This window comes from Acidaminococcus fermentans (assembly GCF_009696675.1).
GTDB lineage: Bacteria > Bacillota > Negativicutes > Acidaminococcales > Acidaminococcaceae > Acidaminococcus.
On the sequence record NZ_VULN01000001.1, the window covers coordinates 1 to 57,136 of the forward strand.

The 57,136-nt window shown below is 57.0% G+C and carries 54 protein-coding genes and 1 other annotated feature (1 of these 55 cut by a window edge); of the genes, 8 read left to right on the forward strand and 46 right to left on the reverse strand.

What is annotated here, in order from left to right; all coding sequences use genetic code 11:
- Window positions 1-389: 389 nt before the first annotated feature.
- Entirely contained in the window at window positions 390-839 is a 450-nt protein-coding gene (locus tag FX155_RS11390; protein WP_195839577.1) for a hypothetical protein, read from the forward strand.
- 485 nt (window positions 840-1,324) lie between these two features.
- Here the strand turns inward: FX155_RS11390 and FX155_RS00010 are convergent, their stop codons facing one another.
- From FX155_RS00010 to FX155_RS00045, 8 genes are all read right to left on the reverse strand, one after another.
- A complete protein-coding gene (locus FX155_RS00010; RefSeq protein ID WP_154487216.1) occupies window positions 1,325-2,038 on the reverse strand; it encodes a hypothetical protein in 714 nt (237 codons plus the stop codon).
- Between the two features lie 185 nt (window positions 2,039-2,223).
- Window positions 2,224-5,295: a type I restriction endonuclease subunit R gene (locus FX155_RS00015; RefSeq protein WP_154487218.1), complete on the reverse strand. Its 3,072-nt coding sequence runs from the start codon at window positions 5,293-5,295 to the stop codon at window positions 2,224-2,226.
- Between the two features lie 12 nt (window positions 5,296-5,307).
- Window positions 5,308-6,558 carry a restriction endonuclease subunit S gene (locus FX155_RS00020; protein WP_229778380.1) on the reverse strand — a complete coding sequence of 417 codons (1,251 nt, stop codon included), beginning with the start codon at window positions 6,556-6,558 and terminating at the stop codon, window positions 5,308-5,310.
- Window positions 6,559-6,570: 12 nt separating this feature from the next.
- The gene (locus tag FX155_RS00025; RefSeq protein WP_154487220.1) at window positions 6,571-8,178 is read right to left on the reverse strand and encodes a type I restriction-modification system subunit M; all 1,608 of its coding nucleotides are present in this window, start codon (window positions 8,176-8,178) and stop codon (window positions 6,571-6,573) included.
- A gap of 179 nt (window positions 8,179-8,357) precedes the next feature.
- Complete coding sequence (locus tag FX155_RS11395; RefSeq protein ID WP_195839578.1) at window positions 8,358-8,891, reverse strand: sigma-70 family RNA polymerase sigma factor; 534 nt, start codon at window positions 8,889-8,891, stop codon at window positions 8,358-8,360.
- A 14-nt stretch (window positions 8,892-8,905) separates the two neighbouring features.
- The gene (locus FX155_RS00035) at window positions 8,906-9,859 is read right to left on the reverse strand and encodes an ATP-binding protein (protein WP_195839579.1); all 954 of its coding nucleotides are present in this window, start codon (window positions 9,857-9,859) and stop codon (window positions 8,906-8,908) included.
- Between the two features lie 166 nt (window positions 9,860-10,025).
- Window positions 10,026-10,538 (reverse strand): hypothetical protein, encoded by a 513-nt coding sequence (locus FX155_RS00040; RefSeq protein ID WP_154487226.1) that lies wholly within the window; start codon window positions 10,536-10,538, stop codon window positions 10,026-10,028.
- A 105-nt stretch (window positions 10,539-10,643) separates the two neighbouring features.
- Complete coding sequence (locus FX155_RS00045; RefSeq protein WP_195839580.1) at window positions 10,644-10,880, reverse strand: helix-turn-helix domain-containing protein; 237 nt, start codon at window positions 10,878-10,880, stop codon at window positions 10,644-10,646.
- 655 nt (window positions 10,881-11,535) lie between these two features.
- Here FX155_RS00045 and FX155_RS00050 point away from each other — a divergent pair.
- The 4 genes from FX155_RS00050 (at window position 11,536) to FX155_RS00065 (ending at window position 13,242) form a co-directional block, all read left to right on the forward strand.
- Window positions 11,536-12,087 (forward strand): N-acetylmuramoyl-L-alanine amidase, encoded by a 552-nt coding sequence (locus tag FX155_RS00050; RefSeq protein WP_154487230.1) that lies wholly within the window; start codon window positions 11,536-11,538, stop codon window positions 12,085-12,087.
- Window positions 12,088-12,600: 513 nt separating this feature from the next.
- Window positions 12,601-12,828: a DUF1659 domain-containing protein gene (locus FX155_RS00055; RefSeq protein ID WP_195839581.1), complete on the forward strand. Its 228-nt coding sequence runs from the start codon at window positions 12,601-12,603 to the stop codon at window positions 12,826-12,828.
- Window positions 12,829-12,843: 15 nt separating this feature from the next.
- Window positions 12,844-13,089: a DUF2922 domain-containing protein gene (locus FX155_RS00060; RefSeq protein WP_154487234.1), complete on the forward strand. Its 246-nt coding sequence runs from the start codon at window positions 12,844-12,846 to the stop codon at window positions 13,087-13,089.
- 3 nt (window positions 13,090-13,092) lie between these two features.
- Entirely contained in the window at window positions 13,093-13,242 is a 150-nt protein-coding gene (locus FX155_RS00065; RefSeq protein ID WP_022486652.1) for a YvrJ family protein, read from the forward strand.
- A 387-nt stretch (window positions 13,243-13,629) separates the two neighbouring features.
- On the opposite strand, the gene FX155_RS00070 is transcribed toward FX155_RS00065, so the two are convergent.
- The gene (locus FX155_RS00070; protein WP_154487236.1) at window positions 13,630-14,223 is read right to left on the reverse strand and encodes a DUF2271 domain-containing protein; all 594 of its coding nucleotides are present in this window, start codon (window positions 14,221-14,223) and stop codon (window positions 13,630-13,632) included.
- Between the two features lie 122 nt (window positions 14,224-14,345).
- Complete coding sequence (gene trpS / locus FX155_RS00075) at window positions 14,346-15,407, reverse strand: tryptophan--tRNA ligase (protein WP_154487238.1); 1,062 nt, start codon at window positions 15,405-15,407, stop codon at window positions 14,346-14,348.
- Between the two features lie 201 nt (window positions 15,408-15,608).
- Between trpS and sstT the strand changes: the two genes are divergently transcribed.
- The gene (gene sstT / locus FX155_RS00080) at window positions 15,609-16,871 is read left to right on the forward strand and encodes a serine/threonine transporter SstT (RefSeq protein ID WP_022487764.1); all 1,263 of its coding nucleotides are present in this window, start codon (window positions 15,609-15,611) and stop codon (window positions 16,869-16,871) included.
- Window positions 16,872-16,907: 36 nt separating this feature from the next.
- Here the strand turns inward: sstT and FX155_RS00085 are convergent, their stop codons facing one another.
- The 12 genes from FX155_RS00085 to purE all read right to left on the reverse strand — a co-directional run bounded on the left by FX155_RS00085 (window position 16,908) and on the right by purE (window position 29,717).
- On the reverse strand, window positions 16,908-17,918 hold the full coding sequence (locus FX155_RS00085; RefSeq protein WP_022487765.1) for a bile acid:sodium symporter family protein: 1,011 nt from the start codon (window positions 17,916-17,918) through the stop codon (window positions 16,908-16,910).
- Window positions 17,919-17,965: 47 nt separating this feature from the next.
- Window positions 17,966-18,209: a binding site (T-box leader), on the reverse strand.
- A 111-nt stretch (window positions 18,210-18,320) separates the two neighbouring features.
- Window positions 18,321-19,715 carry a magnesium transporter gene (gene mgtE, locus FX155_RS00090; protein WP_022487766.1) on the reverse strand — a complete coding sequence of 465 codons (1,395 nt, stop codon included), beginning with the start codon at window positions 19,713-19,715 and terminating at the stop codon, window positions 18,321-18,323.
- 90 nt (window positions 19,716-19,805) lie between these two features.
- The gene (locus FX155_RS00095) at window positions 19,806-20,138 is read right to left on the reverse strand and encodes a hypothetical protein (protein WP_154487240.1); all 333 of its coding nucleotides are present in this window, start codon (window positions 20,136-20,138) and stop codon (window positions 19,806-19,808) included.
- Between the two features lie 36 nt (window positions 20,139-20,174).
- A complete protein-coding gene (locus tag FX155_RS00100) occupies window positions 20,175-21,404 on the reverse strand; it encodes a class I SAM-dependent rRNA methyltransferase (protein WP_154487242.1) in 1,230 nt (409 codons plus the stop codon).
- A gap of 420 nt (window positions 21,405-21,824) precedes the next feature.
- Window positions 21,825-22,154, reverse strand: a complete 330-nt coding sequence (locus FX155_RS00105) for a hypothetical protein (protein WP_154487244.1) — start codon at window positions 22,152-22,154, stop codon at window positions 21,825-21,827.
- A gap of 356 nt (window positions 22,155-22,510) precedes the next feature.
- Window positions 22,511-24,022: an IMP dehydrogenase gene (locus tag FX155_RS00110; protein WP_154487246.1), complete on the reverse strand. Its 1,512-nt coding sequence runs from the start codon at window positions 24,020-24,022 to the stop codon at window positions 22,511-22,513.
- Between the two features lie 148 nt (window positions 24,023-24,170).
- Complete coding sequence (purD, locus tag FX155_RS00115; protein ID WP_022486991.1) at window positions 24,171-25,454, reverse strand: phosphoribosylamine--glycine ligase; 1,284 nt, start codon at window positions 25,452-25,454, stop codon at window positions 24,171-24,173.
- Window positions 25,455-25,467: 13 nt separating this feature from the next.
- Window positions 25,468-26,067, reverse strand: a complete 600-nt coding sequence (locus tag FX155_RS00120; RefSeq protein WP_195839592.1) for an IMP cyclohydrolase — start codon at window positions 26,065-26,067, stop codon at window positions 25,468-25,470.
- A 15-nt stretch (window positions 26,068-26,082) separates the two neighbouring features.
- Entirely contained in the window at window positions 26,083-26,694 is a 612-nt protein-coding gene (purN, locus tag FX155_RS00125; protein WP_022486989.1) for a phosphoribosylglycinamide formyltransferase, read from the reverse strand.
- On the reverse strand, window positions 26,687-27,742 hold the full coding sequence (purM, locus tag FX155_RS00130; RefSeq protein WP_022486988.1) for a phosphoribosylformylglycinamidine cyclo-ligase: 1,056 nt from the start codon (window positions 27,740-27,742) through the stop codon (window positions 26,687-26,689). Before purM ends, purN begins: the two co-directional genes overlap by 8 nt.
- A gap of 12 nt (window positions 27,743-27,754) precedes the next feature.
- The gene (gene purF / locus FX155_RS00135; protein ID WP_154487250.1) at window positions 27,755-29,197 is read right to left on the reverse strand and encodes an amidophosphoribosyltransferase; all 1,443 of its coding nucleotides are present in this window, start codon (window positions 29,195-29,197) and stop codon (window positions 27,755-27,757) included.
- Between the two features lie 16 nt (window positions 29,198-29,213).
- A complete protein-coding gene (gene purE, locus FX155_RS00140) occupies window positions 29,214-29,717 on the reverse strand; it encodes a 5-(carboxyamino)imidazole ribonucleotide mutase (protein ID WP_154487252.1) in 504 nt (167 codons plus the stop codon).
- A 446-nt stretch (window positions 29,718-30,163) separates the two neighbouring features.
- Between purE and FX155_RS00145 the strand changes: the two genes are divergently transcribed.
- On the forward strand, window positions 30,164-30,637 hold the full coding sequence (locus FX155_RS00145) for a hypothetical protein (protein ID WP_154487254.1): 474 nt from the start codon (window positions 30,164-30,166) through the stop codon (window positions 30,635-30,637).
- Between the two features lie 219 nt (window positions 30,638-30,856).
- On the opposite strand, the gene FX155_RS00150 is transcribed toward FX155_RS00145, so the two are convergent.
- Both FX155_RS00150 and FX155_RS00155 read right to left on the reverse strand, forming a co-directional pair.
- Complete coding sequence (locus FX155_RS00150; protein ID WP_022486726.1) at window positions 30,857-33,229, reverse strand: endonuclease MutS2; 2,373 nt, start codon at window positions 33,227-33,229, stop codon at window positions 30,857-30,859.
- Between the two features lie 2 nt (window positions 33,230-33,231).
- Window positions 33,232-35,697 carry a DUF3656 domain-containing U32 family peptidase gene (locus FX155_RS00155; protein ID WP_022486727.1) on the reverse strand — a complete coding sequence of 822 codons (2,466 nt, stop codon included), beginning with the start codon at window positions 35,695-35,697 and terminating at the stop codon, window positions 33,232-33,234.
- A gap of 289 nt (window positions 35,698-35,986) precedes the next feature.
- Here FX155_RS00155 and FX155_RS00160 point away from each other — a divergent pair, with 289 nt between their 5' ends.
- Window positions 35,987-37,651 carry an EAL domain-containing protein gene (locus tag FX155_RS00160; protein ID WP_154487256.1) on the forward strand — a complete coding sequence of 555 codons (1,665 nt, stop codon included), beginning with the start codon at window positions 35,987-35,989 and terminating at the stop codon, window positions 37,649-37,651.
- Between the two features lie 46 nt (window positions 37,652-37,697).
- Here FX155_RS00160 and FX155_RS00165 read toward each other — a convergent pair whose 3' ends face one another.
- The 22 genes from FX155_RS00165 to FX155_RS00270 all read right to left on the reverse strand — a co-directional run.
- Window positions 37,698-38,558 (reverse strand): protease inhibitor I42 family protein, encoded by an 861-nt coding sequence (locus FX155_RS00165; protein WP_154487258.1) that lies wholly within the window; start codon window positions 38,556-38,558, stop codon window positions 37,698-37,700.
- A 713-nt stretch (window positions 38,559-39,271) separates the two neighbouring features.
- Entirely contained in the window at window positions 39,272-39,688 is a 417-nt protein-coding gene (locus FX155_RS00170) for a type II toxin-antitoxin system HicB family antitoxin (protein WP_154487260.1), read from the reverse strand.
- A 13-nt stretch (window positions 39,689-39,701) separates the two neighbouring features.
- Window positions 39,702-39,890, reverse strand: a complete 189-nt coding sequence (locus tag FX155_RS00175) for a type II toxin-antitoxin system HicA family toxin (protein ID WP_154487262.1) — start codon at window positions 39,888-39,890, stop codon at window positions 39,702-39,704.
- Window positions 39,891-40,123: 233 nt separating this feature from the next.
- Window positions 40,124-40,987 carry a hypothetical protein gene (locus tag FX155_RS00180; RefSeq protein WP_154487264.1) on the reverse strand — a complete coding sequence of 288 codons (864 nt, stop codon included), beginning with the start codon at window positions 40,985-40,987 and terminating at the stop codon, window positions 40,124-40,126.
- On the reverse strand, window positions 40,977-41,489 hold the full coding sequence (locus tag FX155_RS00185; RefSeq protein WP_154487266.1) for a hypothetical protein: 513 nt from the start codon (window positions 41,487-41,489) through the stop codon (window positions 40,977-40,979). Before FX155_RS00185 ends, FX155_RS00180 begins: the two co-directional genes overlap by 11 nt.
- Complete coding sequence (locus tag FX155_RS00190; protein WP_022488216.1) at window positions 41,467-41,793, reverse strand: hypothetical protein; 327 nt, start codon at window positions 41,791-41,793, stop codon at window positions 41,467-41,469. Before FX155_RS00190 ends, FX155_RS00185 begins: the two co-directional genes overlap by 23 nt.
- The gene (locus tag FX155_RS00195; protein WP_154487268.1) at window positions 41,780-42,247 is read right to left on the reverse strand and encodes a hypothetical protein; all 468 of its coding nucleotides are present in this window, start codon (window positions 42,245-42,247) and stop codon (window positions 41,780-41,782) included. The genes FX155_RS00190 and FX155_RS00195 overlap by 14 nt, the downstream gene beginning before the upstream one ends.
- Window positions 42,244-42,663, reverse strand: coding sequence for a type II secretion system protein (locus FX155_RS00200; RefSeq protein ID WP_022488218.1), 420 nt, complete (start codon window positions 42,661-42,663; stop codon window positions 42,244-42,246). The genes FX155_RS00195 and FX155_RS00200 overlap by 4 nt, the downstream gene beginning before the upstream one ends.
- Before the next feature lie 48 nt (window positions 42,664-42,711).
- The gene (locus FX155_RS00205) at window positions 42,712-43,905 is read right to left on the reverse strand and encodes a type II secretion system F family protein (protein ID WP_154487270.1); all 1,194 of its coding nucleotides are present in this window, start codon (window positions 43,903-43,905) and stop codon (window positions 42,712-42,714) included.
- Window positions 43,906-44,056: 151 nt separating this feature from the next.
- Window positions 44,057-44,521 (reverse strand): transcriptional regulator NrdR, encoded by a 465-nt coding sequence (gene nrdR, locus FX155_RS00210; protein ID WP_154487272.1) that lies wholly within the window; start codon window positions 44,519-44,521, stop codon window positions 44,057-44,059.
- Between the two features lie 19 nt (window positions 44,522-44,540).
- The gene (ftsZ, locus tag FX155_RS00215) at window positions 44,541-45,662 is read right to left on the reverse strand and encodes a cell division protein FtsZ (RefSeq protein WP_022488222.1); all 1,122 of its coding nucleotides are present in this window, start codon (window positions 45,660-45,662) and stop codon (window positions 44,541-44,543) included.
- Window positions 45,663-45,806: 144 nt separating this feature from the next.
- Window positions 45,807-46,133 carry a small basic family protein gene (locus FX155_RS00220; protein ID WP_022488223.1) on the reverse strand — a complete coding sequence of 109 codons (327 nt, stop codon included), beginning with the start codon at window positions 46,131-46,133 and terminating at the stop codon, window positions 45,807-45,809.
- Window positions 46,130-46,822: a DUF881 domain-containing protein gene (locus tag FX155_RS00225; RefSeq protein ID WP_154487274.1), complete on the reverse strand. Its 693-nt coding sequence runs from the start codon at window positions 46,820-46,822 to the stop codon at window positions 46,130-46,132. Before FX155_RS00225 ends, FX155_RS00220 begins: the two co-directional genes overlap by 4 nt.
- Window positions 46,823-46,835: 13 nt before the next feature.
- Complete coding sequence (locus FX155_RS00230; RefSeq protein ID WP_154487276.1) at window positions 46,836-48,029, reverse strand: cell division protein FtsQ/DivIB; 1,194 nt, start codon at window positions 48,027-48,029, stop codon at window positions 46,836-46,838.
- Between the two features lies 1 nt (window position 48,030).
- Window positions 48,031-48,963 carry a D-alanine--D-alanine ligase family protein gene (locus FX155_RS00235; RefSeq protein ID WP_154487278.1) on the reverse strand — a complete coding sequence of 311 codons (933 nt, stop codon included), beginning with the start codon at window positions 48,961-48,963 and terminating at the stop codon, window positions 48,031-48,033.
- A gap of 2 nt (window positions 48,964-48,965) precedes the next feature.
- Complete coding sequence (gene murC, locus FX155_RS00240) at window positions 48,966-50,351, reverse strand: UDP-N-acetylmuramate--L-alanine ligase (RefSeq protein ID WP_022486901.1); 1,386 nt, start codon at window positions 50,349-50,351, stop codon at window positions 48,966-48,968.
- 13 nt (window positions 50,352-50,364) lie between these two features.
- The gene (gene murG, locus FX155_RS00245; RefSeq protein ID WP_022486902.1) at window positions 50,365-51,474 is read right to left on the reverse strand and encodes an undecaprenyldiphospho-muramoylpentapeptide beta-N-acetylglucosaminyltransferase; all 1,110 of its coding nucleotides are present in this window, start codon (window positions 51,472-51,474) and stop codon (window positions 50,365-50,367) included.
- Window positions 51,471-52,844, reverse strand: coding sequence for a UDP-N-acetylmuramoyl-L-alanine--D-glutamate ligase (gene murD, locus FX155_RS00250; protein WP_154487280.1), 1,374 nt, complete (start codon window positions 52,842-52,844; stop codon window positions 51,471-51,473). The genes murG and murD overlap by 4 nt, the downstream gene beginning before the upstream one ends.
- A 76-nt stretch (window positions 52,845-52,920) precedes the next feature.
- Window positions 52,921-53,883, reverse strand: a complete 963-nt coding sequence (gene mraY, locus FX155_RS00255) for a phospho-N-acetylmuramoyl-pentapeptide-transferase (RefSeq protein ID WP_022486904.1) — start codon at window positions 53,881-53,883, stop codon at window positions 52,921-52,923.
- Complete coding sequence (locus tag FX155_RS00260) at window positions 53,877-55,259, reverse strand: UDP-N-acetylmuramoyl-tripeptide--D-alanyl-D-alanine ligase (protein ID WP_022486905.1); 1,383 nt, start codon at window positions 55,257-55,259, stop codon at window positions 53,877-53,879. Before FX155_RS00260 ends, mraY begins: the two co-directional genes overlap by 7 nt.
- Entirely contained in the window at window positions 55,252-56,745 is a 1,494-nt protein-coding gene (locus FX155_RS00265; protein WP_154487282.1) for a UDP-N-acetylmuramoyl-L-alanyl-D-glutamate--2,6-diaminopimelate ligase, read from the reverse strand. Before FX155_RS00265 ends, FX155_RS00260 begins: the two co-directional genes overlap by 8 nt.
- Window positions 56,746-56,863: 118 nt before the next feature.
- On the reverse strand, window positions 56,864-57,136 hold the 3' portion of the coding sequence (locus tag FX155_RS00270; RefSeq protein ID WP_022486907.1) for a septum formation initiator. Its footprint extends 144 nt past the window's final position; the window shows 273 of its 417 coding nt (coding positions 145-417); the start codon falls outside the window, past its right edge — the gene reads right to left on this strand; it ends in the stop codon at window positions 56,864-56,866.

Genomic DNA, 57,136 nt, shown 5'->3' on the forward strand with positions numbered 1-57,136 from the left:
CGCCGGGCAGCCCGCCAAATCATCGATTATCTGTGCATTTTGCGGGGCGCCGGGCCTGCGCCCCCTACGGTTATACACAATAAGAAGAACCTGGTCGAAGGACAGGTTCTATCCAGTAGCCCGCGACTCACGGCTCGCGACCCGCGACCAAAAAAAGGGGCTGCTGCGCATGCGACAGCCCCCTTCATATTGTGTAAAACCGGCGGCCGGGATGGGCTTGCCTCCGGCGATCCCCTACGCCGTCGCTGATGAGCGGAAGTGAACAACGGGGTTCTCCGGTTGTGAGGCCGCTACGGCATCGCAATGAGTCGTCCGGCCCAGCCGTCCTTCACTCTGCACTCTGCACTCTTCCCTCTGCACTGGTTCCCTGTCGCCCAAAATATGATAAAATGAATTATGATATGGTGTCCATGATGATGATCTGCCTGGGACAGCCGGACAGCAGGCAGGAGGATATTATCCACCTGCTCAGCGTCCTTCTGTCCACAGAAATGGACCCTGACGTGAAGAAACAAATCCTGGAACGGGAATACAATATCCCCATGACCGTTGAAATGAAAAAGGAGGCGGAGACCATGTGCGGTATCGGACACGCCATTGCTAGAAAAAACCTGGAAAAGGGAATGGAACAAGGCCTGGTGAAAGGTCTTGAGAAAGGGCGCCTGGAAGGAAAACAGGAAGGCCGTTTGGAAGGCCGTTTAGAAGGCCGTCAGGAAGAACGGGAATCCAACATTGTTGCCATGCTGAAAGAAAAGATCCCCATGGAGACCATTTCCCGGATCACCCATTACTCTCTGGATCAGATCCAGAAGTTGGGAAAGTTGCATGGAATTCTTTAGGTTGGAAAACGCCCAGGGCGTTTTTCTCCCGAATGGAAAGGCCGCCGGATTTTCCGGCGGCCTTTTGGTTCATCGTTGGTCATTCGTCGTGAGTTGTTTCGGATGCCAGATGCTTACGCATCTGCCTTTGAACGTAAAACCCGGCGGCCGGGATGAGCTCCCCTGGGGGAAGCCCCTACCACGTTGGGGTCAGAGATGCAACAGAAAATCAGAGAAACGGGATCGTCGTAGAATCCGCTTCTGGGGCCGTGTTATCCACTCTCCGACCCCAACGCTGTAGGGGCGGGCCGCAGGCCCGCCCTTCCCGGCCTGCGGTTTTTATACGTTCCCAGGAACCCGCCCGGCGGGTTCCCACCTTCCGCTAGAGACTAGAGACTAGTGACTGTCAGCTCATGACCATCTGCCCCCGGCAGATGGTCTCCATCGGCGTGAGACGGAAAAGCGGCGGGCCGCTTTTCCCCTGTGAAGTCAGTTGAGCCCTCTTCTTACACATCTGTTCTTAAATGTGTATTTCCTCTGGTGGGTAAAACCTTCTCTACCCTGATCTGTTCCAACAGCATCCGGGGAATATTCAGCCGATATACAATGATAAAATGGCCTCCCGGTTTCCGGTTGGTCCAGGTAGGCACTGCAAAGGTGCCATCATTCTGATAATGAAGTTTCTTAAAACCTATGAACACTTTTTTTCCTATTCGACCATTGGGCCGCAGATACCAGAGCTGCTGGAGCTGCCCGTTCCGTATGAAATATGTCTCTGCTCCAAAGCCTCCCCCTCCTGATTCTCTTTGAGTCAGGACCAGAATATCCGGCTGTCTCCTGATCCCTTTTGCTACATAAAATCCGTTCCGACTGGGATCAACTGGATTCACGATGATCGGCCGGTTATGATGCAATTCCACAGGCTGCCGCAGTGCCATCTCCTTGCTTCCCAGGCGTGCCATATACAAAGAATAATTCCCTTTGTAATTTTGTTCCTGCTCATTTTTAGCCCAAAAATATTTTCCCCCTAAAAATGCCTCATTTTCTCCTACTACATAGATTCGATAAGAACCCCCATCCGTCCCCTTCATCAAAAAAGTTTCCCTGGCTCTTTCCGCGGCCTGACGCTGAGACAGGTAAGAAGGTGCTGCCGCAAGAGCCGCTGGCAGGAGAAAAGAACAGGAAAGCAGAACAGCAGCAAAAGTTTTGAAAAATGCCATATCAATTCCTCCCAAAGTAAACTACTAACATAAATATCGACTCTCCTTCTAAAAAAACGGACCCTCTCTCCAGAAGGTCCGTTTTCTTTACGCCAAACGTCTCCCGCCCCACGCAATAGGGCGCTGACCATACGGCCGACCCGTTTCACCGGGGCTTCGATGAAAGCCGGACTTTTATCCCGCCTTTACTGCTCAATCAGCTTCTGCAGCTTCTCCACGTACATCGTCCTGATTGCGTTTAACAAATGTCCCCAGTACTTCAACCCGATATCCGGATGGGTCTTCCGGTATTCTTTTACATGGCTGTTTTTCTTCAAGGCGTCCTGGTTCACCTGTTTGTCGTGGGGGTCTTTTCCTGCATCGTAGGTTTCCATGAAGAATTCCAGGGCTTCCGGGTCCACGCACCATTCCTGGGCGAAGCTGTCGATGATGGCCTTTGCTTTGGCCCGCACCCTATCATTCATTACATCCACGAAGCTTTGGTTCACAAAGGCTGCCGGATTGTCCCGGTATTCCTGCCAGATTTCTTCCAGGATCTGGGCTCTGGCCGGATTGGTTTTCCGGAACCGTTCGATTTCTTCGGCGATTTCCTGGAAAATCTTCTGGTTTTTGGCACTGTCCGCAATCATCAGGGCCGATTCATCAGGCCGGGTGGCCTCCATCAGTTTCAGGATGTAGTCTTCATCGATCTGGTCCCGATGCCAGCAGCGCAGTTGGTAGTTGACAACGATGTTGGTCTCTTCGTCCCCATCATCATCCTGATCCTTCTTCAGTTCTTCTTTTACATTGTTGAACTTGCCGCTGTACCCTTCGATGATTTCTTCACAGATCTGATAATCCCGTTCCAGGTCCCGGTCCTGGAATTCAGAATACACCTGGATATCCCCATAGGCATCGTCAAAATCCCGGAAGGCCTTCAAAAAGGCGATTTTCTGCTTTTTCGTCAGCCCATCCACCGCTTCCGGGCTGGCAGCTGCCTGGCGGAGTTTCCCCAGAGCTTCCCGGAATTTCATTTCCGCTTCTTCCCAGGTGGGTGCCTGGACAAAGCTGCCGCCCCCGGCGGAATACAGGGTCATGGCCTCATCCACCGCCCGTTTGAAATGGGCCGGCACCTGGAAGGTGACGATCTGCCCGAACCGTTTCTGGCTGTCAAACAGCCGGTTGGTCCGGGAAAAGGCCTGGATGATCCCGTAGGACCGCATGGGCTTCCGGTCGATGAACAGGGTGGACAGACAAGGAGCATCGAACCCGGTAAGCAGCCGGTCCACCACGATCACCAGGTCCAGCTGGGCGTCCCGCACCTGGTACTGGGCCTTCTTCCGGGCCAGACGGTCGTTTACATTGGCGTTGTAGGCGTTCAGCTGGTCCAGGCCGAACTGGGTACCGAACATCTCGTTGTAATCCTGCAGGGATTCCTTCATCCGGTCCTGATTCACCGTGCTGTTGTCCTCATTTTCCGTGACGGAATAGGTGATGGCCACTTTGGGGAAATCCGCCAGTTTCCGTTTGATGGAGCTGCTTACCTCCAGCCCCGGCACTTCTCCGGCCTTCACCTTCTGGAACAGCTGGTAATACCTCTGGGCCTGCTGGATGGAACTGGTGGTGAGAATGGCGGTGAAGCTGTTCCCCTTCCCCCGGTCCAGTCCCAACTTGCCGCTGGAACGGTTGATGATGAAATCCACCACCTGGCGCATGTGCCCTTCGTCCTCGTAGGCGGCATCCAGGATTTTCTCCCGGAGCAGGGCCTTTTCCAAGCTGAACCCGTCCTGGTCTTCTTCCCAGCCGGTTACATGGTTCTCCCGGGCCAGTTCTTCCATGTCGAAGGTGTTGTGGTATTCCACCTGGAACCCCAGCACCGCCCCGTCGTGGAGGGCTTCTTTGATGGTGTACCGGTGGAGGCACTTGCCGTACTGTTCCTGGGTGGTCTTGGGCAGGTTCCCGGCGCTGTTCTTGGCATCCTGTTCAAAAATCGGGGTGCCGGTGAACCCGTACCACAGGGGCCGGGTGAAATACTGGTCCAGCTGAGCCTGGGCTGCCGGGGATACCGCCCGGTGACATTCATCTACCACGAACACCAGCCGGAGCTTGTGGAGCTTTTCGTATTTGTCACACCCTTCCGGGTACCGCTTCATAACAATCTGGAGCTTCTGGATGGTGGTAACGATCACGTCCCCTCCTTTGGCCTGGAGCTTCCTGACCAGGTCCCCGGTGTTGTCCGTTTCGTTCACATCGATGGTGTCATACTGGGCATAGGCCTGGAAAGCCCCGGTGGTCTGGTTGTCCAGGTCCTTCCGGTCCACCACGAAGATCACCTTGTCCACACTGGGGATCTGGGTCAGGTAATGGGCCGTTTTGTAGGAAGTGAGGGTCTTGCCGCTCCCGGTGGTGTGCCAGATGAAGCCGGACTGAGTGCCCCCGTCCGTATAGGGATTCACGGCGTTTTTCACCGCTTCGATGGCGTGGATCTGGTAGGGCCGGAGCAGGATGATGGCCTTCCGTTCGCTGTCCAACACCGTATACTGGGACACCATCCGATGGGCCGCGGGAATGGACAATACCTCCCGGGCAAAGGACAGGTAATCGGTCTGGGGCTGGTTCTTGTCATCCAGCCACAGGGACAGGAACTGGGGATTCAGGCTGCTTTCCGCTGCTGCTGCAATGTACCGGGTATCTGCCCCGTTGGACACCACGAACATCTGGAGGGTGGAAAAAATATCCCGGAACACCCCTTCTTTCAAGTATTTCTTGATTTGGTTGAAGGCCTCCCTATAGGGATGGGCCCGGTTCTTCAGCTCGATGTGGATCATGGGCAGCCCGTTGATGAGGAGGGTCACGTCTCCCCGGCGGTTCCGGTCCAGAGCCTCCCTCCGGGGGAACTGGATCTGGTGCACCGCTTCGTACACCGAAGAACCCCCGGCCACATCCACCCGTTTGAACACCACCGGATGGATGGTGCCCAGGCTGGCGTCTTCCCGCTGGATGTCCACCCGGGCCACCCCGTTTTCGCCCAGCATCCATTTGGCCCCGTCGTAAAAGGTGGGGAAACGGAGCTGGTTCTGCACCTGGAGGAATTCCCCATCGGTGAGGGGATGGGCGTCAAACAGCTCCTTGTTGTTGTTCACCAGGATCCGCCGGAAATTGTCCCACAGGTCCTGGATGGTGTGGAGGTCCTCCCGGAGGGTCCACTGGGACTGCTGTTCCGTCAGTTGCCGGAGCAGGTGCTGCTCCATGCTTTCTTCCGATTCATAGGAAGTCATACGGTTTCCCCCTTATACAAACAGATTTTGCAGCAGGAATTTTTTCAGCGTTTGCAAGGCATCCAGCTTACGCTGATTATGGGCAATAAGGTTATCTAAATTTTTAAAATACGTTGCTATCGCTTGTTGCTCTGGCAAAGAAGGTACCATCACCATGAAATTTTTCATGTCAGAGGCTAGTATATGTTTTATTGTATTGCCTTTAGTAATACTCTCTATTTGCTTTTTTGATGCATCTGTTTGGTATTCTGTGTTTAAAAAATAAGGATTGGTTTCAATTTTTTGATTTTGGAACATAATGAGTGCATGCGCAGCTATATTATCAAGGCTTTCAGGTATTACAGCTGCGTGTCCAACATGGCCAGATTGAACCATAACAATATCTCCGGTATGCAACCACTTATCTTTTTGACTAAAATAAAATTCATCGTTGATGTATACCTGTGTATTTTTATTGATATGTCCATCCTTCACATTATTTGACTCAAGATAAAAATGCCCTTTATCAACATAATATGGTGAAGCTGTTCCTACAAAAGCATTTCTGATTGTTCCATAAATATTTGACAGTTTATACTGTTCCCAATCGCCCGTAAATCCCTTGAACCGGATTTTCGGGACCTTTTCTCCTTTGGCCGGGAACAGATTCTGGAGAAAATAGGCTTTCAGCTTTTTCAGCTGGTCGGACTTGCGCTGATGAAGGGTGATGAGGTGATCGAGGTTAAAAAAATATTGACCAATCTCTTTTTGTTCGGATAAGTCTGGTGTTGGCACTTCAATATCCATAACTCGATTTTTGGAAATGTTGTACCTTGAAATCCCCTGTGCAAGAATTATTAATTTGTTTCGTACATTTGGGGAACGAAGCATATATGCCATATAATATGGATTCACTTTAACTTCTGGTCTATATCCAAAACAAAAACTATTTAAGTATGTGTTTTCAGTATTTCCAAGCCATACAGAAGACATTCCGACTTCATTTGGGGTTTCTGAAGATGTTGTAAAAAATATGTCTCCATACTTAACGGAATTCTGAGTTTGATCAACTTCAACACGTTCTGTCATCGCCAAATCCGCTATAGAGTTGGAATAAACATTCATATACGTCACAAACCGTGCATCTCCATGACCAAAATCTTCTTTTGTTTTTCCCGAGAGTCCAGTAAACGTTGATCCTAGCTCTCCCAGCTTACGCTGTTCCCAATCGTCCGTAAACCCCTTGAATCGTATGGCCGGTACCTTCTTCATTTCTTTTTTCATGCGCCCATCTCCTTATTGAAACAGGTGAAGCAGGTCCTGAAGGTCTTTGGCCTTCTTGGGATCATCGGTGGTCAGTTCGTCCATCATGGCCAGCAGTTCTTTTTCTGTGGCCTGGAGTTGTTGGTCCGTTTCCGTCATTTCTTGGTTCAGTTCGCCCAGATCGATTTCCGGTTCCGGTTCGGAGGTATCCACATACCGGGGGATGTTCAGGTTGAAGTCGTTTTCCTGGATTTCTTCAAAGGAGGCCACATGGGCGAATTTGTCCACGTCCTTCCGGTCGGTGTAGGCCTGGAACAGCTTCTGGATGTTGGCCTGGGTCAGGGTGTTCTTGGCCTTGCCTTTTTCAAATTCCTGGCTGCCGTCGATGAACAGTACATCCCGGCCGGGACGGTCTTTTTTCAGCACCATGATGATGGTGGGGATGCCGGTGGAATAGAAGATCCCGGCCGGGAGCCCGATCACGGCATAGATATTCCCTTTTTCCAGCAGTTTCTGCCGGATTTTCCCTTCGGCTGCTCCCCGGAACAGCACCCCGTGAGGCAGCACAATGCCCATGGTGCCGGTGGCTTTCAGGTGGTACAGCCCATGGAGCAGGAAGGCATAGTCGGCTTTGGATTTCGGGGCCAGCACCCCGTAATCGGCAAACCGGGGGTCCTGGAGAAATCCCTTGTCCGCACTCCAGTTCTGGGAATAGGGCGGATTCATCATGACTCCGTCAAAATCCGTCACTTCATCCGTGGGCCAGTCCCGATCCAGGGTATCCGCATTGCGCAGGTGCTGGTTGGTGGCTGCGATCCCGTGGATAATCATGTTCATTCGGGCCAGGTTGTAGGTGGCCGTCTTGATCTCCTGGCCGTAGTATTCAATGGAATCTGCATCCTGGATGTAGTGCCGTACATTCAGGAGCAGAGAACCGGAACCCATGGCCGGATCATATGCGCTGAATCCTTTCTTGTCTTCCTGTCCCCGGGTCACAATATGGGTCAGCAGCTGGGAAACCGGCTGGGGCGTATAGAATTCACCGGCCTTCTGGCCCATATCCGAAGCGAAGGTACCGATCAGATATTCATAGGCATCTCCCAGCACATCCCCGCTGTGGCTGTCCAGGTTCAAGGGGGACAGGGCCTCCATCACCTGGGCAATCATGTCATTCCGTTTCTGGGGCGTGGAGCCCAGTTTGGTGGAATACAGGTCCACATCATCAAACAGATGGCCCAGCAGGTCCGAATTGGACTGTTCAATATCCCGGAAAGCCTGGTTCAGGTTTTCCAGTTGGAAGGTCTGCTTCCGGATGGCGTCCATCTGGGCGGCAAAGGTGAAATCCGGCTTGATTTTATAGTCCATATCCATGGAACTCAAGAGATCCTCATGGGCGTCTTCATCATCGTAATATTGCTTATAAACAGCCTGGCGCTGTTCTTCCGTGGCCACCTGTTCCGGGTCCACTTCACCGGCATCCACCAGCACATTCGCTGCTGCTTCCAGAGTCTTATCGGACAAATGTTTATAAAAAATAAGGCCCAGAGCATAGTTCATGTAAGAGGCTGCCCCCATGGTCTGGCGCATCACGTTGGCAGAATCCCACAGAACCTGTTCCAGGCTTTTTTCGTCAGTGCTCATCGTTGTGAATCTCCTTTAGGATAATTTGGCGTGCTTGCTTGTGATATTTTTATTGTATCACAGAATCAGAGCCTCTTTTTCGTTAAATTTATTATACCCCACCCCCTGTCCAAAAAGGTGGACAAAAAAACGTCAGACTGGCCCTTGGGGCCGCATCTGACGTCTTACAAGAGCCCTCTTCACTCTCCCCTCTTCATCTTCTCCAGTGCCTTCCGGTACCAGCCGTAAAGGGTGGACAGGGGGCACTGATGGATTTCCTGGAGCTTTTTCCAGGGTATTTGCTGGATGGCCGCTTGGCGGACCAGGAGCCGTTCCTTGGGGGTGAGCTGTCGGAAGGCTCGGAGGATTTCTTCCTTCCGGATTCCCCGAAGAAAATCTTCCTGGTAGCTGGATTCGCCTCCTTCCATCACCTGGACTTTTTCCTGGATTTTGTTCCAGCGCGCCTCTTTCCGGATGTAATGGGACAGCAGAAAGGTAAGATGAGTTTTCACAAATCCAAGGAATCTTCTGGCGTCTTCTCCCGGATATTTCACGATGGCTTCCAGGATTCCCAGCACCAGGGTACTTGCCAGATCCGGCCGCAGAGACAGGTTCTTTTCCTGGCCGGCCAGTTTCTTTACCAAAGGGCGAAAGGCTGTAACGATGGCCATTTGGGCTTTAGGATCCCCCTGTTTGGCTTGGGGCAGCAGAGCTGCCAGTTCTTCGTTTTCCATGAGGGCTCCTTTCTTCAGGCAAAAAGGCTGGTGTCCAGATCCCACTGTTCCGTTTTTTTCCGTTTTTCCGTTTCCTGGGGAATCCACCGTTCCAGGTTCCACCGCCGGTCCCTGCCTTTGGCTTCCAGGTCCAGGGTCATGCCGGCGATCCGGCTGATGAGACGGTTGATGGTCCGGCTTTCTTCTTTTCCAATCCGGCCTTTTGCGTCCAGGAGTTTGGCCTGGAGTTCCGGCAGGGAGAAATTGCTGGTAAAAATTGTCTGCCGCCTGGCGGTATACCGGGCATCGATCAAGAGGAACAGCTGCTCCAGCCCCCATTCGGTGACTTTGGCGGTGCCCAGATCGTCCAGGATCAGGCAGGGGACTTCCTGGTACCGGTCCATCCGCTGGTTCCAGTCCCCGGTAATGTTCCGCCGCAGCTGGTTCAAAAGGCCGGCGGTGGTCATGAACCGGACAGCTTTTCCCTGGAGGATCTTTTCTTTGGCGTACAGGGCCGCCAGCATGGTCTTCCCCACCCCGGAAGGCCCATGGAGATAAAAGCCCCGGTTTTCCTGGGGATCTGCGGCCATTTTCCGGATGGTTTCAACTGCTTTCCGGTTCCCCTCGTCCACCTGATATTCTGCAAAGGTGCTGGAACGGAACATTTCCGGCAGACCGGCCTGATCCAGCAGATGCTGTTTCCGCCATTCCCGCTTCTGGATGTTTTCATAGGGACAGGGATGCATGGCTTCCCGGACGGTACCGGCGTAATAGACCACCAAAGGCATGTAGCCGGGAGTGGGCTGAATACATTTTTTTCCTCTGCACTGCCGGCACAGTTCCTGGGCCTTCAGGGCACGCTGGATGTGGATTTCTGAATAGAGGTACTTGGATTCGGGCAGCCGGATTTCCGGTCCTACCAGATTCTGCACGGAGATGATTTTTCCTTCGGCGGGTTTGGCTTTGACGTGGTCTGTGTGTTTTTCCATGATAAGGCTCCTTTCTTCCATGTCCACGGACAGAGGATTGAAAGGTCAAAGTCCGGCTTTGACTTTTCTTTTTCATACTTTTTCTTGTTATTTTACTCTATTCTTCTTAGTCTTATTCGGTGGACAGCTGGTATACCAAATGGCCGCCAGCTGTTTTTTCACCCTCTCACACCTCTTCCACCCAGCTGCAATGGGGCCGGGCGAAGGATTCCTCCTCTCTTTCCCGGTCTGCCAGGGGCCAGCCTTCTGACAGGCTGCTGACAGCCGGACGTCGGGGCAACGGTCCGTCCTCCGTCCTGCCAACCGCAGGGCAAGGGGCAGCTGGAAGATTACACTCGCTGTTGAGAATATAGATTTTCTCCTTTGTCAGTGTAACCAACCTCTTTTCAGGAAGGACGCTTTCGTGGTGCCGATCAGGGCGGATGTAGTTGTGCTGGAACCAGTGTTTCACCAGTACCACCCCGGAAGCGAACCGGATCAGGTAGCCTTTTTCTTCCAGCACCTCCAGATATTCTTTCCGGGAATCCACCATCCGCACCAGGGTCAGTGGGTTGGAAATGAATCCATCGTCGTCGGCTTCCAGCATCAGCTGATAATACAGCAGCTGGATAGCGTTGTTCATGGCCAGGAATATGTCACTCATGACAATCTGGCGTTTGATCATACGGCGTTCAGCCATATTTTCCCATCTCCTTTTCTTTCGAAAAATTCTGTCTATATGAAATGCCAGGCATCCCATAGGGCCCCTGGCGGAGGACAGCCATCAGGACTGGTTCCTGCCTGTTCAATCGGTCTCCTGGTCTTCTGGCTGGAAGGTAAGGATCTCTTCGATCCGCAGATCGGTCACCTGGCTGATTACCTCCAGGGTCCTGAGGGAGGGCACATAGTTGGGGTTCCGCTCCTTCCCGATTTTTTTCATCCGGCTCAGGGTACGGATGGAAATCCCGCTGATATGGGAAAATTCTTTCATGGTCAGATCATTGTTTTCCATCCAGGTGAACAGTAAGCGGCATTGCGCCATGGGCATCATCTCCTTCTTTGATAAGTTTTTACTTATGTATACTATTATACAATGTAAATATTTTCTGTAAACACAAAGGACACAAGTGTCCTGTAAAGGAGAACCGGGCGGCACGGCTCCGCCGGCCGGGGGCCGATGGAGGCCAGATGGGACGCGTTTGCAGGTTCATCGTTTGTCGTTCATCGTGAGTCGTTATGGAAGGAACCCGTACCCGGGTTCCTTTGAATAAGGACGCAGCTGACGCTGCTAACCCACCACCAGCCTGTCGGCCGGTCCCCCGCCCTTGAAAAGGGCGGATATACGCTCGGAGCTCCGCCCCATGGCTTTACGGTGGGTGCCATGACGTAAACCCGCGTGCCCACTATCCTCCTCGTCGGGGTGGAATCATCGCCCGGGGCTCCGCCCCATTGCTTTTGTGACACGCGAGCTGTGCCCTAGTGTCACTATCCGCCCTTTTCAAGGGCGGGGGACCGTTGCGCTTGCGCAATGGTGGTGGGTTAGCAGCCCCCAAGGGCTGCGTTTCCCTTCAAAAGCATCTGCCCGCGGCAGATGGTCTCCTTCTACGTGAGACGGAAAAGCGTCCCTGCCCCTTTTCCCAATTTCCTCCGAAAAAATCCTCCCTACCGTCTCTTATACAGTGTAAGGAGGCGGTGACATGGAAGCAATCAAACGGCAGGAGGTTCTGGAACTGGCCCGCAGGGCCCGTGGGCACATCCGGAAAATTTACCTGCACTGGACGGCTGGAACCTATGACCAGCTGTTCCCGGACTATCACCTTCTGGTCCGGGGGGACGGGAGCCTGGTAACCAGTACCCGGGACTGGACCCGGATCCTCCCCCATACCTGGAACCGGAATACCGGTGCCCTGGGCATTGCCCTGTGCTGTGCCAAAGATGCCATGCTCTACGCAGACGGCACCTTCGACCTGGGGGATTATCCCCCCACTCCCCTGCAGGTGGAAAGCACTTCCATCCTGCTGGCCACCCTGTCAGATGTCTGGAAACTCCCTCTGGAGCCTGCCCAGATCATGACCCATGCAGAGGCTGCCGACCTGGACGGTTACGGGCCAAGCATGGCCGGGACGCCCGCTTTTGAACGGTGGGATCTGTGGAAGCTGAAAGACTATGATGGAGTATGGCGCAGCGGCGGGGCGGTGCTCAGGGGCAAAGGACTGTATTATCAGTGGGTGAAGCGGAAAAAGCCGTGAGTCTTTTTCCGGTCCGCGGGCAGCGGCTGTTGTCACGTCTCAGTAGGAGGCCAGATGCTGGCGCATCTGCAGGTTCATCATTTGTCGTTCATCGTGAATTGTTATGGAAGGAACCCGTGCCCAGGTTCCTTTGAAAGAAGACGCAGCTAACGCTGCTAACCCACCACCAGCCTGTCGGCTGGTCCCCCGCCCTTGCAAAGGGCGGATAGTGGGTACGCGGACTTACGCCCTGGCACCCACGTAAAGCAATGGACCATCAGACCGCACACCTATATCAAGCAATGGGGCAAAGCCCCGAGCGTATATCCGCCCTTTACAAGGGCGGGGGACCGTTGCGCTTGCGCAATGGTGGTGGGTTAGCAGCCCCCTGGGCTGCGTTTCCCTTCAAAAGCATCTGCCCCCGGCAGATGGTCTCCTTCTGCGTGGGACAGAAGCGGCCCTGCCCCTTTTCGCCCCCGCCCCCTTACACCCTGTGATGCAACCCGATTCTGACAATCCAAAGGAGGAATGAAAATGGCAATCCAAAAGAACCTCACCGCAGTGACCCTGCAGCTGGAAATCAGCAACGGGGTGGACAAAAATGACCAGCCCAAATTCAAGAACATCAGCTACGAAAAGCTGTCCACCGATGCCACCCCGGAAAAACTGGCGGAAGTGGGCAAGGAATTCGGCGGGCTGATGGCAGAAGCTCCCAAGGGGATGTACATCGTGGAACGGCATACCCTGGAAGAAGTGGCGTAAAGGAGGTAGTGCACAATGGCAGATTCCAGAAAACTGGACCTGATTTTCAAGGACAGCGAAAAAGCGACCAAAAACATCCGCATCGTGAACCCCCGCTCTGACGTAGACCGGGAAATGGTGCTGCCGGTGATGAACAAAGTGGTGGAAAGCAAAGTCTTCCTCACCAAGAACGGCATTCCTGTGGAAACCATCCAGGGGGCCAAAGTGACCGACGTCAAGGATCTGCTCTCTGACGGAACTGACGAAGTCACCGAGGGCTAACCCATGGAGGATCTGTCCCTGCTGGCCGGCCAGGCTGCCCAGTACGGATTCCCCATGGTCATTTCCTGGTACCTGCTGGTACGCATGGAAGAGAAACTGGAGAACCTGACCCAGAGCATCGAACGGCTGCGCATGGCAGTGAAAATGGAATAGAGAAGGGGCTGTTGCATATGCAACAGCCCCTTCTCTATTGTCAGTGGTCAATGGTCAATTGCCAATGGAAAGGACCCGCCTCCGAAAAAGGCGGGTCCTTTTTTAATGGAAGAAAACCGGCGGCCGGGATGGGCTCCCCTGCGGGGAGCCCCTACCACGTTAGGATCAGAGAGACACAAAAAATCCCAGAAACGAAATTGTCGAAGATTCCGTTTCTGGGACCGTTGTATCCAACTTCCGACCACAACGCCGTAGGGGCGAGCCGCAGGCCCGCCCTTCCGTGGCCGCCGGTTTTCGTATATTCCCAGGAACCCGCCCGGCGGGTTCCTTCCATCGGCGTAAGACGTGAGACGGGGATGTTGCCCATGCAACATCCCCGTCTGCTCCCTACGGCCGATACACCGCCTTCACCCCGGTGATCAGGTCTTTGTTCTCTTTCTTTTCCGGTTCTTTGGTGAGGCTTTCTTTCATGTCCAGGGTCTGTTCTTTGCCGCCTTTCTGGAAAGTGCCGGTCCACAGGGCATCGCTGTCCTGGTACAGGGTGGCTTCCACCACCAGTTTGTAGGTGCCGTCAGGGACGGATTTGCCGTTGTCATCTTTTCCGTCCCAACCGGCGGTCACTTTGCCGGATTGGGGGGTGGCTTTGGTAAAGGCATCCACTTTGGCCTTGTCCAACTGGGCCAGGCCGGATTTTTTCACCCACTGGGGCAGGGCCTGCTTCTTGTACCCTTTTTGGGTGGTATACCGGGTGGCGAACAGAGTCCGGACCAGTTTCCCGTCCTTGTCCTCAATCCAGGCGGCCATCTGGCTGGTGCCCTTGCCTTCTTTTTTATTGAAGGTATATTCCAAGGTCAGAGGCCCTTTGGCTTCGGTCTGGGCCGGGGCTGCCGGGGCCGGGGCCTTTTTCTCGCTGCCGCAGCCGGTCAAAAGGCCCACAGCCACAAGGCCGGACAAAAACAATCCCATCAGGTTACGTTTCATGGTGTTTTCCCTCCTTTTGAAGAAAGCCGCCGGTCTTCCGGAAGCCTTGGTTCGCTCCTACGGATATTTGCCAATCGGACGGCAAGTCCGGGTACCCTCCGGGAGGCCGGGAAGGGCACTGCTTACTTCAGCAGATTGTCATCCTGGAAGTAGTTGATTTTCATGGCGGCGCGGACTTCGGACAGGGTCTGGGCGGCTTTGGCCTCAGCCCGGGCAGTGCCTGCCTTCAGGATGTCCACCACTTCCGGCTTCCGGGCTTCCCAGTACTCCCGGCGTTCCCGGATGGGCTTCAGTACGGACTGGAGCACTTCGTTCAGGAACCGTTTGATCTTCATGTCTCCCAGGCCGCCCCGCTGGTAATGGGCTTTCAGCTCATCCAGGTTGGCGTAATCGGGCAGGAAGGCGGCAAAATGTTCCGGTTTGCTGAAGGCGTCCAAATAGGTGAACACCGGGTTCCCTTCCACATGGCCGGGATCGCTGACCTGGATGTGGGTGGGGTCGGTGTACATGCTCATGACCTTCTTCTTGATGGTGTCCGCATCGTCGGACAGGTAGATGCAGTTGCCCAGGGATTTGGACATCTTGGCTTTCCCGTCCAGCCCGGGCAGCCGCAGGCAGGCCTTGTTGGAAGGCAGCACAATATCCGGTTCCGTCAGGGTTTCCCCGTAGACGCTGTTGAACTTGTGGACGATTTCCCGGCACTGTTCCAGCATGGGTTTCTGGTCTTCCCCAACGGGCACGTGAGTGGCATGGAAGGCAGTGATGTCCGCCGCCTGGCTTACTGGGTAGCAGAAAAAGCCCAGAGGCACGCTGGCTTCGAAGTTCTTCTGCTGGATTTCCGCCTTCACAGTCGGGTTCCGCTGGACCCGGGCCACGGTCACCAGGTCCATATAATAGGTAGTCAGTTCAAACAGTTCCGGGATCAGGCTCTGGATGAAGATGGTGGCCTTCTCCGGATCGATGCCCACTCCCAGGTAGTCCAGAGCCACCTGGAGCACGTTCTGCCGGACTTTTTCCGGGTTTTCCGCATTGTCAGTCAGGGCCTGGGCATCGGCGATCATAAAGTAGATTTCATCGAATTTGCCGCTGTTCTGGAGCAGCACCCGTTCCTGAAGAGAGCCTACAAAATGGCCCACATGGAGATGACCGGTGGGACGGTCCCCGGTCAGGATGATTTTCGTCATAATGATTCCTCGCCTTCTGCTGTGATCAAAAGCTGCGCTTTTTTTTGAATACTATGTATAACTATACTATGAATGGCGCTTTTCTTCAAGGCCCCGGCTTCAGTCCACCCCGAAAAAACACTTGTGTTTTGATTGTGAATTCATTATACTTATGTACGGTGATTTGTCATTATTTTCTAAAACCTAGAAAGGAAGTCAACTATGAACTCTACAATCCGTAAACTTCGTAAAATCCCATTGATCAACCAGATTGCCGTAGGCCTTGTGATCGGCATCCTGATTGCTGTGTTCCTCCCTGGCGCCGTGCCGGTGGTGGGCATCTTCGGCGACCTGTTCGTCCGTGCCCTCAAAGGGGTGGCTCCCCTGCTGGTCTTCATCCTGGTGATGAACGCCATGGTCCAGCGGAAAGAAGGGGGCGAAACCCAGATGAAACCCATCATCACCCTGTATGTGATCGGCACTTTCGCCGCTTCCATCGTCGGGGTGACCCTGTCCTTCCTATTCCCCCAGACCCTGATGCTCCAGCTGGGGAATTCCAAGGTGAATCCCCCCAGCGGCATTGCGGAAGTGGTCCACAACCTGGTGCTGAACATCGTGGACAATCCTCTGAACGCCATCCTGAACGCCAACTACATCGGCATCCTGGCCTGGGCAGTGATCATCGGCCTGGCCCTCCACAAGGCTGCCAGCCCGGAAACCAAGCATGTGCTGGAAGACCTGTCCGCCGGCATCACCAAAGTGGTCACCTGGGTGATCCATTTCGCTCCGTTGGGGATCATGGGCCTGGTGACCCAGTCCATCAGCGCCAGCGGCCTGTCCGCCCTGATTTCCTACTTCAGCCTGCTGGGGGTGCTGCTGGGGTCCTATTTCCTGGTGGCCCTGGTGATGAACCCCATCATCGTGTACCTGAACGTCCGCAAGAACCCCTACCCCCTGGTCTGGGCCACCCTGAAGGAAAGCGGCATCTACGCCTTCTTCACCCGTTCTTCTGCCGCCAACATCCCGGTGAACCTGACCCTGTGCAAACGGCTGGGGCTGAACCCGGATACCTACACCATTTCCATTCCCCTGGGAGCCACCATCAACATGGCCGGGGCTTCCATCACCATTTCCGTGCTGAGCCTGGCAGCCGCCCATACCCTGGGAGTGGCCGTGGATCTGCCCACCGCCCTGCTCCTGTGCATCGTGTCCACCGTGGGGGCCTGCGGAGCATCCGGTGTGGCCGGTGGTTCCCTGCTGCTGATCCCCGTGGCCTGTGCCTCCTTTGGGATCAGCAATGACATCGCCATGCAGGTGGTGGGGGTTGGCTTCATCATCAGCATCATCGAAGACGCCTGCGAAACCGCTCTCAACAGCAGCAGCGACGTACTGTTCACCGCCACCGCCGAATACGCCAGAAGGGCCCGGATGGGGACTCTCAAGGCGGAGGATATGGTGCCGAAAGAGATTGAAGAGGAAGAATAAAAAATTGGGGTGTGAAAGAATTCACACCCCAATTTTTTATTTTGCTCTCACCATGGCCGGCTTCAATTCCCCTTCCTCTTCGTACTGGGAATCGAACCGTTCATTCAGGTAATTGGTGTACAGATAAGCCAGGACAGCACCGGAGATGTTGTGCCAGGCGCTGAAGATGGCTCCCGGTACCCCGGCCATGGGCATGGAGGCGAAATGGGCCTTGGCCAGGCCGGTGGCCAGACCGGAATTCTGCATCCCCACTTCGATGGACAGAGCCACCATCTGTTTCCAGCTCATGCCGGTAAGTTTCCCAATGGCAAAGCCCAGCAGGTACCCCAGCACATTGTGGAGCATCACCACCAGCAGGATCAGTCCGGCACTGCTTAAGATGGCGTTCCGGCTGGCCCCGATGATCCCGGCGATCAGGAAGCTGATCACCATGCTGGAAACGGCGGGCAGGTAATCCACTGCTTCTTTGGCGAACTTGGGGAAGAAGTTCTTCACAGCCAGGCCCACCCCGATGGGTACGAACACGATCTGAAGGATGGAAACGAACATGCCCACCGGATCAAAGGAGATCTGCTTGCCCACCAGAAGCCAGGTGAGCAGCGGAGTCATAAGAGGGCTGAGCACCGTGGAGCAGCTGGTCATGGTCACAGAGAAAGGCACATCCCCATGGCTCATGAAGGTGATCACGTTGGAGGAAGTGCCTCCCGGGCAGGTGCCCACCAGCACCACCCCAACGGTCAGAGCCGGATCCAGATGGAAGGCTTTGGACAGCAGGAACGCCAGGAAGGGCATAACGAAATACTGGGCGCAGACCCCGAAGAAAATGTTCTTGGGCTGTTTCAGCACCAGGGCAAAATCATGAAGGCTGGTGGTCATCCCCATGCCGAACATAATGATTCCCAGCATTACACTGAGAATGGACACCCCGTAGGCCTTCCCCAACACCCAGGCAAAAGCGTGGGGGGCAAAGATCCCGATGCCCAGGAACACCACGGCGATAACGCCGAAATACTTGCCGATCAATCCGCATACTTTCTTCAAATCCATTTTCCTCATCCTTTCTGTTTCCGGAAACAAAAAAGCTCCGTCCCTGTAAAAGGGACGGAGCATGCTCCGCGATACCACCCATATTCCCCCGGGCCTTCCGGCCTGGGAGCACTCTGCAACGTACCAACATACGCGTTTCCACTAACGGGGATCAGCCGTCCGGACTTAATTTTGCTTCAGTCCGTCTCTTCCGGGAGGATTTTCCTTTCGGCCAGGCCGCCGGTTCACACCATCCACCGGCTCTCTGGAGGCACGCATCCAGAAAGTACTCTTTCCCATCATCAGATTTATTTATGAAGTTGTTTTGCTCTTCCTTGAAAAGCATGCCCTTATCTTACGAGGATAAGGGCATTTTGTCAAGAAAATATCCACGATATAAGAAAAACTTTTTAAGAGCAGGGATTATTGTAACAAATATGGCAAAAACAGTTTGGCCAGGCCCAGGAAAATGAAGAACCCGCACACATCGGTAAAGGTGGTGATGAAGATACTGGAGGCCACGGCCGGGTCGTAGTTCAGGGCCTTCAAAACCACCGGCACCAGGAAACCCACCAGGGCCGCGATCATCAGGTTGCAGATCATGGCCACCAGGATAATGAGCCCCAGGGCCAGGTTGTGGTTCATCCACACGATCACCGCTCCGGCGATCACCCCGTTTACCAGGCCGTTGATGAAGCCCACGGCAATCCCCCGGAGGATCCGGAGCCCGTTGCCGTGGAGCTTGATGTCCCCCAGAGCGAGGCCCCGGACCACCACAGCCAAAGTCTGGGTCCCGGCATTGCCCCCCATGCCGGCTACAATGGGCATGGCGGCAGCCAGAGCCACCACCTGGCTGATGGTGTCTTCGAACAGAGAAACCACCGAGGATGCCAAAAACGCCGTCACCAGGTTGATCAAGAGCCAGGGAAGCCGGAGCTTCACGCTTTCCAGCACCGTGCTGTCCACGTCTTCTTCCTTGCTGACACCGCCCATTTTCAGCATATCTTCGGTGTTTTCTTCTTCGATGACATCGATGATATCGTCAACGGTGATGATCCCCAGCATCCCTTTCCGTTTGTTCACTACCGGGATGGCATGGAGGTCGTATTTGGATACCAGACGGGCCACGTCTTCCTGGTCCGCTTCCGGCTCCACGGAAATCACATTGTCCTCCATGATGTCGTTTAAGGTGTCATAGTTCTTGGCCACCAGCAGTTCCCGGAGGGACACGGTACCCACCAGCTGTTTTTTCTCATTGAGCACATAGAGGATGTTGAGTTCTTCCGTCTTGGGGGCGATTTCCTTGACCTTTTCCAGGGCCTGGCTCACCGTAAGAGAATTGCGCATGGAAATGTATTCGGTGGTCATGATCCCGCCTGCGGTGCTTTCCCCATAGCCCAACAGGTTTCGGATCACTTCCTGGTCGCTGGATTTCATCAGCTTGACCAGTTCCTTCCGCCGGTTGGCGGGCATGTCTCCCAGGATATCCACGATATCGTCCTTGGACATGTGCTGGAAGATCCGGATGATCTTGTTCAGATCGAACAGTTTCATGATCCGGACCTGGAGTTCATCATCGGCCTGTTCGATGATTTCAGCCATCTGCTGGTCCGGCAGGATGGTGGCCAGGAACACGATATCGCTGTCGCTGGCTTCTTCCAGGGCATAGGCCAGGTCGATGGGGTGGGAATCTTCCACCAGCTTCAGGACCGCGTCCTTGTCTTTCCGGTTCAGGGCGGAAATCAGTTCATTTTCTACCCGTTCTTCCAGTTCTTCCTGTTTTTCTTCTACAGAATGGTTTTCTTTCTGTTCATCCATGCTGCACACTCTCCCCTCATGAGTCCCCGTCCTCCCCGGGGCCTTTATGGTGGGAAAGGCTGACCTTCCCCGGTCAGCGTTCCCCCGCTTTTACTTCCGCGTCAATGCCACGTCGTCCGACGAAAGCCATCCCACGGCGCCGTCAAAGCGGATGCATAGATTGTAGACTTTGTTTTCCACCGCGTTCCGGGTCTGGTTGATGGGTACAAAAATGGTCCCTTTGGGATAGAACCCCAGGGTCAGGCTGTCCTTGCCCGGCTCTGCGTAAAAGGGGACCCCGTTGCGGGTGGTCATCATGATGATTTTAGACTGCTGGAACCGTTCTTCCGTGGTGGCAGCATGGGCGGTGCCGGACAGTACCGGCAGGGCACCCACACTGACCAGGGAACAGAAGGCCAGAGCCAGGGTGATTTTCTTGAACATGGGACACCTCATTTCTCAGGAGGATGCCGCAAGGGCTTACACCACCTGGAAGATATAGAATTTCAGATAATCGGTTTCCGGCACATTGTACAGGATCGGGTGATCCGGAGCCTGCTGCCGGGCTTCCACCTGGCGCAGGGAAACCGCTGCATCCCGGGCCGCTTCGTGGAGCATTTCCACAAACAGCTCGCTTTTCATGAAATGGCTGCAGCTGCAGGTGGCCAGATAGCCTCCCCGGGGCAGCAGCTTCATGGCCTTCAGGTTGATTTCCTTGTATCCCCGGAAGGCGCTTTTCACTGTGTGGCTGCTTTTGGTGAAGGCCGGGGGATCCAGGATGATGAAGTCGAAGGGATGCTGCTTCTTTTCCTCCAGCTCCGTGAGATAGTCGAACACATTGGCTTCCACAGTCTGGATTTTGTCTTCCAGGCCGTTGAGGGCAAAGTTTTCCCGGGCCCGTTTCAGGGCTTCTCCGGAAATATCCACCGCCGTAACGCTGGCTGCTCCCCCTTTGGCTGCATTGAGGGCAAAGGGACCGGTGTGGGTGAAGCAGTCCAGTACATGTTTGCCGGCACAGATCCGGGATACCGCCAGCCGGTTGTATTTCTGGTCCAGGAAGTAGCCGGTTTTCTGGCCGTTCACCACGTCCACCCGGTACCTGAGTCCGTTTTCCGTGATGATGGGCATCAGGTCCTTTTCCGTCAGGGTGCTGCCAGGGATATCCGCAATGCCCTGGCCTTCCGTCAGGCCTTCCAGTTCCCGGATTTTCACATCGTTCCGTTCGTAGATGCCCTTTACCTCTTCTCCCATGGCCCGGAGCAGCTTCAGCAGCAGGGTGAAGATCATGGTTTTCCGCTGTTCCATGCCAAGGGAAAGCACCTGGGCCACCAGCACGTCATTGAACCGGTCCACGGTGAGCCCCGGGAATCCATCCGCTTCTCCGAAGATCAGCCGGCAGTCTTTGAAATCTTCCCCGGGCATGACGGTTTTCCGGTAATCCAGGGCGTACTGGATCCGCCGTTCGAAAAAAGCTTCGTCGAACCGGTCATTGGCGTTCCGGGAAAGGAGCCGGACCCGGATCTTGGAATGGTCGTTGTAGAAGCCGGTGCCGATGTACTTGCCCTTCTTCTCGCTGACCACGTCCACCAGGTCCCCGTTTTCCACAGGGCCGGCAATATCCAGCACTTCGTCTCCGAACACCCAGGGATGCCCGCCCCGGGCCATTTTTTCCCCTTTGCGGGTAATGGTCACTTTCGTATAGTCACGCATGCGCTTCTCCGTCCTCCCGGTAAATGTCGTATAGTTTATTGTACCATATGTAACGGGTGATGGGAACGGGTTTTGGTATGCAAAAAAGGTGCTGTTGCAGGAGCAACAGCACCTTAGTCAGCGGTCCACGGTCAGCTGTCAGCGGCCAAAGGAAGGCAAACCCATCCGCATTTGCCTTTGAACACAGCCCTCCGGGCGGCCGGGATGGGCTCGCCTGCGGCAAGCCCCTACGCCGTTGGGGTCAGGGGATTTCCTTCGGTCCCCAGGGCCCTTTGTTCTCCCACACTCCGACTCTGACGGCGTAGGGGCGCGCCGAAGGCACGCCCTTCCCGGCCTCCGGTTTTCTCCATTCAACAAAAATTTGCCTGCAAATTTTTTTCATCCGGCTGTTGACCGTTGACGGGGCTGCCAGACATCCCTTTACCTCCCAAATATCCTGTCGATCAGCCCCTGGATCCCGCTGGGGTCCTTTTTGGGCTGGGGCTGGGGCGCCGGGGCCGGAGCGGCCGGGTTCTCCTGTTCCCGGGCCTTCCGGGTGTTTTCGTCCAGCTTCCCCACCTGCTTTTCCAGGCTGGCCAGGCTGTTTTTCAGATTGGTGTCATCGTACCGGGTGCCCACAATGTCCCGTTTCATGCTCCGGACTTCCTTTTCCAGCAGCAGCTGCTGGCTGTCCAGCCGGAGATACAGCCCGAAAGTGCACAGCAGATTCCCCGCCAAAAGCCCCACCACGATTTTCTGGAACCCAGTCATACCACGCCTCCTGAAAAAATTTTCCCCATTGTAGCACAATGGACGGTCAACGGTCAACAGCCAAAGGAAGGCAAATGCATCCGCATTTGCCTTTGAACACAGCCCTCCGGGCGGCCGGGAAGGGCTCGCCTGCGGCAAGCCCCTACACCGTTGGAGTCAGGGGATTTTCTTCGGTCCGCAGGACCCGTTGTTCTCCCACACTCCGACTCTGACGGCGTAGGGGCGCGCCGAAGGCACGCCCTTCCCGGCCGCCGGTTTTCTCCATTCAACAAAAATTTGCCTGCAAATTTTTTCATCCGGCTGTTGACCGTTGACAAAAAAGGGCTGTTGCTCACGCAACAGCCCTTTCACCCGCCTCATTTTGGATAATTGGAAGAAGTGTTTTCTTTCAGCAGCACATCGTGTGCCCCGCCTTCCACCAGGCTGGTGGCGGATACCAGGGTCAGTTTGGCCTTTTTCTGCAGTTCGGGGATGGTGAGAGCCCCGCAGTTGCACATGGTGGACCGCATCTTGGAGATGGTCAGGTTCACGTTGTCTTTCAGGCCGCCGGCGTAAGGAACGTAGGAATCCACCCCTTCTTCGAAGGACAGCTTCTTGTCCCCGCCCAGGTCATACCGCTGCCAGTTCCGGGCACGGGCGGAACCTTCGCCCCAGTATTCCTTCATGTAGGTGCCGTTGATGTTCACCTTGTTGGTGGGGGATTCGTCGAACCGGGCGAAATACCGGCCCAGCATCAGGAAGTCGGCGCCCATGGCCAGAGCCAGGGTCATGTGGTAGTCGTACACGATACCGCCGTCGGAGCAGATGGGCACATAGATGCCGGTTTCCTTGTAGTATTCGTCCCGGGCCTTGGCCACTTCGATAACGGCAGTAGCCTGGCCCCGGCCGATCCCCTTCTGTTCCCGGGTGATGCAGATGGAGCCGCCGCCGATACCGATCTTCACAAAGTCAGCACCGCATTCTGCCAGGAACCGGAAGCCTTCCGCGTCAACCACGTTGCCGGCCCCTACCTTGACGGAATCACCGTATTTGTCCCGGATCCATTTCAGGGTCCGTTTCTGCCATTCGCTGTAGCCTTCGGAAGAGTCGATGCACAGTACGTCCGCACCGGCTTCCACCAGGGCCGGTACCCGCTGTTCATAGTCACGGGTGTTGATGCCGGCGCCTACCACATGGCGTTTCTGGCTATCCAGCAGTTCCAGGGGATACTGTTTGTGGGTGGAATAGTCTTTCCGGAACACCATGTACATCAGGTTGCCCTCTTTGTCGATAATGGGCAGGGTGTTCAGTTTGTGTTCCCAGATAATATCGTTGGCCTGTTTCAGGGTGATGTCGCTGCTGCCGACCACCATGTCAGCCACCGGAGTCATGAAGTTCTTGACCTGATCTTCCATGTTCATCCGGCTGATCCGGTAGTCACGGCTGGTAACGATCCCTTCCAGATGGCCGTTCTTGCTGCCGTCGCTGGTAACAGCCATGGTGCTGTGACCGGTTTTTTCCTTCAGAGCCAGTACATCGGCCAGGGTGCTGTCCGGACGCAGGTTGGAATCGCTGACCACGAACCCGGCCTTGAAGCTCTTGACCCGGGCCACCATGGCGGCTTCGCTTTCGATGGTCTGAGACCCGTAGATAAAGGAGATGCCCCCTTCCCGGGACAGGGCGATGGCCATGTTGTCGTCGGAAACGGACTGCATGATAGCGGAAACCAGGGGAATATTCAGGGTCAGAGCCGGTTCTTCACCCTTTTTAAATTTCACCAGCGGAGTCTTCAGACTCACATTTGCCGGAATGCATTCGCTGGAAGAATATCCAGGAACTAAAAGATACTCGCTGAAAGTATGGGCAGGTTCATCATAGATAAAAGCCATTGTATATCCCCCTTTGAAATATTTTTCTCATTTTAGCACCAGTCTGTCACAAATGCAACAGGTTTTTCTGGTCTTTTCCTTCAGAAGTCTATCTGTTACGGAAACAGACCGCAGGGGCTGGAATACTTCTGCGGTCTGTAACATCATCTTATTTCGTCTTCAGCCGGCGGAGGGCTCTCCAGGCAATGTCCTGGCGGAAATGGGCCCCGTCGAAGTGGATCTTGTCCACCGCGTCATAGGCTTTCTGCTGGGCGGCAGGGATGCTGTCAGCCACAGCAGTGACTCCCAGCACACGGCCTCCGTTGGTGAGGATCTTCCCGTCCTCTTCCCGGGTGCCGGCGTGGAACACCACCACGTCTTCCATGGCTCCTGCAGCCTTCAGGCCGGTAATGGGCAGACCCTTTTTGTAGGATCCGGGATAGCCGCCGCTGGCCATGACCACGCACACGGCGGACTTGTCGCTCCATTCCACCATTTCAGGCTTCAGGGTGCCTTTGGCGCAAGCCACCATGATCTCTGCCAGGTCGCTTTTCAGCAGGGGCAGCACCACCTGGGTTTCCGGATCCCCGAACCGGGCGTTGAATTCCACCACCTTCACGCTGTCCCCTTTAATCATGAGACCGGCGTACAGGCAGCCGGAATAAGGCCGTCCTTCCTTGGCCAGGGCGTCCACAATGGGCCGCAGCACTTCCTTCACGGTCTTTTCCTTCAGGGCGTCGGTCATTACCGGTGCCGGGCAGTAAGCCCCCATGCCCCCGGTGTTGGGCCCCTGGTCTCCGTCGTTCACCCGTTTATGGTCCTGGGCAGCCAGCATGGGCACAATAGTCTTCCCGTCGGTGAAGGCCAGGAGGGAGGCTTCCTCCCCTTCCATGAACTCTTCGATGACCACCCGGTTGCCGGCGCTGCCGAACTTGTGGGCACCCATCATTTCATCCAGGGCATCCAGGGCTTCGTCCTTGGTCATGGCCACCACGACCCCTTTGCCGGCAGCCAGGCCGTCTGCCTTGATCACAATGGGGGCGCCTTTTTCTTCCACAAAGGCTCTGGCATCTGCCAGGTTGTCGCATACTTTAAAGAAGGCGGTGGGCACTCCGTACTTCTCCATCAGTTCCTTGGAGAAGATCTTGGAGCCTTCGATTTCCGCCGCTTTGGCACTGGGCCCGAAAATGGTCAGACCCCGGGCGTTGAACACATCCACGATGCCGGCCACCAGAGGAGCTTCCGGCCCCACCACCGTCAGATCGATGGCGTGCTTTTCCGCCCAGTCCGCCAAACCGTTCAGATCCGTAATGTCCAGGTTCACACATTCCGCCAGGTCCTTCATGCCCGGATTCCCGGGGGCTGCGTAGAGTTTCGTCACCTTTTTGCTTTGGGCCAGCTTCCAGACCAGGGTATGTTCCCGGCCGCCGCCGCCAATTACCAGTACCTGCATGCTAAGGCCTCCCTTATTTTTCGCTGTCCAGCTGCTTCTTCAGATAGGCTGCAATGGCCGTATCGTATTCCGCCGTATGGGCAAAGGCTTCCTGGGCCAGCATTTTCCGGGTGTGGAGATCGATGTCCCCTTTTTCCTTCAGCATGTGGATCAGGTCTTCATACCGGTCCGGATTGGTGATGATCACCACATCGTGGAAGTTCTTGGCAGAAGCCCGGACCATGGCCGGACCGCCGATGTCGATGTTTTCGATGGCTTCGGCTTCGGTTACATCCGGTTTGGCAATGGTCTGCTGGAAGGGATACAGGTTCACCACCACCAGGTCAATGGGCTGGATCCCGTTCTTCTTCATGTCTTCCATATGTTTGGGATTGCTGCGCACAGCCAGGATGCCCCCATGGATCTTGGGATTCAGGGTCTTTACCCGGCCGTCCATCATTTCCGGGGTCCCGGTTACGTCGCTTACGTAGGTCACCGGCACGCCAGCTTCCTTCAGCACCTTCATGGTGCCGCCGGTGGAGATGATTTCCACCCCATTGTTGTTCAGGAAATAGCCCAGCTTCACAATGCCGGTCTTGTCAGAAACGCTCAGTAATGCTCTGCGAATTTTCAGCATGGATTGTTCTCCTTATTTACGGATTTTCACTTTCCGGCCGTTTACAGTCAGCCGGTCTTCCGCCCACAGCTTCACCACTTCCGGCAGGATGGTATGTTCCTGGACCAGGATCCGGGCGGCCAGGGTGTCATGGGTATCTTCGTCCAGCACAGGTACGGCGGCCTGCATGATGATGGGGCCGGTATCCATCCCTGCATCCACAAAGTGGACGGTGCAGCCGGCGATCTTCACCCCGTAGTTCAGAGCCTGTCCCTGGGCATCCAGTCCCGTAAAGGACGGCAGCAGGGCCGGATGGATGTTGATGATCTTGTGGTACCAGGAATTCACGAAATCTCCGCTGAGGATCCGCATGAATCCGGCCAGCACCACCAGTTCCACCCCTGCTTCCCGGAGGGTCTTGTCAATGGCGGCTTCGAAGGAAGCCTTGTCCACAAAATCCTGACGGGCAATGGCGCAGTGAGGGATCCCCATCTTTTCCGCCCGCTGGAGGGCATAGGCTTCCGGACTGTCGCTGATCACCACGGCGATTTCGATGGGCAGGTTTTCTTTTTTGATTTTGTCGGCCACGGCCTGGAAATTGCTTCCCCGGCCGCTGACCAGTACCCCGATTTTCCGTTTAGTCACCGAAAACCCCGCCTTTCATCACGGTCTTTTTGGTGCCGGGCACCACATGGCCCAGTTCGTAGAAGGTTTCCCCGTTTTCTTTCAGATGAGCCCGGACGGCGTCGGCTTCGGAAGGATCCACCACCAGCACCATGCCAACCCCCATGTTGAAGGTCCGGTACATTTCCTTCACCGGAACATTGCCCCATTCCTGGAGCTTTTTGAACACAGCGGGCACTTCCCAGGCGTCTGCATGGACTTCCGCGTCACAGTTTTCCGGCAGGATCCGGGGAATGTTGTCATAGAAGCCGCCCCCGGTGATGTGGACCATACCGTGGAGATCGAATTTTTTGATCATGGGCAGGATGGTCCGGGGATACAGCCGGGTGGGAGTCAGCAGTTCCTCACCCAGGGTTTTGCCGAATTCCGGAATGTAGGTGTCCACCGTGAAGCCCTGAGCTTCGAAGCAGATTTTCCGTACCAGGGAGAACCCGTTGGAATGGACCCCGGTGGAAGGCAGACCCAGGAGGACGTCCCCGGCCTTCACCTTGTCCCCGGTGATCATCTTGCTCCGTTCCACCACGCCTACGCTGAAGCCGGCGATGTCGTATTCGTCCTTGGCATAGAACCCGGCCATTTCAGCGGTTTCCCCGCCGATCAGGGCACAGCCGCTTTCCTTGCAGGCATTGGCCACCCCTTTGACGATGTCGGCGATTTTCTGGGATTCCACCTTGGCGGTGGCGATGTAATCCAGGAAGAACAGAGGTTCCGCCCCCTGGACCAGGATATCATTGACGCACATGGCCACGGCGTCCTGGCCGATGGTGTCGTGACGGTCCATCATAAAGGCGATCTTCAGCTTGGTGCCCACACCGTCGGTACCGGAAACCAGCACCGGATCCTGGTATTTGTTCCCCAGGGCAAACAGGCCCCCGAAGCCCCCCAGGTCCCCGATGACTTCCGGACGGTAGGTGGCCCGGACGCTGTCCTTCATCAGTTCCACGGCTTTGTTGCCGGCGTCGATATCCACCCCTGCATCTGCGTATGTAATGACCTTTTTCTCGCTCACGCTGTTTCCTCCTTAGCAACCCAGTTCAAACTGTAATTTGGATCCTTTTTTCATTTCTTTATCTGCTCCATCCGGATAATGGGAATTGAAGCAGGCATAGCACATATCATCGGGTTTCAGCACGGACAGGCTGGCCCGGAGTCCTTCCATGGTAATGTAATGGAGGCTGTCCGCCTTGATGTACTGGCGGATCTCTTCTTCCGTCTTGCTGGCGGCGATCAGTTCTTTCCGTTCGGAAGTGTCGATGCCGTAGAAGCAGGAATCCATTACAGGGGGCGAACTGATGCACACGTGCACCGCCGTAGCTCCCGCATCCCGGAGCAGCTGGACGATCTTGCCGCTGGTGGTGCCCCGGACGATGGAGTCATCCACCATCACCACGGATTTCCCTTCCACCAGGCTCCGGTTGGCGTTCAGTTTCAGCCGCACCGCATTGAGGCGCTGTTTCTGGGTGGGCTGGATGAAGGTCCGGCCGATGTATTTGTTCTTGGTGAGCCCTTCCACAAAGGGGATCCCGGCTTCCAGGCCGTAGCCGATGGCTGCAGGGGTGCCGGAATCGGGCACGGAAATCACCACATCCGCCTTGATCCCCCTGGTTTCCCGGGCCAGGATCCGTCCCATGTTCAGACGGGCCTGGTATACGCTTTCCCCGTCGATGATGCTGTCGGGACGGGCGAAATACACGTATTCGAAAATACAGTGGGCACAGTGGGTCGGTTTGTGGGTGCTGTACATGATGCTTTTGGGTTCTGTTTCCTCGTTGTCGATGACGATCATTTCCCCGGGCTTCACGTCCCGCACATAGTGGGCCCCCACCAGATCCAGGGCGCAGGTTTCACTGGCCACCACCCAGCCGTGGTCCAACCGGCCCAGGCACAGAGGCCGGAAGCCGTAGGGATCCCGGAAGGCGATCAGCTGGTCATCGTTCATGATCAGGATGGCAAAGGCACCCCGGATGGTGTCAGCCGCTTCCGCCACCCGTTCCGGCAGGGTCTTTTTCCGGCTCCGGGCGATCAGGCTCAGCACCACTTCGCTGTCGATGGTGGTCTGGAACACCACCCCGTCGTTGGCCAGTTCCTTCCGGAGCTGGGCGGCGTTGGTCAGGTTGCCGTTGTGGCTGAGGGCCAGGTTGCCCCCGTCATAGAACACCTTCAGCGGCTGCACATTGTAGGGCATGCTGGCCCCGGTGGTGGAATACCGTACATGGCCGGCGGCAATGCAGCCGTCCAGGCCCTTCAGGCCGTCTTTGAACACATCGTTCACCAGTCCCATGCCCTTTTTGATGTGCATGTGCCGGCCGTCGGTGACAGCGATGCCGGCGCTTTCCTGGCCTCTGTGCTGGAGAGCGAACAGCCCCCAGTAAGTATTCAGTGCCACGTCGTCTTTCTTGGAATAGATGCCGAAGACCCCGCATTCTTCATGGAGCTTGTCTTCCGCAAAAAACTTGTCCCCCATAGTTCCTCCCGTTTCCTTATGCTTTGGCAGCGGCGGCTCTGGCAACAGCCAGTTTTTCCCCTTTGGCTTTCACTTCTTCCTTCATCTTGGCCCGGGCTTCCGCCAGTTTGGTCACCAGTTCCGGATACTTCACCGCCAGGATCTCCACGGCGAAGATGGCGGCATTCTTGGCCCCGTTGATGGCCATGGTAGCCACGGGAATGCCGGAAGGCATCTGCACGAAGCTCAGGAGAGAATCCATCCCGTTGAGAGGGGTGGCGTTGATGGGAATCCCGATCACCGGCACGGTGGTGAAGGCGGCGATGAATCCGCCCAGATGGGCCGCTGCACCGGCGGCGGCAATGATGACTTCCACACCCCGGTCACGGGCGCCGGCGGCGAATTCCTGTACCAGTTCCGGAGTCCGGTGGGCGCTGGCCACCACTACTTCCACCTCTACCCCGAATTCCTTCAGAGTTTTTTCCGCAGGTTCCAGCACCGGCCAGTCCGAATTGCTTCCCATGATAATTGCTGCTTTCATTCGTGAGCACCTCCAATAAAAAAGGCCCTTGATACCGCCCGCACAGCCAGTGTTCAAGTTTCTCAGAGCCAAACCACCACAATAATTTATACTCCTATTCTATCAACGGACCGGGGCTCTGTCAATGTTTTATCGAACTTTTATAACATAAGTAACACTATCGTTCGAAATGTGGAGACAGCCAGGAGGTTAAGTGGTTAGGTGGAGACTCTGCTCCAACCCGTAGGGGCGGCAGGCCCGGCCGCCCGCAAGTGGTCAGGTGGTTAAGTGGCCAGGTGGGCGGCAGGATGGGAGACTCTGCCCAACCGTAGGGGCGGCAGGCCCGGCCGCCCGCAAAATGAGCCGCCAGCCACCGGATGAGCGGGCAGCCTGCCCAGGACCGCCGTACCCCCTTTTGTGCATCAGCCCCTCCAATATGCTATAATAGGACCAAAGAGGTGATTCCCATGAAACAATCCATTTGGAAACGGTTTTTCCTGACCATCCTTACGGCCTTTTCCGTCTGCGGTTCGGCGCTGGCGGCCGGGGCCATTCCGGTGCCCAAACCCGGGCGGATCGGCTCTCCTGTGCCCCGGCCCACGGTGCCGGTGGGCGGCTTCCAGAATCACAGCCCCATTCCCACTCCCGTTTACACTCCTGTAACCCCCTCCCGTCCCATCCAGGTCCAGAAGATCCCCCTCCGGCCCATTGTCCAGCCCATGACCGGGTCCCTGGCTCCCACCGGGGAACAGCTGGGGGTGTTCAAACCCAACCTGACCCTGTTTTCCTGGGCTTCTCCCCGGGATATCGGAACCCCCTTCGGCCGGACCTTCCTGAACAATCCCAATGATTCTCTGGCCTGGTGGAAGCCTGCCAGCGCCATCACCCAGGGAGACATCTTTCAGAGCCGTCTGGCAAGGCTGGTGGAAGAGGTGAAGTGAAAAAAATCCTGCTGCAGCCTGCAGCAGGATTTTTTTGTCAGCGGTCAATGGTCACTGGACGGAGGAGAGCATCTGCCAAAGGCAGATGCTCCTGAATGAAAACGCAGCCCTGAGGGCTGCGTTTCCCTTCAAAGAAACCCGCCAGCGGCGGGTTTCCTCCTCCGGGCGCCTACCGTTAACAGCTGACCAGTGACAGCGCGGCGCCCAGGCACCGCGCTTTTATTTCACCCACACAATGGTGGCCCCGAATCCCCCTTCATTCAGAGGGGCCATTTCGGTTTTCAGCACATTGGGATGCTGGTCTAGGTATTCCAGGAGGCCTTTCCGGAGCATGCCGGTGCCTTTCCCGTGGACCAGACGGAACCGGTCCATCCCGGCCAGCAGGGCATCGTCAATGGCCTTGTCCACATAGGGGATGGCTTCATCCACGGTCTTGCCCCGCACATCGATCTGCACCGTGGCATCCTGGGCCTTCTTCACAAACAGGTTGTGGCCCTGGCTGGTGCTCTTCTTCAGGGTCCGGTGGGTGCTCCGGGGCTGGCTGGGCGCTTCCTTCAGCAGCAGGCAGTCCTTCAGCTTCAGATTCATCTTCATGATCCCGATCCGCACGGTGACTTCCTTGCCGTTCAGGGCCACAATGGTGCCGCTCTGGCCGATCTTCTTCACATACACCTTCTTGCCCACCGCCGCATTGCCGCTGGTGAGCCCCTGACCTTCCGGCATGGGCTTCCCGTCAATGGAGAAGTTCTTGTTCAGCACCTTCCGGGACAGTTCCGCCAGCTGTTCCACCTTCCGGCTTTCCACCATGTCCTGGTTGGCCCGCAGTTCCTTCAAAATGGAAGTGGATTCCCGCCGGGCGTTCCGGTACAGTTCGTCCGCCTGTTCCCGGGCCTTCCGTAAAATGGCGTTCCGGCTCTTTTCCAGGTCCTGCTTCTGACGGGTCAGTTCGTTCTTCAGGTATTCCGCTTCCCGCTGGAGGGAGGCGATTTCGTCCTTCCGGCTTTCATATTCCCGGCGCTCCCCTTCCAGGTTCTGGAGCACCCGTTCCATATTGCTGTGGCCTTCTCCGATGAAGGTCTTGGCTTCGTCCAGGATCTCCTGGGGCAGCCCCAGCCGTTTGCTGATGTAGAAGGCGTTGGAACTGCCGGGCACACCCATGAGCAGCTTGTAGGTGGGCCGGAGGGTTTCCGGATCGAATTCCACACTGGCGTTTTCCATACCCTCATGCTCATAGGCAAAGGTCTTCAGTTCGCTGTAGTGGGTGGTCATGATGGTAAGCACCTTTTTGTTGTACAGGTACTCTATCATGGCCATGGCCAGGGCCGCCCCTTCGGTGGGATCGGTCCCTACGCACACTTCGTCCACCAGCACCAGGTCCCCTTCCCGGACTTCATCCAAAATGGAGATCATGTTCTTCATATGGCCGGAGAAGGTGGACAGGCTCTGTTCAATGCTCTGTTCATCCCCGATATCCGCATAGACCCCGCCGAACACCGGCAGGATGGCTTCTTTGGCCGGGACGAACATCCCTGCCTGGGCCATGAGGGCGAACACCCCCACGGTCTTTAAGGCCACGGTTTTCCCGCCGGTATTAGGGCCGGTGATCAGCAGGGTGGTGAAATCGTCCCCCAGGTTGATGTCCAGAGGCACCACCTTTTCCTGGTCCAGGAGAGGATGGCGTCCCTGGGTAATCCGCAGCCGCTGCTGGAGGATCATCATGGGCCGGCAGCAGTGGAGCTTCTGGGCCAGGGCGGCCTTGGCACCGATGAGATCCACCTGGGCCGCCACTTCCAGGGAGCTGAGGATGTTTTCCGCCTCGCTGCCCACATGGCCGGTGAGAGTCCGGAGGATCCGTTCCACTTCTGCCTGTTCCTCCAGCCGGTATTTCTTGATGTCGTTGTTCAGGTTCACCACTGCCATAGGTTCCACGAACAAGGTGGCCCCGCTGGCGCTCTGGTCATGGACCACCCCGGGAAAGTTCAGCCGGTATTCCTGTTTGATGGGGATTACGTACCGGTCTTCCCGCATGGTCACCAGGGCATCCTGGAAGTATTTCTGGTTGTTGGGATCGTGGAGGATATTGGTGAGTTTGTCCTTCACCCGGTTCTTGGCCGCCAGGATCCCGGTGCGCAGGCCCTGGAGCTTTACGGAAGCGTTATCCTTGATGTTCCCCTTTTCATCCAGGGCGCTGGACAGCTGCTTGCTCAGCCGGGTGAAATCCCCCAGCTGGGGACCATAATCCCGGAGGGCCGGAGCGTTTTCCGTGTCTTCCAGCAGGAACTGCTTCAGATGCCGGAGCCCGTCGATGGTGTCTCCGATGGCCTTGAAGTCTTCCGGCTCCAGGATGCTCCCTACCCGGGTCCGTTTCACCAGGGGACTGATATCCGTCATGCCCCCCAGGGGCAGCCGTTTCCCTTCGTCCAGCAGCTGGACGGCTTCGGCAGTTTCCTCCTGGGCCAGTTTCACCTGTTCGAACCGGCTGGAGCTCACCAGGTCCAGGGCCAGTCTCCGGCCCAGAGAAGTCCCTGCCTGGTCCGCCAGGAGCGCCTTCACTTTATCGAATTCCAATGTATTGACAGCAAATTTCCCCATGCTTACAAAACTCCTCTGAAATAATGTCCCCGGGTGGTGTGGGGCCGGTTCTCTTCCACTTTGGTGTCCCCGTCCAGCACGCCCCGGTACAGGGCGGTCAGTTCACCCAGCTCTTCGGCGGTATAGCCCCGGCCATCGATCCGCAGCCGGGCGATCCCGGCCTTTTCCATATCCGGCACATTGGCCAGCATGGACAAGGGATGGCCGTTGAGCACGTGCATCCGGCCGAACTGGTCCTGCTTCAGAGGGAACTTTTCCTTCTTCCGGTCTTCCAGGAATCCCTGCTCTTTGCAGTGGAAGCTGCAGGATCCTTTGTGCAGGTTCCCCAGGAAACTCCCTTCCACACAGTATTCGCTGACCATCATTTCCAGGGCCCCTTCCGCCAGACACTCAATGGGGAGCGGGCTCTTCTTCACCAGGGCCCCCACCTGCTGGAGGGTCAGTTCCGGAGACAGGGTTACCCCGGCAAAGCCCTGTTCCTGCCAGAACAGGATGCTCTGGCTGTTGTAGGCGTTCATGTCATAATCCAGCCACAGAGGCAGCCCCAGCTCCTGGGCCATTTCCACCAGCCCGTTGTTGGCGATCAGGAACCCGTCGGGCTGGAGAGCCGCCCACTGGGCCAGGGCGTTCCGGAAGTACTTCAGCTGGCCTTCGCTGACGATCCGGCTGGTGGCCGCCATCCACTGTTTCCCCCGGGCCCGGGTCCAGCCGCTGATGGTGCTGTAATCTTCCAGGGTAAGGAGAGGCAGGGTGTAGCTGTCCCCTCCCACCAGCAGCACATCGGCTCCGGCTTCCAGGGCCACTTTGGCCTTTTCCAGGGTGTCCACCTGGACGCTGAGCTGGCTGTGTTTCCGGGTGCCGTGGTTTTCCCGCTGCCGGAGCACTTCCCTGTGCCACACAGCCTTTTTCCGGGGAGGCAGGAAGGCGTCCAGCCGCTTCTGGGTCAGTTCTTCCACGGCTGCCCGGCGGGCTTCGTTGATTTCGCTCATGGGGACCATGACCCCTTCATCCAGGCGGCAGACCAGTTCTCCCAGGGAGAATTCCGTGGTCCCCAGCCGGTCCAGCTGCTTTTTCACCGCAGCTTCATCCAGGGCATGTTTCCGGGCTTTTTCCACAATGAACCCGGTTTTTGCAGAGCCGGTATTCCCTTCTTCGTCGGTCACTTTCACTTCCATGGGCTGGCCCAGGCGAGCGGTGACTTCTGCATACAGAGGGATCCGTTTCTTGTGGTCTTCTCCAAAATACTGGGCGGCATACTGCATCAGTTCATTGTCATAGGTCCGGAACACCCGGTCGTTGAGCCGGATTCCCCGGGGTACGGGAATGGTGACGCTGCTGCCTGCCCGGGCCACCGGCACCTCTTTCCCGTTTACGGTCATATGTTCCACGGAGGTGCCCACCCGGCCCCCTACGCTGACCCAGAATTCCAGTCCGTCTCCCAGGTGCAGGTCCCGGTCCAGCTTCAGGGTGCCGGCGGTATGATCCTTGGCAAGGCTCTGGACCCGGCCCAGGAGCACTCCCCGGTTGTTGGGCCGCCGGTCGCTCATCATGGTCCGTCCAGGCCGGTTCACCATATAGGCAGTGGTGAAATCCCGGTTGAAGATCTGTTCGATGTTATCCCGGTCTTCCTGGGGCACTTCATAATGGCCGGCCAGGTAGCTGTCAATGGCCCGGCGGTAAATGTCCGTCACCACCGCCACATATTCCGGCCGCTTCATCCGGCCTTCGATCTTGAAAGAATGGATCCCCGTTTCGATCAGCTGGGGCAGCACATCCAGGGTGTTCAGGTCTTTGGGGGACAGCAGGTAATGGCCGGCATCCACCTTGGCCAGCAGGTCCTTCCCGTCCTTGTTCACCAAAGTGTAGGGCAGCCGGCAGGGCTGGGCACACCGGCCCCGGTTGCCGCTGCGGCCTCCGATCATGCTGCTCATGAGGCACTGGCCGCTGTAGCACACGCACAGGGCTCCGTGCATGAATCCTTCAATCTTGCCCGGGGTGATATTACAGATGGTCTTCAGATCCTTCAGGGAGGTTTCCCGGGCCATCACCGCCTGTTCCATACCATTGTGGTATGTAAACAGAGCCCCGGCGGAATTGGTCACCGTCATCTGGGTACTGGCGTGAAGGGGCAGTTCCGGCGCCACCTGCCGGGCCACCCGGATCACCCCCAGGTCCTGGACGATGATCCCGTCCACCCCGATATTGCTCAAAAAGCACAGGTATTCCCCCAGATCAGGCATTTCCCCGTCATCCACCAGGGTGTTCACCGTTACATAGATCTTTACCCGGTGGAGATGGGCGAACCGGATGGCCCGGGTCATTTCCTCCGGTCCGAAGTTTTCCGCATAGGCCCGGGCGCCAAAATGGCTGCCCCCCAGGTACACCGCGTCGGCACCGGCAAACACAGCCGCTTCCAAAGCTTCCCAGGTGCCTGCCGGGGACAGCAGTTCGATATCTTTTCTTTCCATTAGAGACTCCTTTATGATCCAGCAGGGATGATCCCTGAATACGTACAATCCATGACTTTTTATTTTATCATATTCCTCCGGAGATGGCCAGAAGGAGGAGGCTCCCGGTTCCCTCATGAACAATTAAAAAAAACTCTGTGAAAAGTGCAGAAATCTGTTGTATTTTTTTACAGTCCGTATATACTTATAAAAGTGTTTTGCGCGCAGGGACAGGATTCTTCCGGATTGCTCCGTTAGCGGGGAGCCTGGACGGTCCTGTCCGGTGAGAAAATAAGAAAAGAGGTGCCTCATGGCTCCAGATACCCGTGCTTCCCAATTCCATACCCCGGACCGGACCGCTCTCCAGGAGTACGTCTGCGCCCATTTAGATGAAGCCATTGCCAAAGGCTGGATCCGACTGTATTTCCAGCCCATTGTTCGGAGCCTGTCCTATACCCTCTGCGGTTTCGAAGCCCTGGCCCGTTGGCAGGACCCGGTCCACGGGCTGATTTCCCCGGGCATCTTCATCCCTGCCCTGGAAAAATCCGGCACCATCCACAAGCTGGACCTGTGCATGGTGGACCAGATCTGCGCCCATTACCATCCCCGGGCTGATGAAGGCATGGCCATGGTGCCGGTTTCCTTCAACCTGTCCCGGCTGGACTTTTTTGCCTGCAATTTATTTGAAGAGATCAACGGCCGGGTGGACCGGGCCGGCATCCCTCACAGCCAGCTGGCTCTGGAAATCACCGAAAGCGTCTTTGTCCAGGACATGAGCTCCATTGCCCCGGTGCTGGACCAGTTCCGGTCCGCCGGTTACGAGATCTGGATGGACGACTTTGGCAGCGGCTTTTCTTCTTTGAACGTACTGAAAGACTATGGTTTCGACACCATCAAGCTGGACATGGCCTTTCTGGACAGTTTCACTGACCGGGCCCGGACCGTGGTGAAAAATGTGGTCCGGATGGCCAAAGAGCTGGACATCTTTACCCTGGCGGAAGGAGTAGAGACCCCTGACCATGCGGAATTCCTCCGTTCCATCGGCTGCGACCGGCTCCAGGGATTCCTGTTCAGCCGTCCCCTGGAAGTGGTGGATTCCCGCTGGGTGGCAGAAAAAGTGGGGCTGTTCCACGAAACAGACGCCATGCGCCGGTATTTCGATGAGGCAGACCGGGTGAATCTGATCACCGACAGTCCCCTGGCCCTGGTGGAATTTAAAAAAGATCAGGCTGACAGCCACCAGTTCCAATTCTTCTTTTCCAACAGCGCCTATCAGAAGGTGACCCGGTCCATGGGCTTCCCCAATCCGGAAGCCGTGGCTGCAGACATGAGCCGGCCGGACAGCTTTTTGTGGAAGACCCTGGCCCCCTGCATCCAACAGGTAGCGGAACCGGGCCAGAAAGGGTCCGTCACCTTCCAGAGTCAGAGACAGTTCTTCTGGCTCCAGATACACCTGATTGCCCAGGCCAATGACTATTACCTGTACAAATGCCGGCTCCAGAACATCACTACCACCATGGACCGGCTCCAGGCAAACAAACTCCAGGGACTCCAGGACCGGGTCTATGAACTGTACAACACAGTGACCCTGCTGGATATGGACAAAAAAGAGGCCCGTCCCCTGGCCTTCTGGTACAAAAACTCCCCCTTCCAGCCAGGGAGGACCTTCGACAGCCCCAAAGCCTGGGACTACTACATCAGCAATTTCATCCATCCAGACGACCAGGACCGGTTCCGGGAATTCAGCAACGTGAACACCCTGGAAAAGCGGTGCGACCCCAAAGATGGAATCCTGGCGGACTACTTCCGGTCCCGGATGCCCAATGGGATCTACCAGTGGAACATGCACGGGATGATCCTGCTGCCGGAAAGATTCGGCCGCAAAGCCCTCCACGTGGCCCGGATCTGCCGCTACGGAGATGCCGCCACCGCCCGCCAGCTGATACGGGTGTATGAGGAGTATTTTGGGAAATGAAAAAAAAGGGCTGTTGCACGTGAAAAATATGCGTGCAACAGCTTCGTTACCTTACCCTGAACCGAAACACCCGCTCCCTTAAGGGGGCGGTCATTTTTTTTGCGTAGACCGCTTTGATCTGGTAGTCACCGGGCTGGCTGAAACCGGCGAACAGGATGGTCACCCCGGGAGAGCCTGCCTGGCCGGTGGGGTTCAGCAGAGGCAGGGTAAAGGAATGGCCCAGGTTTACAAACCCTGGCTGGGCGCTCTGGTCCACCATCACCCACTGGTTGCCGCTGGTGGGGTTGGCATCCATGTACAGGGCCACCAGTTCACCGGGCTTCAGGTCCAGAGTCATGTCTTCCCCATTGCTGTCCAGTTTGTAGCTGGTAAGCAGCCGGGCCCCTTCCGCCACGTTGATGGCCTTCAGCAGTTTCGTATAAGGGATGGTGGTGTCCAAGGGCCCTTCCGGCTGGGAAGCCACCCGGATCCCCTCTTCGGCGAACACGTAATTTTTCCCCTGGATATACTGGGCATATTCCGTGGAATTGGTATACAGCAGATCCTGGTCTTCCAGGACCTTCCCCCCGGTTACGTCCAGGTTCATGCCGGCATACACCGTCCGGTCCCCTTCCGCCTTCAGGATGATGCTGAACAGGGTAGGCCGGTTCATGGTCACTTCATAAGAAAGCACCGCCTTGCCCCCGGCTTTTTTCCCCAGGGCATTGGCCTTTTCCTTGATCAGGTGGTTCAGGTTGGCCTGGAGATTGGCCTCCTTCAGCCCGTCCACAAAGGGCACCTGGCCTGCCGCCTTCCCGTCCGAATAATCCTGCCGGAGCAGAGTGGTATGGCCAAAAGCAAAAGCGGACAGAGGCAGAGCCAGAGAAAGCCCCAGAGCCAGCGCCGCCGCAGATTTTTTCAGATGCATGGATATTCCTCCTTCGTATCACTTCCCTTCTATTCTACACGATAAAAGAAGGAAGAAACATGAAATTTGTGAAAAAAAGGGGGCTATGTATCTATCAACAAATTCTCAGCGAACCCTTCATCGCCGTATAGTTATTCAGAAATGGGGTCAAAAATTTTTTATCGCTGCTTTGAGGTCGACGACGCAGGGGGTTTCGCCGCAGGCAAACCCGTCCCGGCCTCCCAGAGGGGAAAAACTTCTATACCCATACACCCGCGAGGACTCTCCGCCGGGAGGGCAGACCCGTTCGTCCCTGGCGGGAGGCTCACAGCCTATCGCCTTGCCCTGACGGTCAAAGGCAGCGGCTACGGACCAGGAAGCCGGACCCTATCGCCCGCGTGCTCCACCCCAGGAGCGACAACACCCGATGTTGTCCCGCCGACTCCTCCTGGGCCTGCCCTCCCGGCTCCAGGAGAATCGATGTATACTCGTACAAAGTACCAGCAAGGCCGGAGGCCAAGTCCGCCCTGCAGGGGCGGACTTTTTGTTGGTGAAATCCACTGTGTACCCCCGACTCCTTCCCTGGGCGTCAGAGTGGGTCAGATGCGCGAAAGCGGAAATTTTTGAATGGGGCATAGTACATAGTGGTACATGCCCCTTTCAAAAATTCCCGCTGACAAAGCAGATGGCCCGCTATGGCGCCCAGGGGGTTATGCGATAGCCCCTACCACCCGTTAGCCCCCCATCCCCATCTCCTTCATCAATGCCCTCTGCAGCACATTGGAAAAATTAATGTTCCGCTTCTGAGCCAGGGTGTCCAGCCACCGGGGGATGGAGAGGGTTTTCTTTACCGCCCTGGTATCATTCCGTTTCCGGTAAGCCAGAGTATCCACCGGAATCAGGGTAAGGCAGGACGCGGAGGGAACTTTCAGGGATTCCAGTTTCGGGGGTAATGGGATTTCTTCCCTGGCATCCTCGGCTTCCACCATTCGGAGATTCAATATATCTTCTGCCATTTCCAGGGCTTCCTCCATGGTGGAACCGAAGGTGTAACAGGCTTCCAGTCCCGGAAAATCAACGCTGTAAAAGCCTTCCGGAAATCCCTCTTCCGGTGGCTGATGGGTCACAATTGCAGGATATCGTCTTTTCATGAGAACCTCCTGGTCAGTCAAGATCGATGCCGGCATCTTTCAGGATCCGCAGGGCAGTGCCTGCGGGAATTTCCCTGGCATGCCGGCTGACAGGGATTTTCCTGCCTGTCAGAGGACTGTAATACAGGCTGTGCCTGCCTCCTTCCCGGATCAGGTACACCCCATGCCGTTTCAAGATTTTCAAAAGCTCAGCCGTACGCAAGTCTTCACCTCTTTTATTTTAACACGTAATATTACGTATGTAAATCATGGATACACGGACATCCGATCAAATGTGTTGGTGAAATCCGTCCGTCAGATTCCAGGCCAGGTGCGGGAGATGTGCCCAGATACGCGAAAGCGGGAAATTTGGTTCGTGGCATAGTACAAGGACGTACATGCCGCGGGCCAAATTTCCCGCTGACAAAGTAGATGGGTGCATATCCCGCACCTGGGTTATGCGATAGCCTTTGTGCGGAAAGCCCCCACCACCCCCTCGCTCTTCACAAACTCCGCCCCCTTTTTCACCACGATGGGCCCCCGGCAAGCCAGGATCCCGGTTACGTGGGAGCCTGGTTCCAGGGTCAGGGTTCCGGTGGCGTAAAGGTAGGCATCTTCCAGGCGGGCGCCTTTTTCCACGGTAATATCCCCGTTGGCCAGGAACCGGAAATCCCCCTTGCAGCGGAAGCCCTGACGGAACCGGATGCTCCCCCGGTTCACCAGCACCCCGCTGCCCTGGAGCAGCACTGTCCGGCCTGTTTTTTCCGGCCACTGGAGGGTTTCCCGGCCATAGCAGAACACTTTTTCCACCGGGGCTTCCATCCGCCGGGAATCAGGCAGGGACCAGGCAGGCTTCCGCCCGAACAGGGACCAGTCCACAAACAGCTTCCCCTCCTTCCGTCCCTCCGCCCAGATGCCGGTTTCTGGAAAGATCTCCCCAGGCTCTGTACCGGGCATCCGGATTTCATACCGCCGGCCTTTCATCAGTTCTTCTCCGGTTTCCCGGTGGAGCCGGAGGACTTCTTCCCGGATCCGGCCCTCCTGGATGGTTTCCAGGGAAGCATAGACCAGCGGTCCCTCCGGCTGGAACCGGACCGGTTCCAGCTGCCGCTTTTCTCCCGGTGCCAGGAAGGGCTCTCCCTCCCGGATCCCGCACAGGCTCCGGAACAGGACAGCGTCCTGCCGGGCCTCCCGCTTCAGCTGCCAGTCCTTCAGAGCCTGGCGGGTCACCCCCAGAAGCCCGGCCCACACCGTGCCCAGGAGCCCCAACCCCACCAGCAGCACCAGGCTGATCATCCCGGGAGATTTCTTACCGGCCATAGGGCAGCACCTCCTTCCACACTTTCTCCTGACCGGTTTTCCGATCCCGGAGGGTCAGCTCCCAGGCCAGTTTTCCCGGCTCTGGAAGGGAAGCGGAAAAATTCTCCACCTGCACATGTTCCGGAGAGACCGCCAGGCTCACCGGGTTGTGCTTCCGGGGTTTCCAGATCTTTACGTACAGGGTGGGCCAGGGCCGTTTGACGGTGGTCATGACGAACCAGGATTCCCAGGCGGCATCCGGCCTTCCGTAACACCGGACTTCCGTGCCATGGTCCCCCTGGAACACCCGGACCTGTTCCACTTCGTAGAAGAACCTGCTTTCCAGCCGGGTGTGGAGGTCCTGTTCCAGCCGGTCCAGTTCTCCCTGGGTCCAGCAGCTTTCCATGAACCGGCACAGGCTGGGCAGTCCCTGGAGCAGCTGGCACAGCACCAGGGCAAAAAGGGCCAGGGCCCCCAGCCCTTCCGCCAACAGGCTTCCTTTACTTTTTCTCATACCGGGCATAGCAGCAGCGTCCTTTCCCCCGGCGGGTGAGGCAGATTTTCCGGAGCATCACCCCGGGCAGCTGGGGCACCGGTTCCAGAACGGTTTCTGTCTCCCACTCCGGGTCCGGGAAAGGCGGATTTTCCCCCTCCTCCAGGAGCCGGACCGCCAGCCGGCTTCCCGTTTCCAGTTCCCGGCGGAGCCGGACGCCCTGGAGCGCCAGCCGGGAGCCCGCTGCAAAGGACAGGGCCGCCGCCCCCAGAAGGAACACCGCCAGGATTCCGTCCAGCAGGAAGAACCCGGGCTGCCGTTTACCGGAATCCATGGTATTCCATCCGTCCCACAAAGTGGGAAAAGGAAAGGAGCTGGTACCGGTCAGGATCCGCCTGTTGGCAGACGGCCACCGCAACCCCCTCTTCCCCGTTGCCGGTGGGGGTGAAGCCTCCTTCAAAGGTCCGGACCCGGAAATCCCCCAGACCCAGGGAAGGATAATCCAGCACAGTCCGCTGCCTGGTCCCGTATTGACCATACACCTGGCTGCCCTTTGGATTCATAGAAAACCGTACATGGTTGCTGTGGAGGTACTGGGCCCGCTGCTGGAGGGCGGTAAAGGTGCTGCCGGCGGCCCGGGCTCCCAGCTGGAGCCGGAACCCATTGGCAAGCTCCTGCCACCGGGACAGGCAGGGCAAAAGAGCCAGGACCAGCCCCAGACAAAGCCCCAGCACCAGGAGCAGTTCCGTCAGCACAAAGCCGCCCTGCCGACGGGCCCTGGGATTCATGCCTCTGCCCCTTTCTTTTCTCCCAGGGTGTCGCTGGACACTTTCTCCCCGTTGCTCAAAGTGGCGGTGAACACGTACTCCCCGTCGGTTTCGCTCATGGAGATCTTGCTGTAGTCCCGGTTGGGCACGTATTTCTTGTCCACCAGGCTCTGGATGTCTCGGGGCTTTTCCGCCAGTTCCAGTTCGTACAGCTGGGCGCCGCTCTGGAGCAGGGCCATGTCGGAAATCAGCTGGCTGTCCCGGGACCGGTCCATGGCGCTGCGGATGGAGGGCAGCAGGAAAGCAGCCAGGCCCCCTATGATGGCCAGGACGGCAATCAGTTCGATGAGGGTGAAACCGGGCTGCTTCTTCCGGCGGATCGTGTTGGCAGGTTGGGTTGCTTTCAGGATACAATTGGTTTTCATCGTTGTCTGCATTTCTTTCTCCTTTCGTGAGACAGAGCATAGGTTCAATAGGTCAATGGATCAGGGCACCAGGGGCAGTCCCTGGAGCAGGGCAAAAAGCGGGGACAGGAGCAGCACCAGCATGGCCGTACAGCCCCCGGCCAGGACCAGGAGCAGCACCGGTTCCAGCAGGGTTTTGGCCTGTTTCAGCCGGTTCTGGAAATCCTGGTCCAACAAATGAGCGGCTTCCGTCAAAAGAGCCGGCAGGTGGCCGCTTTCTTCTCCCAGGGCGGCAAATTCCACCGCCAGGGGACTCAGGAGCAGAGGCTGCTGCCGGGCGGCGCCTGCCAGGGACGATCCTGCCACCACCGCCTGTTCCATGGCCCTGGCACAGGTCCGGCAGGGCCCTTCCGGCAAAATCTGAGCCGCCTGAGGCAGGGCCCGGTCCAGAGGCAGGCCGCCCCTAAGCAGCAGGGCCAGGAGCCCCAGGAAACGGATTTCCCAGAAGGTCCGGACCCAGTTCCGGATCAGGGGCAGCCGGGGCAGCCACCGGGACTTTTTCCGCCACACCAGAAGGAGCCCGGCTCCCTGGAGAATCAGAAGACCCAGGAACACCAAAGGATGCGCCTGGAAGCTACGGACCACCGTAAGGAGCAGCCGGAAGCCCGCCGCCGGTTCCAGCCGGAGGGACTGGTACAGGTCCCCCAAAAGGGGCACCACCAGCCAGCAGAACACTCCGGTAAGCACCAGGGACAAGCCCAGCACCAGCGCCGGATACAGACAGGCCTGGAGCACTGCTTTCTGATTCTCCCGTTTTTTCTGATAAAATACCGCCAGCTGTTGGAATACCAGAGGCAGCTGACCGCTGTTCTCCCCGGCTGCCGCCAGAGGGCCTGCCAGCTTGCCCACCTGCTTTTCCTGCTGCCGGAGGGCCTGGGACAGGGAAAAGCCCCGGCCCAGGGCGTGGTCCAGTTCCCGGCACAGCTCCTTCACCGCAGGGGAACTGTGGCCTTCCAGAGCCCGGAGGGCCCGGAGGATGGGCAGACCTCCCTGGAGCAGCAGTCCCAGCCGGCGGAAGAAGGTTTCCCGGTCCAGGTCTCTCAGAGAACGCTTCCCCTGGAACTGTTTTTCCAGGAAGTTATCCCTCCGTAGCTGAAGGATATAGGGATACTGCCGGGCCAGTTCCTTCCCGGCCTCCTCCAGGGTGGCTGCAGAAAGGGTCCCCTGGCACAGCTGTCCTTCCCGGGTACGGGCTTTCCAGTGAAACTGTTCCATCTGTTTCACCTCCTTTCCCTGTTACCCTTCGAGATCCAAAGAAAAATTCCTTCCCCAGTGGAAAAATCGGGCTATTAACGGCAAAAATCGGCAGCGAACAAAAAAAAAGCTGTGAAAAAATGATTTCTCATTTTTTCACAGCTTTTTTTATTTACTTTCCTTTTCCCTTATCCAGCATATTCTGGATTTCCTGCATGAAGCTGTTCACGTCGGCGAACTGGCGGTACACGGAGGCGAACCGCACATAGGCAATCTGGTCGATCTTTTCCAGACGGGCCATGACCACTTCTCCGATTTTCGTGGATTTCACTTCATTTTCCCCGGACGCCCGGATCTCGTTCTCGATCTGACTGGTGAGAGACTGGATCTGTTCGTAGGTAAAGGGCCGTTTTTCAAAGGCCCGCAGGAGTCCGGCCAGGATTTTCTTGCTGTCGAACATTTCCCGCCGGCCATCCCGTTTGATGACCAACAGAGGGATCTGTTCATATTTTTCGTAAGTCGTGAAACGCCGTCCGCAGCGGGGACATTCTCTACGCCGCCGGATGGACGCCCCCTCTTCAACGGAACGGGAATCGATGACACGGCTATCTTCGCAGCCACAGAATGGACATTTCATAACCTACACCCCCAGTTCCTTATTTGTTGCGGATCCAGGGCGGAATCTCCGAAGTGGGAGAAGTAAAGCTGCTCACCTTGGAACCGGCAGCTTCTTCAGCAGCCTTGGTGATCCGGCTGGTGGAAGTCTGGGGTTTTACAAAGGAAGCAGGTTTCGGGGTAGTGGTACCGGCAGCCGGTTTCCCTTCGTCGATGCCGGTGGCGATGACGGTGACACGGATTTCGTCTTCCATGCTTTCGTCGATGTTGGCCCCGAAGATGATGATGGCATCAGGATCCACCACATCGGTGATGATCTTGCTGGCTTCGTTCACATCCATCAGGCTCAGGTTGGGGCCGCCGGTGATGTTCAGCAGCACCCCTTTGGCGCCTTCGATGGTGGAATCCAGCAGGGGGCTCTTCACAGCGTTTTCAGCTGCAGCCGCAGCGCCTTCGTCACCCTTGGCGGTGCCGATGCCCATCATGGCGGAACCGGCGTTGGTCATAACGGCCTTTACGTCGTTGAAGTCCACGTTGATCAGACCGGGGACACTGATCAGGTCAGAGATTCCCTGTACGCCCTGGCGCAGCACATCATCGGCCAGTTTGAAGGCATCTTTCATGGAAGTCCGTTTATCCACAACCTGGAGCAGACGGTCGTTGGGGATGGTGATCAGGGCATCCACCTTGGCTTTCAGGTTGGCAATCCCCTGTTCAGCCACGTTGAAACGACGGCGTCCTTCAAAAGAGAAAGGCTTGGTCACAACGCCAACGGTGAGAGCACCGGCCTGTTTGGCCATTTCTGCCACCACATGGGCTGCACCGGTACCGGTACCGCCGCCCATACCAGCGGTAATGAAGACCATGTCAGCACCTTTCACGCATTCTGCCAGTACGTCTTTGGATTCTTCTGCAGATTTTTCCCCTACTTCCGGGTTGGCCCCTGCACCCAGGCCTCTGGTTTCGTCCTCACCGATCTGGATCTTGGTGGGGGCGCTGGATTTTTTCAGCTGCTGCGCATCGCAGTTCACAGCGACGAATTCCACACCCTGGAGTCCGGCCTCGATCATGCGGTCCACGGCGTTGTTGCCGCCGCCGCCCACACCGATGACCTTGATTTTTTCCAGGGGCTGATCCATCGTATCTTTGTCTGCCTCAAACATGTTTCATGGTCCTCCTCATCTATTGTGTGATTGGATAGTTTGTTTCTTCGTACACTATATCTAGTATACCATTTAACAGATAATATTTCATCCCCATTTTGGGGAAAATTTTGCCTTCTTTACCGGAGATTGTTCACCGAACCATCAGCTCCCCATCAGCAACCGCCGGATAATGGCGATGTTGTTGAAGATCCGCAGACCGAAGGCGATCAGGGCCACATAGTACAGGTCGATCCCCAGCCGGTATCCGAAATAGCACAGGAACACGGCGAAGATCCCGTTGGCAAAGAAGCCGCTGAGGAAGATCCGGTGGTCGAAATGACCTTCCAGGGAAGATCGGAAGCCGCCGAACGCCGCATCCAGGCAGCCCATGAAAGCCACGGCCACCAGTTTGCTGTACATGGGCGGCACCACCGGGAAATAGGCTCCCAGAGCAATGCCCGCCGCCAGTCCCAACAGGGCATAGATCATTTGGCTCCCCCCTCTTCCAGCTTGGCATATTCAAAATGACGGGTTCCCTTGTAGGCAGGGATCTCCACGCTGTCCTTTTTCTTCACGTCCACGGAAATCCCCCAGAACTTCAGGGTTTCCACCACTCCGCCCCGGAGCCGCAGGGCGCTTTCCAGAGTCTGGGGATCCCCGATGGCCCGGATCTCGTAGGGCGGGGTGAACCGGGTGTTGTTCACCGAAACAGTGGGCCCGGCGCACCGGACTTCCGATACATCCAGCAGCCGTTCCTTGTTGATGGCCAGGGCTTCCGCCCCTGCGGCCCGGAGTTCGTTCAAAAGCCGCAGCAGATCATCATCGTGGATCACATACAGGTTGGGGTTCTCCCCGGCCTTGGGTTTCACCTGGCTGTCGTTCACCGTGACCACCACCCCGGGGCCTTTCAGGGCCACTTCCCCGGATTTGATCTTCAGGTCGTTAAGGACTTTCTTGTCCCCGCCGGCTCCCTGGGTCTCCAGTTCTTCCAGCCGGTTGGCCAGTTCCTTGTTTTCCTTTTCCGCGTTCTTCAGTTTCTCCACCAGATCTTCCGCCCGCTGCTGGTTCACAGACTGTTTGGCCTGTTCCGCGCTGCGGAACTGGGTGGATATCATGGTGCCCACGATCAGGCACACCAGAAACAGGAAGAACTTCTCTCTATGACTGCGAAAGACCATGGCATTCTCCTTGTTACAGTTTAATATACGGTTTTTCGTAGGTCAGGTCGATATACTGCGCCTTGATTTTCTTGGCTTCCAGTTCCTGGCAGATGGCCTTGAAGGTCTTCAGCTTGCTCTGGGCATTTTCATAGGTGCCCAGGATCACCGGGATCCCGTTGTGCAGGTAGATCTTCAGGCTCTTGTTTTCGTCCACATGGATTTCCATGATCCGTTCCTTCAGCTCCGGATCCAGTTTCCGGAGGAAGCTCAGGATCCCCTGGATTTCTTCATCTTCCGTCATATCCCCCAGTTCCCCCTGGGCAATGTGCCAGCCGGACACAAAAGGCGCGTCCCCGCCGGTGATCCCGTCAGCCAGGCCGATAATGTGGCCGGTAGGATCCAGCTTGGCATACTGGGTCCCTTCCATGGCCACATACAGAGCCGGCTGCCGGTCCGTGATCACCACCCGGAGGATGTTGGGCCAGCCCAGGGCCAGGTCGGCCTTTTCCACCCGGTAGTCACTCCGGAGACTGGTAAGGAGCTTCTTCCGGTTGATGTTGAAGATGTTCAGCGGATCACCGGCGTCCCCCATTTCCTTCACTTCATCCAGGGTCACCACTGTGTTCCCGGTGACTTCCAGCCGGCCAAAAGCCAGCCAGGGCTGGTGGAGGGTCACATAGGAGGCAATCAGGAGAGCCACGGAACCCAGGAGCAGCAGCACCCGGGGCCAGTTCAGCCGGCGTTTTCCACGGCGCCGGGTCCCTTTTTTGCCTGTTTTTTCAGATCCGGCAGGTGCTGCCGCCTTTTTCCGCCTCCGGAACCGGCTGGTCCCCGGTTCCTTCTGTTCCAGGGCTTCCGCCTTCTGTTCCTGCCGGAGCCGGAAGGTTTCCCGTCCAACCGCCCGGTCTTCCAGGGCTTTCCGTTCCGCCTCTTCCGTCCGGCCGTAAATATAGGCCTGGGCTTCCTGACGGACTTTTTCCCGTTCCTTCTGCCGTTCCTGCTCCTCTTTCCGCCGCTGTTCCTGGCGGAGCCGGGCTGCCCGCATTTCCTGCCGGAAGGTGCTGGTTTCCCGGTGTCCTTCCGAAGGGTTCCGGGAACTGCTGCTCCCATCCCCCTCCTGCCGGCTGCTGTCCCGGCTCAGCCGCCGGGTCCTTTCCTGCCCTGGCTGCCGGCTTTCCGGCCGCTTCCGGCCGATCTTGGGCTGGAACCAATTGGGCCGTTTCATGTCAGTGGGCCGTCTTCAGGATCTTTTCACACAGATCCGGGAAGGAAATACCCATGGCGGCAGCGGCCTTGGGGATCAGGCTGGTGGCAGTCATCCCGGGGATGGTGTTCACTTCCAGGGCGATGCAGTCCCCGTTGTCCGCCAGCATCAGGTCCGTCCGGGCCACACCGCTGCAGCCCAGGGCTTCGTAAGCGGCCACGGCGATCTTCTGGAGCCGCTTGGTGGTTGCTTCATCAAAGGGAGCCGGGCAGGTGTAGGTGGTGGCCCCTTTGGTGTACTTGTTGTGGAAATCGTAGAAGTTCACATGGGGTTCGATGAGCACCAGCGGCATGGGGATGGCCCGGCCGTCTTCTTCCATCATCACCCCGGCGGCCACTTCCTTGCCGGTGAAGAAGGCTTCGCACAGCACACGGTCCCCGTACTGGAAGGCTTCCTGCAGGGCATCATCCAGCTGCTTTTCATCCTTTACGATCACTACCCCGATGCTGGAGCCCTGGGTGGCCGGTTTTACCACACAGGGGATGCCGATTTCCTTCAGGATCCGGTCCTTGGGGTCCTGGTCCCGCTTCTTGTCCAGAAAGATGCATTTGGCGGTAGGCACATGGTTGTTCTGGAACAGATGCTTGGTGTACACCTTGTCCATGGCCAGGGCGCTGGCCAGTACTCCGCTGCCCGTATAGGGGATCCCCAGCATTTCCAGGATGCCCTGGAGCCGGCCGTCTTCCCCGTAGAGCCCGTGGACGGCGTTGAACACCACCTTGGCGCCGGAGGCCTTCAGCTGGTCCACGATGTGTTCCGGATCCAGGTCGATGGCCACTGCATCATAGCCTTTTTCCTTCAGGGCATTCAGGATGGCGTTCCCGGTATTCAGGGACACTTCCCGTTCTTTGGAAGGTCCGCCCATGACCACTGCCACACGATCTTTTTTATCCATTGTCAGTTCCTCCGTTCCAGTGCCTGTACCAGATGTTCTCCCAGTTTGTAGATGTCCCCGGCCCCGATGGTCATGATCAGGTCCCCGCTCTGGGCCTCATGTTCCAGATGGTCCAGGATGGTGGGCTGGTCAGCCATGTATTCCACTTCCTGACCGGTGGTGGTCCGTACCTTGTCCGCCAGCATTTTTCCGGTGACCCCGGGAATGGGATCCTCACTGGCTGCATAGATGTCGGTGACGATCAGCCGGTCCGCATCTTTAAATGCCACGGCGAATTCGTCCAGGAGCAGCTGGGTACGGGTGTACCGATGAGGCTGGAACACCACGATCAGCCGTTCCGGATGGGTCTGCCGGGCCGCCTTCAGCGTGGCCATGATTTCCGTGGGATGGTGGGCATAGTCGTCCACCACCCAGACGCCGTCCACTTTCCCCTTGGTTTCGAACCGGCGCTTGGCTCCGCTGAATTTTTCCAGGGAAGCCAGGATGTCCGGCAGGGGCAGTCCCAGTTCCCGGGCAGCGGCAATGGCCCCCAGGGAATTGAGCACATTGTGCCGGCCGGGGATGATCAGATGGCCCTGACCGATGGTCTCTCCCTGGTACACCACATCGAAATGGGTACCGTCCGTGCCGTAGATGATGTTCCTGGCCTGGTAATCTGCATCCTGGCTGTCGATGCCATAGCTGATCACCTTTTTGTCCGTGGCTTCCCCGATGGTCCGCACCCGGTCGTTGTCATAGCACAATACGGCGCAGCCTTCGTCCTTGATCTGGGAAACGAACTGAGCAAAGGCCTTCTGGATGTTTTCCTGGCTGCCGTAATGGTCCAGGTGGTCGTCTTCGATGTTGGTGACCACCGCAATGTAGGGATTGAACTTCAGGAAGGAGCCGTCGCTTTCATCGGCTTCTGCCACCACATAGTCGCTTTTGCCGTTGGCCGCATTGGACCCCAGGTTGTTTACGATGCCCCCCACCACAATGGTGGGATCCAGGCCGCAGTCGCTGGTGATGCAGCTGAGCATGGAGCTGGTGGTGGTCTTCCCGTGGGCCCCGGCCACCGCAATCCCCTTGTGCTTGTTCATGAGATACGCCAGCACGTCGCTCCGGTGGATCACCGGCACCTGGCGCCGGTGGGCTTCCACCAGTTCCGGGTTGTCAGGATGGATGGCAGTGGACACCACCACCACTTCCGCCCGTTCGATCTGACAGGCAGCGTGGCCGATGAATACCAGGGCCCCTTCCTTGGCCAGCTTGGTGGCCATGTACCCGGGTTTGGCATCGGAGCCGGACACATGGTACCCCCGTTTGATCATCACGTAGGCCAGGGCACTCATCCCCGCTCCCCCGATGCCGATGAAATGTATGTTTTTGATTTTATCCAGATCAACCAATGGTCTCTTCCTCCTATTTGTTCCCTTCGGCCAGTGCCAGTGCCTGTTCCGCAATGGCATCCGCCGCCTGGGGCATGGCGCACCGCAGGGCGCTCCGGTGCATGGTCTCCAGCCGTTCCGGTTCCTGGAGCAGTTTTTCCACTTCTCCCAGCAGCCAGTCCCCGTTCAGGTCCTTGTCCAGCACCACCAGGGCCGCTCCTTTGGCCGCCAGGGCCCGGGCATTGTATTCCTGGTGGTTGGCTGTGGCATAGGGATAGGGAACCAGGATGGAGGGGATTCCCTTCACCATCAGTTCCGCCAGCCCGATGGCTCCCGCCCGGGAAACCGCCAGATCCGCCGCTGCCAGGGCCAGGGGCATATCGTGGAGATAGGGCACCACATGGATGTTCCCGGCATGGAGCACCTGGTCTCCCAGGGCTTCCGCATGCTTTTCATACCCTACGGTGCCGGTGGCGTGGAGGATCTGGATCCGGGGATTCCCGGCCAGCTGCTGTTCCACAGTCACCATGGCCTGGTTGATGGTCCGGGCCCCCCGGCTGCCCCCGAAGGCCAGCAAGGTGGTCTTGTCCGGATCCAGGCCAAACTTCTTCAGGCCTTCTTCCCGGCTGGCATCCAGGATCTCCTGGCGTACCGGGTTGCCGGTATAGACTTTCTGGGCATGGGAGGCGAAATACCTGGCTCCCTCTTTATAGCCCAGGAACACCCGGTCCACAAACCGGGACAGGATCTTGTTGGTGACCCCGGGCATGGCGTTCTGTTCCTGGATGCAGGTGGGCACCCGTTTCATGGCCGCCCAGAACAGAATGGGGCCGCACACGTAGCCCCCGGTGCCGATCACCAGGTCCGGATCGATCCGGTTCAGCAGGGTGTAGGCTTCCTTCAGCCCCAGGAGCAGTTCTCCGGCGCTTTTCAGGGTGCCCAGGCCCAGATGCCGTTCAAAGCCTGCCACTTTGATGAATTCCAGGGGATATCCGTACCGGGGGATGATGTCCTTTTCCAGCCCTTTCCGGGTCCCCACAAAAGTGATTTCACAGTCAGGGTCCAGCCGCCGCAGCGCCCCGGCAATGGTCAGTGCCGGATAGATGTGGCCGCCGGTGCCCCCGCCGGACAGTACGACTTTCACGCTTCCGCCTCCTTGGCCAGATCATGGACGATCTGCTTGAATACCCGGCCCCGTTCCGGGAAGTTGGCGAACATGTCATAGGAAGAGCAGGCCGGGGACAGGAGCACCACCTGAGGGGCTTTTGTTATGGCATAAGCCTTCCGCACTGCATCTTCAAAGGTGCCGTCGATCATGATGATGTTCTGGACTCCGTGTTTTTTGGCTGCTTCACAGAACCGCTGCCGGGCTTCTCCCAAAAGGATCAGGGCATCGGTCTTGGCCTTTACCGCTTCCATCAGATCATCCAGGCTGGTCATTTTGTCGTGGCCTCCTGCCAGCAGGATCACATGGCCGTCTTTGAAAGCTTCCAGGGCCTTGATGGCGGAATCGGTGTTGGTGGCCTTGGAATCGTTGTAGTATTTCACCCCGTTGATGGTGGTCACATATTCCAGCCGATGTTCCACACCCCGGAAGGCTTTCAGCACCCGGGCCATGTTTTCCGGAGTGACTCCGGCGAAATGGGCGGACAGGCAGGCCGCCAGCACGTCCTGTTCGTTGTGGGCCCCGAAGATCTGGAGATCGGACACCTGGCAGATCTTTTCCTTCTTCCCGTCCAGGGCCAGGGTGAACCAGCCGTCTTCGATGAAGCCCCCTTCCGGCAGTACCTTCTGGGTGCTGAACCAGACCACCCGGCTTCTGGCCTTGTCCCCCAGTTTGCTGGAAACCGGGTCGTCAGCGTTGAGGATCAGGATCTGATCCGGAGTCTGGAAGGCGAAGATCTTGGATTTGGCGGCCACATAGCCGGCCATGTCCCCGTGCCGTTCAAAATGGTCCGGAGTGATGTTCACAATGCAGGCCACATCGGGGGCCAGGCTGGTGGTCCCTTCCAGCTGGAAGCTGGACAGTTCCGCCGCCACCCAGGAATCTGCGTCCAGGTCCTGGAGTTCCTTGCTGAGGGCAAAGCCGATGTTCCCGGCTACGGTGGTCTTCACCGGCAGGGTGGCCAGCATTTCTCCCAAAAGGGTGGTGGTGGTGGTCTTCCCGTTGCTGCCGGTTACGGCGCACCAGTGGCCTTTGTACAGCCGGCTGGCTTCTTCCGCTTCGGCGATGATTTCCATTTTCAGGTCCCGGGCCTTCTTCACCGTTTCCGTAGTAAAGGGGATCCCGGGAGAGATAATGAACAGATGGCACTGTTCCAGATAGGGTTCCGGGTCCGTCTCCTGGACATATTCCCCGCCCCGGGCTTCAAAAGCCTTCAGCCAGGCCGGATCCAGGTCCTTTTTGTCATCGTTGTATAAGATTACGGCAGAGCCCTTCTGGGCCAGGACTTCTGCAACGCCCTGGCCGCTGATTCCGGCCCCGTACACAAAGATTTTCTTTTTGTCATCCATGATGATGCCCCCCAAGTTTATGTTTATCGTTCAGCAGACCGGGTCTCGAGACTCGTGACTCAAGACCCGTGACCTTTTACCTGGCCAGATACAGCCCCACCCCCAGCAGGGAGAACAGGCAGCTGGCCAGGAAGAACCGCTTCACTACAGTGACTTCCTTCCAGCCTCCCAGTTCAAAATGGTGATGGAGAGGAGCCATCCGGAAGATCCGCTTCCCGTGGGTCATTTTGAAATACCCCACCTGGAGCATTACAGACAGGGCTTCCAGCACGTAGATACCCCCGATCACCACCAGGAGCAGTTCCGTATGGGTCCCGATGGCCACGGCAGCCACCGCCCCGCCCAGAGCCAGGGAACCGGTGTCCCCCATGAAGCACTTGGCCGGGTGATGGTTGTAAATGAGAAAGCCCAGGCAGCAGCCCACAATGGACAGGGCAAACAGGGCTTCCGGCAGGAGATGGCTGGCAAAGCCGATATAGGCAAAAGCCAGCATCACCGGAATGGTTACGCTGGAAGCCAGTCCGTCCAGGCCGTCGGTCAGGTTCACCGCATTGGTGGTGCCCACCAGGAGCAGCAGCAGGAACAGGTAATACCCGGCTCCCAGGTCCACAGTGGCGTTCACCACCGGTACCCAGATCCGGGTGCTGTATACGGTCACGTCTCCGGGATACAGCAGGTAGACAGCCGCCACCAGGATCTGGAGGGCCATCTTCTGTTTGGAGGTAAGCCCCAGATTCCGCTTGAAGAAGATCTTCAGGCCGTCATCGATGAACCCGATGACCCCGTATCCCACAAACAGCCACAGGGCCACAATGGTCCGGGAATCCAGCGGGATCCACACCAGAGAAGCCACAATGGCCGCGGCGATCATCATCAGGCCTCCCATGGTGGGAGTACCGTTTTTCTTCAGATGTTCCTTGGGCCCGCATTCCCGGATGCTCTGGCCGAAATGCCATTTGTGGAGCAGCGGCAGCAGGAACCGGCCGAAAATGGCCGTCAGTACAAAGGAAGTGACCAGGATGCCCACACCGCTCAGCATGTTTTGGCCCCCTTCCGGAACACCGTATCAATAAGGGAAAAGACTTCCATCCCATGGGAGCCCTTCAGCAACACCACATCGTCGGGCCGGACCAGATTGGCCAGTACGGGAGCCGCTGCCTCCTTGTTTTCCACATAGTGGACGGGAACCCCGGCTTTTTCAGCCGCTTCCGCCGTGTACCGGCTTTCCGGTCCGTAGCAGATCAGTTCTTCCACCCCGTATTTTCCGCACCATTCCCCCACCTGGGTATGGCCGCTCTGGGAATGGGCCCCCAGTTCCAGCATATCCGCCAGCACTGCAACGGCCCGGCCTTTCCCCTGGTTCTTCACCACATCCCGGAGGGTCTGGAGCGCCACTTCCATGGAAGCCGGACTGGCGTTGTAGGCGTCGTTGATCACCGTCACCGGGCCGAAATGGAGGATTTCCTGGCGCATGCCCGTCATCTTCAGGTTTTCCAGGCCCCGGGCGATGGCTTCGTCAGGGACGCCGTACACTTCCCCTACCGCCACCGCAGCCAGGGCGTTCATCACATTGTGCCGTCCCAGCAGAGGCAGCTTCACTTCCTGGGTATTCCCGGTGATCCGGCTCCGGTACACGAACCGGGTGGCCAGACCGTCGGCGGAAATCTCCACCGCCTTTACGTCTGCGTCGCTGTCGATGCCGTAGGTGTGGACCGTGGCTCCCGTTTTCATGACGCTGACCCGGGGATCATCCCCGTTCAAAAAGGCATGGTTTTGGGGCGTAAAATCCTCCAGGATCTCACTTTTGGCTTTGGCGATGTTTTCCAGGGATCCCAAAAGTTCCAGATGGGTATCCCCCACATTGGTGATCACCGCTGCATCGGGAACGGCAATGTGCTTCATGGCCCGGATCTGTCCCAGGCCCCGCATGCCCATTTCCACCACAGCCATTTCCGTATCCTCCCGGATGGTGAGCAGGGTCTTGGGCAGGCCGATTTCGTTGTTGAAGTTGGCCTGGGTCTTGATCACCCGGTATTTTTCTCCCAGCACGGCAGCAATACAGTCCTTGGTGGAGGTCTTGCCGTTGCTGCCGGTAATGGCGATCACCGTCAGTCCCTTTTTGTCCAGCCGGTACCGGCTGGCGATCTTCTGGTAGGCTTCCAGGGTATCCGGCACCAGGATGCACCGGTCCGCCGGCACCCCTTCCGGCACTTCCGAGACCACCCCTCCCCGGGCTCCGTCTTTCAGGGCCTGGGCCACGAACCGGTGGCCGTCGAATTTTTCCCCTTTCAGGGCCACAAACAGGCACCCGGGCACAATGGCCCGGGAGTCCGTAGTAACATCCGTGAACTCTTCTCCGTCCTCAAAGGCCATGGGCACCTGGAGGGCGTTTTTCAGCAAAGCAGCATCAAGCATTGGTCTTCCCCTTCTGGAAAAAGTCACGTACCACTTCTCCGTCGTCAAAATGGATGGTCCGGTCCTTCAGGATCTGATAATTTTCGTGACCTTTTCCCGCTATCATCACCACATCTTCCGGTTTGGCATGGGCCATGGCATAGTCGATGGCTTTCCGCCGGTCGGTGATCTTGTGGATTTCTTTTCCTTCCGGATTTTCTTTCAGTCCTTCTTCAATATCCCGGATAATGGCTTCCGGGTCCTCGGTCCGGGGATTATCGCTGGTGACGATGACAATGTCCGCCAGATTGAGGGCAATCTGCCCCATAATGGGCCGTTTCTTCCGGTCCCGGTCTCCCCCGGCTCCGAAGATCACCCACAGTTTCCCTTTGGTGATCTGCCGGGCGGTCTTCAGCACGTTTTCCAGGCCGTCCGGGGTGTGGGCATAATCCACCACCACCGTAAAGGGCTGGCCTGCATGGATCAGCTGGAACCGGCCGGGGACCCCGGCGAAATCGTCCAATCCCCGGATAATGTCCTCCCGGGTCAGGCCTTCTGCAATGGCGGCGCAAATGGACCCCATTACATTGTACACGTTGAATTCCCCGGTAATGTGGAGCTTCAGGTCCATTTCTCCCACCGGCGTATGGAGGTTCAGTTCCATATGGGTGGCGGCCACGTGGAAGGTCAGGGGGTACACATCGTTGTCCTTCCCCTTCCCGTAGGTCATGATCTTTGTCTTCACCCGGGGCATGATCAGGGCAGAGCTTGGGTCATCGCTGTTGAACACCGCCGTCTTGTTGGGCTTTACCCCTTCATGGAGACGGGTGAACAGCAGGGCCTTGGCTTCCCGGTAGTTTTCCATGGTCTTGTGGAAATCCAGATGGTCCTGGGTGATGTTGGTCAAGACCGCCGTATCATATTCAATCCCTGCCACCCGGTCCAGGGCCAGGGCATGGGAAGAAACCTCCATGACACAGGTGTCACAGTGGCTTTCCACCATTTCATAGAGCATTTTCTGCAGATCCACCACATCAGGGGTGGTGTTGTGGCTGGTGCGGACCTGGTCACCGATCATCACGTTGATGGTGCCGATGAGCCCCACCTTGTGGCCGGTCCGGGTCAGAAGGGTCCGGAGGATATTGGTGGTGGTGGTCTTCCCGTTGGTGCCGGTGACTCCGATCATCCGCATTTTCCGGGCAGGCCAGTCGTAGAACCAGGGTGCCAGGGTCTTCACCGCTTCCTGGGTGCTGGGGACCTGGATCACCGTCATCCCTTCCGGCACTTCCGTGTCTGCTTCCGTCAGGGCCGCCACCGCGCCCTGGGCTGCGGCCTTGGCAATGTATTTGTGGCCATCGGTGTTGACCCCTTTGATGCATATAAAAAGGCTGCCGGGACCGGCGGTCCGGGAATCGATGGTCAAATCGCAAACAGTCCGATCTGCCCCATTCCCTGCAACCACGGCACCAGGCAGCTGTCTGATTACATCCTGCAGTTTTCTTTCCATGTTGATCCCCCTTATGATTGGCAGACAGCTGGAAAACAGGCTGTCTGCCAATGGCTATGTGGGCCTTTCGGGCCCGGTTCGGGCAGGCTGCTGCCCAAATCAAAGGCAGCTCCGCTGCCTACTCTCTTACATAAATGTTGCTCCGGGCGGTCTGCATGCCCAGTTTCTTTTCGGCTATGCTGGTGATCCGCTCCGGGCTCCGGAGCCGTTCCACGTCGATTTTCAGGGTCTCGTTCTCGTCCAGGCACTGGGCCTCCACGGCCTTGAGCTTTACCAGATCGTCAGAACGGGCGAAGAACAGCTGACTGAGAGCCACATTCACGAATATTAATGATAATACCAAACAGGCATAAAATGCAACCCGACGCAGCACAATATTTTCCTTCTTTAC

Bases quoted from the DNA above. Each gene is read 5' to 3' on its own strand.
- FX155_RS11390 (WP_195839577.1), top strand. From the start codon at position 390: ATGAATTATGATATGGTGTCCATGATGATGATCTGCCTGGGACAGCCG.
- FX155_RS00010 (WP_154487216.1), bottom strand. From the start codon at position 2,038: ATGGCATTTTTCAAAACTTTTGCTGCTGTTCTGCTTTCCTGTTCTTTT.
- FX155_RS00015 (WP_154487218.1), bottom strand. From the start codon at position 5,295: ATGACTTCCTATGAATCGGAAGAAAGCATGGAGCAGCACCTGCTCCGG.
- FX155_RS00020 (WP_229778380.1), bottom strand. From the start codon at position 6,558: ATGAAAAAAGAAATGAAGAAGGTACCGGCCATACGATTCAAGGGGTTT.
- FX155_RS00025 (WP_154487220.1), bottom strand. From the start codon at position 8,178: ATGAGCACTGACGAAAAAAGCCTGGAACAGGTTCTGTGGGATTCTGCC.
- FX155_RS11395 (WP_195839578.1), bottom strand. From the start codon at position 8,891: ATGGAAAACGAAGAACTGGCAGCTCTGCTGCCCCAAGCCAAACAGGGG.
- FX155_RS00035 (WP_195839579.1), bottom strand. From the start codon at position 9,859: ATGGAAAAACACACAGACCACGTCAAAGCCAAACCCGCCGAAGGAAAA.
- FX155_RS00040 (WP_154487226.1), bottom strand. From the start codon at position 10,538: ATGGCTGAACGCCGTATGATCAAACGCCAGATTGTCATGAGTGACATA.
- FX155_RS00045 (WP_195839580.1), bottom strand. From the start codon at position 10,880: ATGGCGCAATGCCGCTTACTGTTCACCTGGATGGAAAACAATGATCTG.
- FX155_RS00050 (WP_154487230.1), top strand. From the start codon at position 11,536: ATGGAAGCAATCAAACGGCAGGAGGTTCTGGAACTGGCCCGCAGGGCC.
- FX155_RS00055 (WP_195839581.1), top strand. From the start codon at position 12,601: ATGGCAATCCAAAAGAACCTCACCGCAGTGACCCTGCAGCTGGAAATC.
- FX155_RS00060 (WP_154487234.1), top strand. From the start codon at position 12,844: ATGGCAGATTCCAGAAAACTGGACCTGATTTTCAAGGACAGCGAAAAA.
- FX155_RS00065 (WP_022486652.1), top strand. From the start codon at position 13,093: ATGGAGGATCTGTCCCTGCTGGCCGGCCAGGCTGCCCAGTACGGATTC.
- FX155_RS00070 (WP_154487236.1), bottom strand. From the start codon at position 14,223: ATGAAACGTAACCTGATGGGATTGTTTTTGTCCGGCCTTGTGGCTGTG.
- trpS (WP_154487238.1), bottom strand. From the start codon at position 15,407: ATGACGAAAATCATCCTGACCGGGGACCGTCCCACCGGTCATCTCCAT.
- sstT (WP_022487764.1), top strand. From the start codon at position 15,609: ATGAACTCTACAATCCGTAAACTTCGTAAAATCCCATTGATCAACCAG.
- FX155_RS00085 (WP_022487765.1), bottom strand. From the start codon at position 17,918: ATGGATTTGAAGAAAGTATGCGGATTGATCGGCAAGTATTTCGGCGTT.
- mgtE (WP_022487766.1), bottom strand. From the start codon at position 19,715: ATGGATGAACAGAAAGAAAACCATTCTGTAGAAGAAAAACAGGAAGAA.
- FX155_RS00095 (WP_154487240.1), bottom strand. From the start codon at position 20,138: ATGTTCAAGAAAATCACCCTGGCTCTGGCCTTCTGTTCCCTGGTCAGT.
- FX155_RS00100 (WP_154487242.1), bottom strand. From the start codon at position 21,404: ATGCGTGACTATACGAAAGTGACCATTACCCGCAAAGGGGAAAAAATG.
- FX155_RS00105 (WP_154487244.1), bottom strand. From the start codon at position 22,154: ATGACTGGGTTCCAGAAAATCGTGGTGGGGCTTTTGGCGGGGAATCTG.
- FX155_RS00110 (WP_154487246.1), bottom strand. From the start codon at position 24,022: ATGGCTTTTATCTATGATGAACCTGCCCATACTTTCAGCGAGTATCTT.
- purD (WP_022486991.1), bottom strand. From the start codon at position 25,454: ATGCAGGTACTGGTAATTGGCGGCGGCGGCCGGGAACATACCCTGGTC.
- purF (WP_154487250.1), bottom strand. From the start codon at position 29,197: ATGGGGGACAAGTTTTTTGCGGAAGACAAGCTCCATGAAGAATGCGGG.
- purE (WP_154487252.1), bottom strand. From the start codon at position 29,717: ATGAAAGCAGCAATTATCATGGGAAGCAATTCGGACTGGCCGGTGCTG.
- FX155_RS00145 (WP_154487254.1), top strand. From the start codon at position 30,164: ATGAAACAATCCATTTGGAAACGGTTTTTCCTGACCATCCTTACGGCC.
- FX155_RS00150 (WP_022486726.1), bottom strand. From the start codon at position 33,229: ATGGGGAAATTTGCTGTCAATACATTGGAATTCGATAAAGTGAAGGCG.
- FX155_RS00155 (WP_022486727.1), bottom strand. From the start codon at position 35,697: ATGGAAAGAAAAGATATCGAACTGCTGTCCCCGGCAGGCACCTGGGAA.
- FX155_RS00160 (WP_154487256.1), top strand. From the start codon at position 35,987: ATGGCTCCAGATACCCGTGCTTCCCAATTCCATACCCCGGACCGGACC.
- FX155_RS00165 (WP_154487258.1), bottom strand. From the start codon at position 38,558: ATGCATCTGAAAAAATCTGCGGCGGCGCTGGCTCTGGGGCTTTCTCTG.
- FX155_RS00170 (WP_154487260.1), bottom strand. From the start codon at position 39,688: ATGAAAAGACGATATCCTGCAATTGTGACCCATCAGCCACCGGAAGAG.
- FX155_RS00180 (WP_154487264.1), bottom strand. From the start codon at position 40,987: ATGGCCGGTAAGAAATCTCCCGGGATGATCAGCCTGGTGCTGCTGGTG.
- FX155_RS00185 (WP_154487266.1), bottom strand. From the start codon at position 41,489: ATGCCCGGTATGAGAAAAAGTAAAGGAAGCCTGTTGGCGGAAGGGCTG.
- FX155_RS00190 (WP_022488216.1), bottom strand. From the start codon at position 41,793: ATGGATTCCGGTAAACGGCAGCCCGGGTTCTTCCTGCTGGACGGAATC.
- FX155_RS00195 (WP_154487268.1), bottom strand. From the start codon at position 42,247: ATGAATCCCAGGGCCCGTCGGCAGGGCGGCTTTGTGCTGACGGAACTG.
- FX155_RS00200 (WP_022488218.1), bottom strand. From the start codon at position 42,663: ATGCAGACAACGATGAAAACCAATTGTATCCTGAAAGCAACCCAACCT.
- FX155_RS00205 (WP_154487270.1), bottom strand. From the start codon at position 43,905: ATGGAACAGTTTCACTGGAAAGCCCGTACCCGGGAAGGACAGCTGTGC.
- nrdR (WP_154487272.1), bottom strand. From the start codon at position 44,521: ATGAAATGTCCATTCTGTGGCTGCGAAGATAGCCGTGTCATCGATTCC.
- ftsZ (WP_022488222.1), bottom strand. From the start codon at position 45,662: ATGTTTGAGGCAGACAAAGATACGATGGATCAGCCCCTGGAAAAAATC.
- FX155_RS00220 (WP_022488223.1), bottom strand. From the start codon at position 46,133: ATGATCTATGCCCTGTTGGGACTGGCGGCGGGCATTGCTCTGGGAGCC.
- FX155_RS00225 (WP_154487274.1), bottom strand. From the start codon at position 46,822: ATGGTCTTTCGCAGTCATAGAGAGAAGTTCTTCCTGTTTCTGGTGTGC.
- FX155_RS00230 (WP_154487276.1), bottom strand. From the start codon at position 48,029: ATGAAACGGCCCAATTGGTTCCAGCCCAAGATCGGCCGGAAGCGGCCG.
- FX155_RS00235 (WP_154487278.1), bottom strand. From the start codon at position 48,963: ATGGATAAAAAAGATCGTGTGGCAGTGGTCATGGGCGGACCTTCCAAA.
- murD (WP_154487280.1), bottom strand. From the start codon at position 52,844: ATGGATGACAAAAAGAAAATCTTTGTGTACGGGGCCGGAATCAGCGGC.
- mraY (WP_022486904.1), bottom strand. From the start codon at position 53,883: ATGCTGAGCGGTGTGGGCATCCTGGTCACTTCCTTTGTACTGACGGCC.
- FX155_RS00260 (WP_022486905.1), bottom strand. From the start codon at position 55,259: ATGCTTGATGCTGCTTTGCTGAAAAACGCCCTCCAGGTGCCCATGGCC.
- FX155_RS00265 (WP_154487282.1), bottom strand. From the start codon at position 56,745: ATGGAAAGAAAACTGCAGGATGTAATCAGACAGCTGCCTGGTGCCGTG.